50 protein-coding genes and 1 tRNA gene are annotated in these 48,949 nt (G+C 64.0%); 37 read left to right on the top strand and 14 right to left on the bottom strand.

Annotated elements, in window-relative coordinates; genetic code table 11:
* Positions 1–47: 47 nt before the first annotated feature.
* The gene (locus G3N93_RS03945; RefSeq protein ID WP_011352714.1) at positions 48–611 is read right to left on the bottom strand and encodes an RNA polymerase sigma factor; all 564 of its coding nucleotides are present in this window, start codon (positions 609–611) and stop codon (positions 48–50) included.
* 355 nt (positions 612–966) lie between these two features.
* Here G3N93_RS03945 and G3N93_RS03940 point away from each other — a divergent pair, with 355 nt between their 5' ends.
* The 6 genes from G3N93_RS03940 to G3N93_RS03915 all read left to right on the top strand — a co-directional run bounded on the left by G3N93_RS03940 (position 967) and on the right by G3N93_RS03915 (position 7,970).
* Positions 967–2,730 carry an acetolactate synthase 3 catalytic subunit gene (locus G3N93_RS03940; protein WP_174942628.1) on the top strand — a complete coding sequence of 588 codons (1,764 nt, stop codon included), beginning with the start codon at positions 967–969 and terminating at the stop codon, positions 2,728–2,730.
* A 112-nt stretch (positions 2,731–2,842) separates the two neighbouring features.
* Positions 2,843–3,334, top strand: coding sequence for an acetolactate synthase small subunit (gene ilvN / locus G3N93_RS03935; protein ID WP_011352712.1), 492 nt, complete (start codon positions 2,843–2,845; stop codon positions 3,332–3,334).
* A gap of 95 nt (positions 3,335–3,429) precedes the next feature.
* Entirely contained in the window at positions 3,430–4,446 is a 1,017-nt protein-coding gene (ilvC, locus tag G3N93_RS03930) for a ketol-acid reductoisomerase (RefSeq protein ID WP_174942625.1), read from the top strand.
* Positions 4,447–4,573: 127 nt separating this feature from the next.
* Positions 4,574–5,218: a phosphatidylserine decarboxylase gene (locus tag G3N93_RS03925; protein WP_011352710.1), complete on the top strand. Its 645-nt coding sequence runs from the start codon at positions 4,574–4,576 to the stop codon at positions 5,216–5,218.
* A gap of 15 nt (positions 5,219–5,233) precedes the next feature.
* Positions 5,234–6,106 carry a CDP-diacylglycerol--serine O-phosphatidyltransferase gene (pssA, locus tag G3N93_RS03920; protein ID WP_174942623.1) on the top strand — a complete coding sequence of 291 codons (873 nt, stop codon included), beginning with the start codon at positions 5,234–5,236 and terminating at the stop codon, positions 6,104–6,106.
* A gap of 319 nt (positions 6,107–6,425) precedes the next feature.
* Positions 6,426–7,970, top strand: a complete 1,545-nt coding sequence (locus G3N93_RS03915) for a 2-isopropylmalate synthase (protein WP_174942620.1) — start codon at positions 6,426–6,428, stop codon at positions 7,968–7,970.
* 71 nt (positions 7,971–8,041) lie between these two features.
* Here G3N93_RS03915 and G3N93_RS03910 read toward each other — a convergent pair whose 3' ends face one another.
* The 3 genes from G3N93_RS03910 to G3N93_RS03900 form a co-directional block, all read right to left on the bottom strand.
* Positions 8,042–9,592, bottom strand: a complete 1,551-nt coding sequence (locus tag G3N93_RS03910) for a SulP family inorganic anion transporter (RefSeq protein WP_206132300.1) — start codon at positions 9,590–9,592, stop codon at positions 8,042–8,044.
* A gap of 37 nt (positions 9,593–9,629) precedes the next feature.
* A complete protein-coding gene (locus G3N93_RS03905) occupies positions 9,630–10,271 on the bottom strand; it encodes a carbonic anhydrase (protein ID WP_206132299.1) in 642 nt (213 codons plus the stop codon).
* Positions 10,272–10,653: 382 nt separating this feature from the next.
* On the bottom strand, positions 10,654–11,166 hold the full coding sequence (locus G3N93_RS03900) for a hypothetical protein (protein WP_174942611.1): 513 nt from the start codon (positions 11,164–11,166) through the stop codon (positions 10,654–10,656).
* Positions 11,167–11,335: 169 nt separating this feature from the next.
* On the opposite strand from G3N93_RS03900, the gene G3N93_RS03895 reads away from it, so the two are divergent.
* The 28 genes from G3N93_RS03895 to G3N93_RS03760 all read left to right on the top strand — a co-directional run bounded on the left by G3N93_RS03895 (position 11,336) and on the right by G3N93_RS03760 (position 38,088).
* Positions 11,336–12,595: a branched-chain amino acid ABC transporter substrate-binding protein gene (locus G3N93_RS03895; RefSeq protein ID WP_206132298.1), complete on the top strand. Its 1,260-nt coding sequence runs from the start codon at positions 11,336–11,338 to the stop codon at positions 12,593–12,595.
* 107 nt (positions 12,596–12,702) lie between these two features.
* Positions 12,703–12,972, top strand: a complete 270-nt coding sequence (rpsO, locus tag G3N93_RS03890) for a 30S ribosomal protein S15 (protein ID WP_006398792.1) — start codon at positions 12,703–12,705, stop codon at positions 12,970–12,972.
* 290 nt (positions 12,973–13,262) lie between these two features.
* Positions 13,263–15,410 carry a polyribonucleotide nucleotidyltransferase gene (gene pnp / locus G3N93_RS03885; RefSeq protein WP_174942605.1) on the top strand — a complete coding sequence of 716 codons (2,148 nt, stop codon included), beginning with the start codon at positions 13,263–13,265 and terminating at the stop codon, positions 15,408–15,410.
* A gap of 152 nt (positions 15,411–15,562) precedes the next feature.
* Positions 15,563–16,582: an NAD(P)H-quinone oxidoreductase gene (locus G3N93_RS03880; RefSeq protein WP_174942603.1), complete on the top strand. Its 1,020-nt coding sequence runs from the start codon at positions 15,563–15,565 to the stop codon at positions 16,580–16,582.
* A gap of 141 nt (positions 16,583–16,723) precedes the next feature.
* Entirely contained in the window at positions 16,724–17,479 is a 756-nt protein-coding gene (gene tpiA / locus G3N93_RS03875) for a triose-phosphate isomerase (protein ID WP_174942600.1), read from the top strand.
* A 72-nt stretch (positions 17,480–17,551) separates the two neighbouring features.
* The gene (gene secG, locus G3N93_RS03870; protein WP_174942874.1) at positions 17,552–17,929 is read left to right on the top strand and encodes a preprotein translocase subunit SecG; all 378 of its coding nucleotides are present in this window, start codon (positions 17,552–17,554) and stop codon (positions 17,927–17,929) included.
* Positions 17,930–18,041: 112 nt separating this feature from the next.
* Positions 18,042–18,126, top strand: a tRNA-Leu gene (locus tag G3N93_RS03865).
* 154 nt (positions 18,127–18,280) lie between these two features.
* The gene (locus G3N93_RS03860) at positions 18,281–18,640 is read left to right on the top strand and encodes an NADH-quinone oxidoreductase subunit A (RefSeq protein WP_006398798.1); all 360 of its coding nucleotides are present in this window, start codon (positions 18,281–18,283) and stop codon (positions 18,638–18,640) included.
* 62 nt (positions 18,641–18,702) lie between these two features.
* Positions 18,703–19,182: an NADH-quinone oxidoreductase subunit B family protein gene (locus G3N93_RS03855; protein ID WP_006398799.1), complete on the top strand. Its 480-nt coding sequence runs from the start codon at positions 18,703–18,705 to the stop codon at positions 19,180–19,182.
* 21 nt (positions 19,183–19,203) lie between these two features.
* On the top strand, positions 19,204–19,806 hold the full coding sequence (locus G3N93_RS03850) for an NADH-quinone oxidoreductase subunit C (protein WP_011352699.1): 603 nt from the start codon (positions 19,204–19,206) through the stop codon (positions 19,804–19,806).
* Between the two features lie 9 nt (positions 19,807–19,815).
* On the top strand, positions 19,816–21,069 hold the full coding sequence (locus tag G3N93_RS03845; protein ID WP_043188847.1) for an NADH-quinone oxidoreductase subunit D: 1,254 nt from the start codon (positions 19,816–19,818) through the stop codon (positions 21,067–21,069).
* Between the two features lie 171 nt (positions 21,070–21,240).
* Complete coding sequence (gene nuoE, locus G3N93_RS03840; RefSeq protein ID WP_006750460.1) at positions 21,241–21,726, top strand: NADH-quinone oxidoreductase subunit NuoE; 486 nt, start codon at positions 21,241–21,243, stop codon at positions 21,724–21,726.
* Positions 21,723–23,033, top strand: coding sequence for an NADH-quinone oxidoreductase subunit NuoF (gene nuoF, locus G3N93_RS03835; protein WP_006478267.1), 1,311 nt, complete (start codon positions 21,723–21,725; stop codon positions 23,031–23,033). Before nuoE ends, nuoF begins: the two co-directional genes overlap by 4 nt.
* A gap of 82 nt (positions 23,034–23,115) precedes the next feature.
* The gene (gene nuoG / locus G3N93_RS03830) at positions 23,116–25,446 is read left to right on the top strand and encodes an NADH-quinone oxidoreductase subunit NuoG (RefSeq protein ID WP_206132297.1); all 2,331 of its coding nucleotides are present in this window, start codon (positions 23,116–23,118) and stop codon (positions 25,444–25,446) included.
* Positions 25,447–26,514 (top strand): NADH-quinone oxidoreductase subunit NuoH, encoded by a 1,068-nt coding sequence (gene nuoH, locus G3N93_RS03825; protein WP_011352696.1) that lies wholly within the window; start codon positions 25,447–25,449, stop codon positions 26,512–26,514.
* 12 nt (positions 26,515–26,526) lie between these two features.
* A complete protein-coding gene (nuoI, locus tag G3N93_RS03820; protein ID WP_011352695.1) occupies positions 26,527–27,015 on the top strand; it encodes an NADH-quinone oxidoreductase subunit NuoI in 489 nt (162 codons plus the stop codon).
* A 112-nt stretch (positions 27,016–27,127) separates the two neighbouring features.
* The gene (locus G3N93_RS03815) at positions 27,128–27,778 is read left to right on the top strand and encodes an NADH-quinone oxidoreductase subunit J (protein ID WP_011352694.1); all 651 of its coding nucleotides are present in this window, start codon (positions 27,128–27,130) and stop codon (positions 27,776–27,778) included.
* Between the two features lie 18 nt (positions 27,779–27,796).
* Positions 27,797–28,102 (top strand): NADH-quinone oxidoreductase subunit NuoK, encoded by a 306-nt coding sequence (gene nuoK / locus G3N93_RS03810; protein ID WP_006478272.1) that lies wholly within the window; start codon positions 27,797–27,799, stop codon positions 28,100–28,102.
* 17 nt (positions 28,103–28,119) lie between these two features.
* Complete coding sequence (gene nuoL / locus G3N93_RS03805; RefSeq protein WP_011352693.1) at positions 28,120–30,174, top strand: NADH-quinone oxidoreductase subunit L; 2,055 nt, start codon at positions 28,120–28,122, stop codon at positions 30,172–30,174.
* A gap of 16 nt (positions 30,175–30,190) precedes the next feature.
* Positions 30,191–31,681, top strand: a complete 1,491-nt coding sequence (locus tag G3N93_RS03800) for an NADH-quinone oxidoreductase subunit M (protein ID WP_011352692.1) — start codon at positions 30,191–30,193, stop codon at positions 31,679–31,681.
* 36 nt (positions 31,682–31,717) lie between these two features.
* Positions 31,718–33,175 (top strand): NADH-quinone oxidoreductase subunit NuoN, encoded by a 1,458-nt coding sequence (gene nuoN, locus G3N93_RS03795; protein ID WP_174935312.1) that lies wholly within the window; start codon positions 31,718–31,720, stop codon positions 33,173–33,175.
* Entirely contained in the window at positions 33,175–33,471 is a 297-nt protein-coding gene (locus G3N93_RS03790) for a DUF2818 family protein (protein WP_011352690.1), read from the top strand. The genes nuoN and G3N93_RS03790 overlap by 1 nt, the downstream gene beginning before the upstream one ends.
* A gap of 36 nt (positions 33,472–33,507) precedes the next feature.
* On the top strand, positions 33,508–34,098 hold the full coding sequence (locus G3N93_RS03785) for an NUDIX domain-containing protein (RefSeq protein WP_174942591.1): 591 nt from the start codon (positions 33,508–33,510) through the stop codon (positions 34,096–34,098).
* A 136-nt stretch (positions 34,099–34,234) separates the two neighbouring features.
* The gene (locus G3N93_RS03780) at positions 34,235–34,663 is read left to right on the top strand and encodes a DUF1178 family protein (protein ID WP_206132296.1); all 429 of its coding nucleotides are present in this window, start codon (positions 34,235–34,237) and stop codon (positions 34,661–34,663) included.
* Between the two features lie 103 nt (positions 34,664–34,766).
* Complete coding sequence (locus tag G3N93_RS03775) at positions 34,767–35,963, top strand: acyl-CoA dehydrogenase family protein (protein ID WP_174942879.1); 1,197 nt, start codon at positions 34,767–34,769, stop codon at positions 35,961–35,963.
* Between the two features lie 19 nt (positions 35,964–35,982).
* Positions 35,983–37,116: an acyl-CoA dehydrogenase family protein gene (locus G3N93_RS03770; RefSeq protein WP_174942881.1), complete on the top strand. Its 1,134-nt coding sequence runs from the start codon at positions 35,983–35,985 to the stop codon at positions 37,114–37,116.
* A 37-nt stretch (positions 37,117–37,153) separates the two neighbouring features.
* On the top strand, positions 37,154–37,615 hold the full coding sequence (locus G3N93_RS03765; RefSeq protein WP_174942883.1) for a MaoC family dehydratase: 462 nt from the start codon (positions 37,154–37,156) through the stop codon (positions 37,613–37,615).
* Positions 37,612–38,088 (top strand): MaoC family dehydratase, encoded by a 477-nt coding sequence (locus G3N93_RS03760; RefSeq protein ID WP_174942577.1) that lies wholly within the window; start codon positions 37,612–37,614, stop codon positions 38,086–38,088. Before G3N93_RS03765 ends, G3N93_RS03760 begins: the two co-directional genes overlap by 4 nt.
* A 47-nt stretch (positions 38,089–38,135) precedes the next feature.
* Here G3N93_RS03760 and G3N93_RS03755 read toward each other — a convergent pair whose 3' ends face one another.
* The 3 genes from G3N93_RS03755 to G3N93_RS03745 form a co-directional block, all read right to left on the bottom strand.
* Positions 38,136–38,828: a glutathione binding-like protein gene (locus G3N93_RS03755; RefSeq protein WP_174942885.1), complete on the bottom strand. Its 693-nt coding sequence runs from the start codon at positions 38,826–38,828 to the stop codon at positions 38,136–38,138.
* A gap of 257 nt (positions 38,829–39,085) precedes the next feature.
* The gene (locus G3N93_RS03750; protein WP_174987873.1) at positions 39,086–39,877 is read right to left on the bottom strand and encodes an oxepin-CoA hydrolase, alternative type; all 792 of its coding nucleotides are present in this window, start codon (positions 39,875–39,877) and stop codon (positions 39,086–39,088) included.
* Positions 39,874–40,065 carry a hypothetical protein gene (locus G3N93_RS03745; protein WP_174942571.1) on the bottom strand — a complete coding sequence of 64 codons (192 nt, stop codon included), beginning with the start codon at positions 40,063–40,065 and terminating at the stop codon, positions 39,874–39,876. The genes G3N93_RS03750 and G3N93_RS03745 overlap by 4 nt, the downstream gene beginning before the upstream one ends.
* A gap of 14 nt (positions 40,066–40,079) precedes the next feature.
* Here G3N93_RS03745 and G3N93_RS03740 point away from each other — a divergent pair, with 14 nt between their 5' ends.
* Positions 40,080–40,736: a glutathione S-transferase gene (locus G3N93_RS03740; protein ID WP_174942569.1), complete on the top strand. Its 657-nt coding sequence runs from the start codon at positions 40,080–40,082 to the stop codon at positions 40,734–40,736.
* A 42-nt stretch (positions 40,737–40,778) separates the two neighbouring features.
* On the opposite strand, the gene G3N93_RS03735 is transcribed toward G3N93_RS03740, so the two are convergent.
* The gene (locus G3N93_RS03735; protein ID WP_174987867.1) at positions 40,779–41,951 is read right to left on the bottom strand and encodes a pyridoxal phosphate-dependent aminotransferase; all 1,173 of its coding nucleotides are present in this window, start codon (positions 41,949–41,951) and stop codon (positions 40,779–40,781) included.
* A gap of 33 nt (positions 41,952–41,984) precedes the next feature.
* Complete coding sequence (locus tag G3N93_RS03730; RefSeq protein ID WP_174942566.1) at positions 41,985–42,464, bottom strand: putative toxin-antitoxin system toxin component, PIN family; 480 nt, start codon at positions 42,462–42,464, stop codon at positions 41,985–41,987.
* A 57-nt stretch (positions 42,465–42,521) separates the two neighbouring features.
* Here G3N93_RS03730 and yaaA point away from each other — a divergent pair, with 57 nt between their 5' ends.
* Positions 42,522–43,304, top strand: a complete 783-nt coding sequence (yaaA, locus tag G3N93_RS03725; protein WP_174942563.1) for a peroxide stress protein YaaA — start codon at positions 42,522–42,524, stop codon at positions 43,302–43,304.
* Between the two features lie 88 nt (positions 43,305–43,392).
* Positions 43,393–44,547: a carboxypeptidase family protein gene (locus G3N93_RS03720; RefSeq protein ID WP_174987864.1), complete on the top strand. Its 1,155-nt coding sequence runs from the start codon at positions 43,393–43,395 to the stop codon at positions 44,545–44,547.
* Positions 44,548–44,629: 82 nt separating this feature from the next.
* Here the strand turns inward: G3N93_RS03720 and G3N93_RS03715 are convergent, their stop codons facing one another.
* From G3N93_RS03715 to G3N93_RS03695, 5 genes are all read right to left on the bottom strand, one after another.
* Entirely contained in the window at positions 44,630–45,283 is a 654-nt protein-coding gene (locus G3N93_RS03715) for a BspC domain-containing protein (RefSeq protein ID WP_174942907.1), read from the bottom strand.
* Positions 45,284–45,422: 139 nt separating this feature from the next.
* A complete protein-coding gene (locus tag G3N93_RS03710) occupies positions 45,423–46,097 on the bottom strand; it encodes an energy-coupling factor ABC transporter permease (RefSeq protein WP_011352675.1) in 675 nt (224 codons plus the stop codon).
* Between the two features lie 75 nt (positions 46,098–46,172).
* Positions 46,173–47,009, bottom strand: coding sequence for a response regulator transcription factor (locus G3N93_RS03705; protein WP_174942558.1), 837 nt, complete (start codon positions 47,007–47,009; stop codon positions 46,173–46,175).
* Positions 47,010–47,222: 213 nt separating this feature from the next.
* Positions 47,223–48,440 (bottom strand): DUF2863 family protein, encoded by a 1,218-nt coding sequence (locus G3N93_RS03700; RefSeq protein WP_174942555.1) that lies wholly within the window; start codon positions 48,438–48,440, stop codon positions 47,223–47,225.
* A gap of 176 nt (positions 48,441–48,616) precedes the next feature.
* Positions 48,617–48,949, bottom strand: a 333-nt coding sequence (locus G3N93_RS03695; protein ID WP_206132295.1) for a hypothetical protein, incomplete at its 5' end; no start/stop codon positions are given.

Here is a 48,949-nt window from a genome sequence, read left to right as displayed (position 1 = left end):
ACGTACCTTCAACGCGAATTCGTGTTCTCGATTTGCGGGAGCGGAGCTCATAGCGTGATTCCTTTGGCCTTGAGCGCGTGCGCCAGCGTGTGGGTGGCCCGTGAGCAGTGCGTCTTCACGCTGCCCTCGGAGCACCCCATAGCGGCGGCAGTCTCGGCGACATCCATATCTTCCCAATAACGCATCAGGAACGCTTCCCGTTGACGCGCCGGAAGTTTCTGGATTTCTTCGTCGATCAGGGCCAGAACCTGCTCTCGTTCGAGGCGGTGCTCGCTGCTCTCGACGCCCGCGTTGTCGTCCGCGGATTCGAGTGTTTCGAGCGGGTCGAAGTCGTCGTCGTCGCTGTTGTTCAGCGACGAGAAGAGCGTGACCCACGTGTTGCGGACTTTCTGCCGGCGGAACCAGTCGTGGATCGCGTTCTGCAGGATCCGCTGAAAAAGCAGCGGCAGTTCTGCCGCCGGCCGGTCGCCGTACTTCTCCGCAAGCTTGATCATCGCGTCCTGCACGATGTCGAGCGACGCATCGTCGTCACGCACGGCGTACGCAGCCTGCTTGAACGCGCGCCTTTCGACGCCCGCCAGAAAGTCGGCGAGTTCCTTGTCTGATGCCATTCCGTGAAGGTATGCGCTGCGGGCCGCTGCGTGGTGTAAAAGGTCGAAAAATTTCGTAAAACCCGCGGATGCTATCAAATTTTCGCGCCGCTTGGCACCGGGTTGGGCGCCGTACGTTGCGCGCGAGCCGCGGCGGCGGGGTGCCGGGCGCTGCCCATGATGCGCTGCGGGATATTTTGCTTGACGGCCCATTCACGACCCGCTATCGTCAATGATTCGCAACATGAAGTGATGGTCTCATTTGAGGCTGGCCCAAGAAGCCTGCCCTTCAAACTGGACGCGCCGCTTGAACCCGAGCCACAAGCCCGGCAGAGAGCACCCGATCAATTTTTTGCCGAAAATTCGAAAGGTCAAAATGAACATGCCCAGCGCGGAATTCTCCACGTCGGAACCCCTTTCCCCTCCCGATAGCGACTCCATCGGCGGTACCGTGCTCATGAAGGCACTGGCCGATGAAAACGTCGAATTCATCTGGGGCTACCCCGGCGGCTCGGTACTCTACATCTACGACGAGCTTTACAAGCAGGACAAGATTCAGCACGTGCTGGTGCGCCACGAACAGGCGGCCGTGCACGCAGCCGATGCGTATGCGCGTTCCACCGGCAATGTCGGCGTCTGTCTCGTGACGTCGGGCCCCGGTGTCACCAATGCGGTGACCGGCATCGCCACGGCGTACATGGATTCGATCCCGATGGTCGTGATCAGCGGCCAGGTGCCCACGGCCGCGATCGGCCAGGATGCATTCCAGGAATGCGACACCGTCGGCATCACGCGTCCGTGCGTGAAGCACAACTTCCTCGTGAAGGACGTGCGCGACCTCGCGGAAACCGTCAAGAAGGCGTTCTATATCGCCCGTACCGGCCGTCCAGGCCCGGTGCTGATCGACATCCCGAAAGACATCTCGAAGACGCCGTGCGAGTACGAGCCCGTCAAGAACGTGTCGCTGCGTTCGTACAACCCGGTCACGAAAGGCCATTCGGGTCAGATCCGCAAGGCCGTGTCGCTGCTGTTGACGGCGAAGCGTCCGTACATCTACACGGGTGGCGGCATCATCCTCGCCGACGCGTCGCGCGAACTGAACCAGTTCGCGGACCTGCTCGGCTACCCGGTCACGAACACGCTGATGGGCCTTGGCGGCTATCGCGCGTCGGACAAGAAATTCCTCGGCATGCTCGGCATGCACGGCACCTACGAAGCGAACATGGCGATGCAGCACTGCGACGTGCTGATCGCGATCGGTGCCCGCTTCGACGACCGCGTGATCGGCGACCCGGCGCACTTCGCGTCGCGTCCGCGCAAGATCATCCACATCGACATCGACCCGTCGTCGATCTCGAAGCGTGTGAAGGTCGACATCCCGATCGTCGGCGACGTGAAGGAAGTGCTGAAGGAGCTGATCGAGCAGCTGCAGACGGCCGAGCATGGCCCTGACACCGAGGCGCTCGCGCAATGGTGGAAGGACATCGAGGGCTGGCGCTCGAAGGACTGCCTGAAATACGACCGCGAAAGCGAGATCATCAAGCCGCAATACGTGGTGGAGAAGGCGTGGGAGCTGACGGACGGCAATGCGTTCGTGTGCTCGGACGTCGGCCAGCACCAGATGTGGGCGGCGCAGTTCTACCGTTTCAACAAGCCGCGTCGCTGGATCAACTCCGGCGGTCTCGGCACGATGGGCTTCGGCCTGCCGGCAGCGATGGGCGTCAAGATGGCGCACCCGGACGACGACGTGCTGTGCATCACGGGCGAAGGCTCGATCCAGATGTGCATCCAGGAACTGTCGACGTGCCTGCAGTACGACACGCCCGTGAAGATCATTTCGCTGAACAACCGCTATCTCGGCATGGTTCGCCAGTGGCAGCAGATCGAATACAGCAAGCGCTATTCGCATTCGTACATGGATGCACTGCCTGATTTCGTGAAGCTCGCCGAAGCGTATGGCCATGTCGGCTTGCGGATCGAAAAGACCTCGGATGTGGAGCCGGCGCTGAAGGAAGCGCTGCGCCTGAAGGACCGCACCGTGTTTCTCGACTTCCAGACCGATCCGACCGAAAACGTCTGGCCGATGGTACAGGCCGGCAAGGGCATCACCGAGATGCTGCTCGGATCGGAAGATCTGTAACGGCGCGACGCGCGCCTGAGCCCGATGCGGCCGCCTTCACGAAGGGCGGTGCGGCACGCGGCAGCGCGCGGCGCGAGTGAATCGACACGGACACATTCTGGAAGAAGCGAACATGAGACACATCATTTCCGTCCTGCTGGAGAACGAACCGGGCGCGCTGTCGCGCGTGGTCGGTCTGTTTTCCGCACGCGGCTACAACATCGAAACCTTGACGGTGGCGCCGACCGAAGACCAATCGCTGTCGCGGCTCACCATCGTTTCCATTGGCTCCGACGACGTGATCGAACAGATCACGAAGCATCTGAACCGCCTGATCGAGGTGGTGAAAGTGGTGGACCTGACCGACGGTGCACACATCGAACGCGAGCTGATGCTGATCAAGGTACGTGCAGTGGGCAAGGAGCGCGAAGAAATGAAGCGGATGGCGGACATTTTCCGCGGCCGCATCATCGACGTGACCGAAAAGACCTACACGATCGAATTGACGGGCGCGAGCGACAAGCTCGACGCATTCATCCAGGGGCTGGACGCGGGCGCGATCCTAGAGACCGTGCGCACCGGCAGCTCCGGCATCGGACGCGGCGAGCGCATCCTGAAGGTGTGATGCCAGACAGGCACGCCGGGTGCGCCGTCATGTCCCGGCCCGCAGTACTCCATCCGAACGAATTGTTGAATTTTTGAATTAGCGAAGGAACCATCATGAACGTTTTCTACGACAAAGACGCTGACCTCTCCCTCATCAAGGGCAAGCAAGTCACGATCATCGGCTACGGCTCGCAAGGCCATGCACACGCGCTGAACCTGAAGGACAGCGGCGTGAACGTGACGGTCGGCCTGCGCAAGGGCGGCGCGTCGTGGAGCAAGGCCGAGAACGCCGGCCTGTCGGTCAAGGAAGTCGCGGAAGCGGTGAAGGGCGCCGACGTCGTGATGATGCTGCTGCCGGACGAGCAGATCGCCGACGTGTACGCGAAGGAAGTCCACGCGAACATCAAGCAGGGCGCAGCGCTGGCATTCGCGCACGGCTTCAACGTCCACTACGGCGCGGTGATCCCGCGCGCCGACCTCGACGTGATCATGATCGCGCCGAAGGCACCGGGCCACACGGTTCGCGGTACGTACTCGCAAGGTGGCGGCGTGCCGCACCTGATCGCGGTTGCGCAGAACAAGTCGGGCGCGGCACGTGACATCGCACTGTCGTACGCGGCAGCGAACGGCGGCGGCCGTGCAGGCATCATCGAAACCAACTTCCGTGAAGAAACCGAAACCGACCTGTTCGGCGAGCAGGCCGTGCTGTGCGGCGGTACCGTCGAGCTGATCAAGGCTGGCTTCGAGACGCTGGTCGAAGCAGGCTACGCGCCGGAAATGGCGTACTTCGAGTGCCTGCACGAACTGAAGCTGATCGTCGACCTGATCTACGAAGGCGGCATCGCGAACATGAACTACTCGATCTCGAACAACGCCGAGTACGGCGAGTACGTGACGGGCCCGCGCATCGTCACGGAAGAGACGAAGAAGGCGATGAAGCAGTGCCTGACCGACATCCAGACGGGCGAGTACGCGAAGAGCTTCATTCTCGAGAACAAGGCAGGCGCACCGACGCTGCAGTCGCGCCGCCGCCTGACGGCCGAGCACCAGATCGAGCAAGTCGGTGCGAAGCTGCGCGCGATGATGCCGTGGATCGCGAAGAACAAGCTCGTCGACCAGTCGAAGAACTAAGCGCCGCGTGCTGTTCCGGCCCCTCGAATAGAGGGCCGGTACCAAAAAGCCGCCCGAAGGCAGCAGTGCCCCGGGCGGCTTTTGCTATCCTACGGGCTTTGCAATTCACCGAACACAGAACGAATCCATGAACTATCCTCATCCGATCATCGCGCGCGAAGGCTGGCCGTTCATCGCGATTGCAGCCGTCATCGCGCTGTTGATCCACGCCGTCGGGGGCTTCGGCTTCGCGTGGCCGTTCTGGCTGCTGCTCGTCTTCGTCGTCCAGTTCTTCCGCGATCCGCAGCGCCCGATCCCGGCGCAGCCGAACGCGGTGCTGTGCCCGGCAGACGGCCGCATCGTCGCGGTCGAGACCGCGCAAGACCCGTACGCGAACCGCGAAGCGCTGAAGATCAGCGTGTTCATGAATGTCTTCAACGTCCATTCGCAGCGTTCGCCGGTCGATGGCGCGATCTCCAAGGTCGAGTACTTCCCGGGCGCGTTCCTGAACGCGGCGATCGACAAGGCGTCGACCGAGAACGAGCGTAATGCGGTCGTGATCCAGACGGCGAGCGGCAAGACCGTGACCGCCGTGCAGATCGCCGGCCTCGTCGCACGCCGGATCCTCTGCTACGTACGCGCCGGCGAACCGCTGTCGCGCGGCCAGCGCTACGGTTTCATCCGCTTCGGTTCGCGCGTCGACGTGTACCTGCCGCTCGGCAGCCGCGCGAAGGTGTCGATCGGCGAGAAGGTCTACGCGTCGTCGACGATCCTCGCCGAACTCGAACAGTAAGCGGCGGGGCGCACGATGGCCGCATTCAAACCGCGTCGGCCGCGCAACGGCGCCGGCCAGACGCCACGCCCGTTCCGCCGCAACAAGGTGATGGCACAGGATCCGGTGCCCATCGAGAGCCGCCGCGCCGCGCGCCAGCGGTTCCTGAAGACGCGCGGCATCTACCTGCTGCCGAACGCATTCACGACCGCCGCGCTGTTCTGCGGCTTCTTCGCGGTTGTGCAGGCGATGAACGTGCGCTTCGAGATCGCCGCGATCGCGATTTTCGTCGCGATGGTGCTCGACGGGATGGACGGGCGCGTTGCGCGCATGACGCATACGCAGAGCGCGTTCGGCGAGCAGTTCGACAGCCTGTCGGACATGGTGTCGTTCGGCGTCGCGCCCGCGCTCGTGATGTACGAGTGGGTGCTGAAGGATCTCGGCCGCTGGGGCTGGCTCGCCGCGTTCGTGTACTGCTCGGGCGCCGCGCTGCGCCTCGCACGCTTCAATACGAACATCGGCGTCGTCGACAAGCGTTTCTTCCAGGGGCTGCCGAGCCCGGCCGCCGCCGCGCTGATCGCGGGCTTCGTGTGGCTCGCCACCGACAACCGCGTGCCGATGAAGCTCGGCTGGCTGCCGTGGGTCGCGTTCGTGCTGACGATCTACGCGGGCGTGACGATGGTGTCGAACGCACCGTTCTACAGCGGCAAGGCGCTCGACGTGCGGCACCGCGTGCCGTTCGCGGCGATCCTGCTGGTCGTCGTCGCGTTCGTGCTCGTGTCGTCCGATCCGCCGCTGATGCTGTTCTGCCTGTTCGTGCTGTACGGGCTGTCCGGCTACGTGTTCTGGGCCTACATGGCCATCCGCGGGCGCGCGAATCCGGCGCGCTCGTCGCAGCGCGATCACTGACGCACGCGCGTTTTTTGCCCGGAAACGGCGGCCTGGTGGCCGCCGTTTTCATTTGTCCCTTGTTCGATCCGTGCCGCCGGAAGCCCCGGGTGCCGTCCGATTGCGCACCCAACGGAATGCCGCTATAGTCTTTGGCATGACTGCATTTTCCCGCCTCTCCCTCCTTCTAGCCGGTGCGCCGCTACGCGCGCTAGCTTTGGCGCGCCTGCCGCGCTGACCGTTCTCGCCCCCCGTCAAGCCTCGTCTGTTGTTGAGCGTCGCCAGCGGTGGCGCGATCTCGTTACGTTTGACTTCCGTATAAAGAGCCCTGGAGCCCCCCATGACAGACAAGCTGATCATTTTCGATACGACGTTGCGTGACGGCGAGCAATCGCCCGGTGCGTCGATGACGAAGGAAGAGAAAATCCGCATCGCGAAGCACCTCGAGCGGATGAAGGTCGACGTGATCGAGGCCGGCTTCGCGGCCAGCTCGAACGGCGATTTCGACGCGATCCACACGATCGCCGGTCTCATCAAGGACAGCACGATCTGCTCGCTGGCGCGCGCCAACGACAAGGACATCCAGCGCGCGGCCGACGCACTGAAGCCGGCCGAGAGCTTCCGGATCCACACGTTCATCGCGACGTCGCCGCTGCACATGGAGAAGAAGCTGCGGATGACGCCCGACCAGGTGTTCGAGCAGGCGCGCCTCGCGGTGCGCTTCGCGCGCAAGTTCACCGACAACGTCGAGTTCTCGCCGGAAGACGGCAGCCGCTCCGACATGGATTTCCTGTGCCGCGTGCTGGAAGCCGTGATCGCCGAAGGTGCGACGACGATCAACATCGCCGACACGGTCGGCTATGGCGTGCCGGAGCTGTACGGCAACCTCGTGAAGACGCTGCGCGAACGCATTCCGAATTCGGACAAGGCGGTCTTCTCGGTGCACTGCCATAACGACCTCGGGATGGCGGTCGCGAACTCGCTCGCCGGCGTGAAGATCGGCGGCGCGCGTCAGATCGAGTGCACGATCAACGGTCTCGGCGAGCGCGCGGGCAACACGTCGCTCGAAGAGATCGTGATGGCCGTGAAGACGCGCAAGGACTACTTCGGTCTCGACGTCGGTATCGACACGTCGCAGATCGTGCCGACGTCGAAGCTCGTGTCGCAGATCACCGGTTTCGTCGTGCAGCCGAACAAGGCGGTGGTCGGCGCGAACGCGTTCGCGCATGCATCGGGCATCCACCAGGACGGCGTGCTGAAGGCGCGCGACACCTACGAGATCATGCGCGCGGAAGACGTGGGCTGGACCGCGAACAAGATCGTGCTCGGCAAGCTGTCGGGCCGCAACGCGTTCAAGCAGCGCCTGCAGGAGCTGGGCGTGTCGCTCGACAGCGAGAGCGAACTGAATGCCGCGTTCATGCGCTTCAAGGATCTGGCCGACCGCAAGGCCGAGATCTTCGACGAAGACATCATCGCGATCGTGTCCGAGGAATCGGCACTTGCGCACGAGCAGGAGCACTTCAAGTTCGTGTCGCTGTCGCAGCACTCGGAAACGGGCGAGCAGCCGCACGCGAAGGTCGTGTTCGGGGTCGAGGGCAAGGAAGTGACCGGCGAGGCACGCGGCAACGGTCCGGTCGACGCGACGTTCAATGCGATCGAGAGCGAAGTCGGCAGTGGTTCCGAGCTGCTGCTGTACTCGGTGAACGCGATCACGACCGGTACGCAGGCGCAGGGCGAAGTGACGGTCCGACTGTCGAAGAGCGGGCGGATCGTCAATGGCGTCGGCACCGATCCGGACATCGTCGCCGCATCCGCGAAGGCGTACATCTCCGCACTGAACAAGCTGCATTCGAAGGACGACAAGGTCAACCCGCAGCGCTCGTAAGCGCCGCGCGCGGCGCTCCGCCGAAACGCCCCGTGCGGCCCTGCGCCGCCGGGGCGTTTTTCATGCGTCGCTCATTCGGCTGCTGGCGCACGGAACAGCCCGCGGCGCGCGGCCGCGCGCGGTGCCGGGCTGCGCCGCCGGAACTCGACCGCGATGCCGCGTCGCGGCGCATCGGCAACGAACGCGTCGAGCAGTTCGAGCACGTCGTGATCGATGTAGTCGGCGCGCGTCGCGTCGATGATCACCGCGGCCCGGTCGGGAATGTGCCGCAGGTGATGCTTGACCTGCACCTTGCCGAGAAACGACACGTCCTTGCGGAACGACAGCAGGAAGTGGTCATCGTGCTGCGCGAGCGTGACGGGGCTCTTCAGGTTCGCGACGGCGACCGCCAGCACGCTGCAGGCAAGGCCGAGCGCGATGCCGAACAGCAGGTCGACCGCGAGCACGCCGGCAATCGTCGCGGCGAACGGCACGAACGCGGCCGGCCCCTGTTTCATCACCGAGCGGAACAGCGCCGGTTTAGCGAGCTTGAAGCCGGTGTGGATCAGGATCGCGGCCAGGCTTGCGAGCGGGATCAGGTTGATCAGGCCGGTGAGCGCGAACACGCTCGCGAGCAGCAGCATCCCGTGCACGATCGCCGACATCCGGCTTTGCGCGCCCGCATTGACGTTCACCGAGCTGCGCACGATCACCGACGTGATCGGCAGCCCGCCGACCGCGCCCGCGACGAGATTGCCGACGCCCTGGGCCTTGAGCTCGCGATCGGGCTGGGTCGGCCGGCGCTTCGGGTCGATCTGCTCGACAGCTTCGAGGCTCAGCAGCGTCTCGAGGCTTGCGACGACCGCAAGCGTGATCGCGACGCGCCACACGTCAGGATTCACGAGCTGCGCGAAGTTCGGCCCGAGCTCCGCATGCTTGAGCGACGCCGCGAACGCCGCGAACGATCCGAGTTCGGGCAGCGTCACGCGATGGGCGGCGCCCGGCGCAACCGACGGGGCGACGACACTCAGCACGAGCGTGGCGCCGATGCCCAGCACGACCACGGCGAGCGGGGCCGGCACCGAGCGCACCAGCGCGAAGCGGCGCAGTGCGGGCGTGTCCCACGCGACCAGCAGCGCGAGCGAGGCGAGCGCGATGGCCGTGGCCGCCCACGCGACCGGCAGGCCCGGCCAATTCGCAAACGATTGCGCGGCCGAGCCGCCGATACCGAAGGCGAACGGAATCTGCTTCACGATCAACAGGAGGCCGATCGCGGCGAGCATGCCCTTGATGACGGGCGACGGCACATAGGCGGCGAAGCGGCCGGCGCGCAGCATGCCGAACCCGAACTGCAGTACGCCGGACAGCAGCACCGCGAGCAGGAACGCGGAGAAGCTGCCAAGTTGGGCGATCCCTTCGACGACGATCACGACGAGGCCGGCGGCCGGCCCGCTGACGGACAGCGACGAGCCGCTCAGCAACGCGACGACGATGCCGCCGACGATGCCGGACACGAGCCCGGCGAACGGCTCGACGCCGGACGCATTGGCGATGCCGAGACACAGCGGCAGCGCGACGAGGAAAACGACGACGCCGGCGACGATGTCGCGCGGCAGGGTGGACAGGCGCTCGTTCAGTTTCATGGTTAGGGCGATTTCATTGGCTTGGGGGCGGGGTAGGTCAGCCGAGCGCGCCGGCCGTCGCGGCCTGCACGGGTTCGACGTCGACGGTCGGCGTGGTGTAGCCGGAATCGAGTTCCTGCAGGCGGCCGTCGGCGAGCGAAAAGATCCAGCCGTGCACGAGCGGCGGCCGTTCGCGGCCCCGCACGATCGGGGATGCGCGCAGCAGCCGCACCTGTTCGAGCACGTTGAGTTCGGCGAGGCGGTCGGCGGCGGCCGCGTCGTCGAGTCCGTCCAGCGCGTCGCGATGGCGCCGCGCGAGCGCGCACAGCGGAGCGATGCGGCGTGCGACGTGCGGCAGGTCGGACGGTGGCGGCAGCAGCGACGCGCGTACGCCGCCGCATCCGTAGTGCCCGCACACGATCACGTGGTCGACCTGCAGCACGCGCACCGCGTACTCGAGCACGCTGGCGGAATTGTCGTCGTCGGGATGGAACAGGTTCGCGATGTTGCGATGGACGAACAGCTCGCCGGGCGCGCAGTGCGTGATGGTTTCGGCCGGCACGCGGCTGTCGGCGCAGCCGATCCACAGCACGCGCGGGTTCTGGCCGCGCGCGAGCGCGTCGAAGAAGCCGGGCGTGTATTCACGCGTTTCGCGGGCCCAGGCGATGTTGGCAACCAGCATGCTCTTGGGGCGATTCATGAGGACTCCTTTTTGATAAAGGCAAACGAATATCGGCAGAAATGACGCAATGGCATTCTTTCTAAATTGAAAGGTTTGGTTTCGACTGATATTAGGGGTATGCCCTAGCGCTTCGGGTGGGTTGAAACAATTTGTTTCAAATTGATTTGGCGTAGTGCATGGCGTGCACCAGTTCGCCGCATGACATGCACTGCGCGTGCCTGTTTCGGCGCAAAGGCCCGTATGACGGGGATGTCAGCGTGGTGCCATCGGCATGTCATCGATCGGAAAAGATTTCCGTCGAATTTGCCGAATTAATAGGAGGGCGGAAAAAATGAAATGGCCATTCACGCAATGATTCGTGAATGGCCATGGTGAAAATTGCGCGTAAATGCGTAATCGGTCAGAACAGGTTGCGCCGGTCCGGATCGTGCAGCGGGTCGGGCGTTTTCTGCGTGATGCGCAGGATGCCCTGCGGATCGAAGTAGAAGCTGTACATCATGTACCAGACGTTGTCCTCGAGATACCGGTAGGTCCACACCTCGCGCTTCATCAGCGGGAAGTAGGACGTCTCGACGGGGCGTCCGAAGTTGACGAGCACGTCGGTCTTCGTCCACTTGCCGATCTCTGCGCGATAGAACTCGTTCGGCTGCAGGACCTGGCGCACGTTGACGATCTTGTGGGCCGCATCGACGTCGGCCGCGATGGTGATTTCGCCCATCGGCTGGGTCGGCCACATCAGGCGCTTGCCGCCGCCGGGCAGGTCGTAGATCTCGCGCGGCGGGCCCATGCGTGCGACGATCGCCGACTCGTCCTGGCCGGCCTGGTATTGCTGCCACGGTTGCGCGCAACCGGCCAGCAGCGCGGCGGCGCTGGCGAGCAGCATCGGCAGGCGCGCGGAAATGCGAATGCGCATGGGGATTCTCCAGAATACGGAAACAAGTCCCGTTTTATCACGGACGGCGCGCGGCCGCGCATCGCGAGGAAAAAATCGGTGCGGATCGCCGGAAGCGCCGCGCTTGCGGGCGGCGGGGGCGCCGGCCTATGATCCGCGCTTCTCGGGCAGATTGAAGGGCAGGTGGCCGATGCAGGGGTGGAAGCGGTGTGCGCTCGCGTTGAGCGCGGGGTGGATGCTGGTGTCGTCCGCGTTTGCGGGCGGCGAGCCGGTGCGGATCGCGCTGATCGAAGGGATGTCGGGCCCGTTCGCGAATGCGGGCGCGGCGGTCGAACGCAACCTGCGCTTCGGCGTCGAGCAGGTCAATGCGGCGGGCGGCGTGAAGCTGCGCGACGGCGCGCATCCGCTCGAACTCGTGGTGCTCGACAGCAAGGGTAGCCCGGAGGAGGCGCTCGTACAGTTGCGCGCGGCCGCGGATCGCCATATCGGGTTCGTCACGCAAGGCAACAGCTCGGCCGTCGCAGCTGCGCTCGTCGCGGCGCTCGACAAGCTGAACGCGCGCGATCCGGACAACCGGATGCTGTTCCTCAACTACTCGGCCGACGATCCGGCGCTGACCGGCGCGCGCTGCAGTTTCTGGCATTTCCGCTTCGATGCGCACGCGGGCATGCGGATGGCCGCGCTCGCGGATGTGATGGCGCGCGACCGCGCGCTCCGCAAGGTCTACCTGCTGAACCAGGACTACAGTTTCGGCCACGACGTCAGTACGCTCGCCCGGCAGGCGCTGGCTGCGCGGCGCCCGGACGTGACGATCGCCGGCGACGAATTCCACCCGATCGGGCGGATCAAGGATTTCTCGCCGTACATCGCGAAGATCCGCGCGAGCGGTGCCGACGCCGTCGTGACCGGCAACTGGGGCAACGACCTCACGCTGCTCGTGAAGGCGGCGCGCGAGCAGGGGCTGAATGCGAAGTTCTATACCTTCTACGGCAACAGCCTCGGCGCGCCGGCCGCGCTTGGCGATGCCGGTGTCGGGCGGGTCGTGGCCGTGGCGGACTGGCACCCGAACGCAGGCGGCGCGAAATCCGATGCGTTCTACCGCGCGTTCCGGAACCGTTTTCCGGCCACCCAGGACGACTATCCGGTGCGACGGATGAGCCTGATGATCGAGATGCTGGCCGCCGCGATGAACCGCGCGGGGTCGGCCGACCCCGTCGCGGTCGCGCGCGCACTCGAGGGCCTGTCGTTCGATGACGGCTTCCACGCGTCGCGGATGCGCGCGCAGGATCACCAGTTGATCCAGCCCCTTTACGTGATGGAGATGGACAAGGTCGGCACGCCGGGTGTGCGCTTCGACAACGAGGGTTCGGGCTATGGCTTCCGGACGGTGCTCGCGGTGCCGGCGCAGCGCACGGAGATGCCGTCCGCCTGCTCGATGACGCGCCCGTGACAGGAGGCGGTAAGAACGGCGCGGAGTTGTGCTACAATGCGCGCCGGTTGTAAGTCACGGCACGGCCATTCTTCCGTGTCCGCCTGTTCAGTTAGAAAGGAAATCACATGTCTGTTGCAGATATCAAGAAGTCGGAAGTTGTTGCTCAGTTCGCCCGCGGTACCAACGACACGGGGAGCCCCGAAGTCCAGGTCGCACTGCTGACCGCACGTATCGTCGAACTGACGGGTCACTTCAAGACCCACGCGAAGGATCACCACAGCCGCCGCGGCCTGCTGCGCATGGTGAGCCGCCGCCGCAAGCTGCTCGACTACCTCAAGGGCAAGGATGCCGACCGTTACCGCGCACTGATCGAGAAGCTGGGTCTGCGTAAGTAATCGAGGCGATTGCCGCCAGCAAGATGCCTGTGTCAGTCCGCTGATACAGGCATTTTGTTTTTGCGCGGTGCGTAGCGTCACACGCACCGCAGGCTGTCCGGCACGGTTGTGCGGGGCTGCCGCAACGACTGATACCGGGGCAGGATTTGTGTCATTCCAGCGCGTCGCTGCACGAGTGCCGCGCTGGAATGGCATAAAAAACACACCTTGCTCCGGGTGATTCGGTCGGGACGCCGCCGCGCGGGATGGCCGGCGCGGCGAATGAAATGCATGAATTCAAAGGAGCAACCATGTCCATGTTCAACAAGGTCGTGAAGGAATTCCAGTGGGGCCAGCACAAGGTGCGCCTCGAAACCGGTGAAGTCGCTCGCCAGGCAAGCGGCGCCGTGATCGTCGACGTCGAAGACACCGTCGTGCTGGCAACCGTCGTCGGCGCGAAGTCGGCGAAGCCGGGTCAGGATTTCTTCCCGCTGACCGTCGACTACCTCGAGAAGACCTACTCGGCCGGCAAGATCCCGGGCGGCTTCTTCCGTCGCGAAGGTCGTCCGTCGGAACACGAGACGCTGACGTCGCGCCTGATCGACCGTCCGCTGCGCCCGCTGTTCCCGGAAGGCTTCTACAACGAAGTCCAGGTCGTGATCCACGTGCTGTCCGTGAACCCGGAAATCCCGGCGGACATCCCCGCGCTGATCGGCGCATCGGCTGCGCTCGCCGTGTCGGGCCTGCCGTTCAACGGCCCGGTCGGTGCCGCACGCGTGGCCTACATCGACAACGCGTACGTGCTGAACCCGACGCGTGACCAGATCAAGGCGTCGAGCCTCGACCTCGTCGTCGCAGGTACGGAACGTGCCGTGCTGATGGTCGAATCGGAAGCCGATCAACTGTCGGAAGACGTGATGCTGGGCGCCGTGGTGTTCGGCCACGAGCAAATGCAGGTCGCGATCGACGCGATCCACGAACTGGTGCGCGAAGGCGGCAAGCCCGAGTGGGACTGGCAGCCGGCACCGAAGAACGAAGCGCTGATCGCGCGTGTGACCGAGCTGGCACAGAACGACCTGCTCGCTGCTTACCAGCTCCGCGACAAGCAGGCACGCTCGACGAAGCTGAAGGAAGTCTACGCAGCAACCTCGTCGAAGCTCGAGGAAGATGCGCAGGCAGCCGGTACGGTCGCAGCCGACAAGGCAACGGTCGGCAACGTGCTGTTCGACATCGAAGCCAAGATCGTCCGTTCGCAGATCCTGAACGGCGAGCCGCGCATCGACGGCCGCGACACGCGCACCGTGCGCCCGATCGAAATCCGCACCGGCGTGCTGCCGCGTACCCACGGCTCGGCGCTGTTCACGCGCGGCGAGACGCAGGCGCTGGTCGTCGCGACGCTCGGCACGAAGGGTGACGAGCAGATCATCGACGCGCTCGAAGGCGAGTACCGCGAGCGCTTCATGCTCCACTACAACATGCCCCCGTTCGCGACCGGCGAAACGGGCCGCGTCGGCTCGCCGAAGCGCCGCGAAATCGGCCACGGCCGCCTCGCGAAGCGCGCGCTGGTCAAGTGCCTGCCGAGTGCCGACGAATTCGGCTACTCGATCCGCGTCGTGTCGGAAATCACCGAATCGAACGGTTCGTCGTCGATGGCATCGGTGTGCGGCGGCTGCCTCGCGCTGATGGACGCCGGCGTGCCGATGAAGGCACACGTCGCGGGTATCGCGATGGGCCTGATCCTCGAAGGCAACAAGTTCGCGGTGCTGACCGACATCCTCGGCGACGAAGATCACCTCGGCGACATGGACTTCAAGGTGGCCGGCACGGAACAAGGCGTGACGGCACTGCAGATGGACATCAAGATCCAGGGCATCACGAAGGAAATCATGCAGGTCGCGCTCGCGCAGGCGAAGGAAGGCCGCATGCACATCCTCGGCAAGATGACGTCGGCAGTCTCGGGTGCGAACACGCAACTGTCGGAATTCGCGCCGCGCATGATCACGATCAAGATCAACCCGGAAAAGATCCGCGACGTGATCGGCAAGGGTGGTTCGGTGATCCGCGCGCTGACGGAAGAAACCGGCACGACCATCGACATCTCCGACGACGGCGTCGTGACGATCGCAAGCACGAACAGCGACGGCATGGCCGAAGCGAAGAAGCGTATCGAGAACATCACGGCCGAAATCGAAGTCGGCCAGGTGTACGAAGGCACGGTTCTGAAGCTGCTCGATTTCGGCGCGATCGTGAACCTGCTGCCGGGCAAGGATGGCCTGCTGCACATCTCGGAAATCGTCAACGAGCGTGTGAAGGACATCAACGACTACCTGAAGGAAGGCCAGCAAGTGAAGGTCAAGGTCATCCAGACGGACGAAAAGGGTCGCGTGCGTCTGTCGGCGAAGGCGCTGCTGAATGAAGCAGCGGCGGCGTCGCAGTCGGACACGCCGCCGCAGCAGTAAGCGGGCAGGCGGACCAACGGCCGGCAGTGCGAAAGCGTGCCGGCCGTTTTTTCTGTAGCATCGTTGTGCGGCGCAGCAGCGCCGGCCGGGCGTCCATGCCGCGCGCGGGCGCGCCATCCGATTCCGATCCTGATCCTGGAGCGACCATCACCATGAAAGCCATCGAAATCACCGAATTCGGTGCCCCCGACGTGCTGAAGCTTGCGGAGCGTCCGCGCCCCGAACCGAAGCGCGGCGAAGTGCTGATCAAGGTGGCGGCTTCCGGCGTGAACCGGCCCGACGTGTTCCAGCGCAAGGGTGCGTATGCGCCGCCGCCGGGTGCGTCGGATCTGCCGGGCCTCGAGGTTGCGGGCGAGATCATTGGCGGCGACCTGTCGGACGCTGCGCTGAACCCGTTCGGCCTGAAGCTCGGCGATCGCGTGTGCGCGCTGCTCGCAGGCGGTGGCTATGCGGAGTACGCGGTCGCACCGCTGCCGCAATGCCTGCCGGTGCCCGACGGGCTCACCGATATCGAGGCCGCGTCGCTGCCCGAAACGTTTTTCACGGTGTGGAGCAACGTGTTCGACCGTGCGCAGCTCGGCGCGGGCGAGGGCGGCGAGCAGGAAACGCTGCTCGTGCAGGGCGGCTCGAGCGGCATCGGCGTGACGGCGATCCAGATCGCGCATGCGCTCGGCTTTCGCGTGTTCGCGACGGCCGGCACGGCCGATAAATGCCGCGCGTGCGAGGCGCTCGGCGCCGAACGCGCGATCAACTACAAGACGGAAGATTTCGTCGAGGTCGTGAAGTCGCTGACGCACGATCGCGGCGTCGACGTGATCCTTGACATGGTGGCGGGTTCGTACGTGCCGCGCGAGCTGTCCGCGCTCGCGGATGGCGGCCGTCTCGTGCTGATCGCGTTGCTCGGCGGTGCGAAGGCCGACGTCAACCTGGGCGAGATCCTGCGTCGTCGGCTGACGATCACGGGTTCGACGCTGCGCCCGCGTCCGGTGGAGTTCAAGGCGCAGATCGCCGCGCAGCTGAAGTCGCGCGTGTGGCCGCTGCTTGCCGACGGCCGCATCAAGCCGGTGATCTATCGCGTATTGCCAGCTGCGGACGCTGCGCAGGCGCACGCGCTGATGGAAAGCAGCGAGCACACCGGCAAGATCGTGCTTGATTGGGGTACGAACGCCTGACGGCCCGTGCGACCGGGCTTGACATGCGCGGTTTGACCGGTTCAAGCCGCGCGCAGTAAAATCGCCGGTTTGCTTCGCCAGATCAAACCTGACGGCCGGTTTCCGGCACGTTAATGACCAAGCGGTGACGAGACAGACACGATGTCGAAACAGAGAACTAAGCGTGTGATCGGCAACTGGAAGATGCACGGCCGGCTGGCCGGCAACCAGGCGTTGCTGAACGAAGTGGTGCAGGGCGCGGGCGCGGTGGCGGCCGAAACGTCGGTCGGCGTGTGCGTGCCGTTCCCGTATCTCGCGCAGGTTCAGGCGCAGCTCGACGGCAGCCGTGTCGCCTGGGGCTCGCAGGACGTGTCGGCGCACGAGCAGGGCGCGTTCACCGGTGAAGTGGCGGCCGCGATGGTCGCCGAGTTCGGCGCACGCTATGCGATCGTCGGTCACTCGGAGCGCCGCGCGTATCACGGCGAACGCAACGAGACGGTCGCTGCGAAGACGCAGCGCGCGCTCGCGGCAGGGCTCACGCCTGTCGTGTGTGTCGGCGAGACGCTCGACGAGCGCGAGTCGGGTGCGACCGAGCAGGTGGTCGGTGCGCAGCTCGACGCAGTACTGGCCGTGCTGACGGCTGACGAGGCGGCGCAAATCGTCGTCGCATACGAGCCGGTCTGGGCGATCGGTACGGGCAAGAGCGCGACGTCGGCGCAGGCACAGGACGTGCACGCGTTCCTGCGTGCGCGTCTCGCGGCAAAGGGTGCGGCGGACGTGTCCGTGTTGTACGGCGGCAGCGTGAAGCCGGACAACGCGGAAGAGCTGTTTGCGCAGCCGGACATCGACGGTGGCCTGATCGGCGGCGCGTCGCTGAAGGCGGAAGATTTCCTGGCGATCTGCCGGGCCGCGCGTTGAGCGGTCTGCGATCGAATTGAACCATGACGGTGGCCGGTTGTTCCGGTCGCCTGATCCATTCGGGTGGGTGTGATGCTGTTATTCAAGACGCTGATTATTGTGGTGCAGGTGCTGTCTGCACTCGGTGTGATTGGTCTCGTGCTGCTGCAGCACGGCAAGGGTGCCGACATGGGCGCTGCGTTCGGCAGCGGCGCGTCGGGCAGCCTGTTCGGTGCAACGGGCTCGGCGAACTTCCTGTCGCGTACGACGGGCATTCTCGCGACGATCTTCTTCGTCGCGACGCTCGCGCTGACGTACCTCGGTTCGTACAAGTCGACGCCGTCGGCGGGCGTGCTGGGTGGGGTTGCGACCGCACCGGCATCGGCGCCTGCAGCATCGGTGCCGGCTGTCGCCGCATCCGCTGCCGCGGGTTCGGCTGCAAGCGCGCCGGGCCAGGACGTCCCGAAATAAAAAGTTAAATTTTTTGCGTTTGTGCGTTGAACAATTCTGGAAGTCGGGTTAGAATTTAATTCTTGAAGCGATTCGCGGGAAACAAGTAGTTACAGCCCCGGTTGCATGCAGTGCCGACGTGGTGAAATTGGTAGACACGCTATCTTGAGGGGGTAGTGGCGAAAGCTGTGCGAGTTCGAGTCTCGCCGTCGGCACCAAAGTTACTCAATGCCAGCCGCTTCTAGTGGCTGGCATTTTTCATTTCTGGAGTGTGCTTGCGGTTGTCTTGCGATCGCATGCACTCCGAAATGATCCCTTCCGCCGGATAGTGGTATTCTCCGGACGCTCAGAACCAACCGATAGAGGATTGCCTTGAACCTCGCAGCCTATTACCCCGTCTTGTTGTTCCTCCTCGTGGGCACTGGTTTAGGTATAGCGCTGGTCAGCATCGGCAAGCTCCTTGGTCCCAACAAGCCGGACGTCGAGAAGAACGCACCGTACGAGTGCGGCTTCGAAGCCTTTGAAGACGCCCGGATGAAATTCGACGTCCGGTACTACCTCGTCGCCATCCTGTTCATCATCTTCGATCTCGAAACCGCATTCCTGTTTCCGTGGGGCGTCGCGCTCCGGGATATCGGCTGGCCGGGTTTCATCGCAATGATGATTTTTCTGCTCGAATTCCTGCTGGGCTTTGCCTATATCTGGAAGAAAGGCGGCCTCGACTGGGAGTGATGGGTTAATCGCCGGTTTGCATGGGCGGCCACGCTCGGTCGCTCGTCTGGAGTGGAAAGCAAATGAGTATCGAAGGGGTCTTGAAGGAAGGGTTTGTCACCACGACGGCTGACAAGCTGATCAACTGGACGCGTACCGGCTCGCTGTGGCCGATGACGTTCGGGCTCGCGTGTTGCGCCGTCGAAATGATGCATGCGGGCGCAGCCCGTTATGACCTGGACCGGTTCGGCGTCGTGTTCCGTCCGAGCCCGCGTCAGTCGGACGTGATGATCGTCGCTGGCACGCTCTGCAACAAGATGGCGCCCGCGCTGCGCCGCGTGTACGACCAGATGGCCGAGCCGCGCTGGGTGATCTCGATGGGATCGTGCGCGAACGGCGGTGGCTACTACCACTACTCGTACTCGGTGGTCCGCGGCTGCGACCGGATCGTGCCGGTCGACGTCTACGTGCCGGGCTGTCCGCCCACAGCCGAGGCGCTGGTCTACGGCGTGATCCAGCTTCAGGCGAAGATCCGCCGCACCAATACCATCGCCCGTCAATAAAGCCCCGAGCGTCCCCTCAATATGGCAAGCAAAATCGAGACCCTCAAGGCAAACCTCGAAGCCGCGCTCGGCGCGCGCGTGGTGAGCCTCACCGAAGCGATCGGTGAACTGACGCTCGTCGTGAAGGCGAGCGATTACCTCGAAGTCGCAAAGATGCTGCGCGACGATCCGAAGCTCCGTTTCGAGCAGCTGCTCGACCTGTGCGGCGTCGACTACCAGACCTTCGGCGATGGCGCCTACGACGGCCCGCGTTTCGCGGCCGTGTCGCACCTGCTGTCGGTCACGAACAACTGGCGCCTGCGCCTGCGCGCATTCGCGCCGGACGACGACCTGCCGATCGTGGCGTCGCTGGTCGACATCTGGACCTCCGCGAACTGGTACGAGCGCGAAGCGTTCGACCTGTACGGCATCGTGTTCGAAGGCCACCCCGACCTGCGCCGCATCCTCACCGACTACGGCTTCATCGGCCACCCGTTCCGCAAGGACTTCCCGGTGTCGGGCTATGTCGAAATGCGTTACGACCCGGAAGAGAAGCGGGTCGTGTACCAGCCGGTGACGATCGAGCCGCGCGAAATCACGCCGCGCGTGATCCGCGAGGATCGCTATGGCGGTCTGAAACATTAAGGGGGCGTCATGGCAGAAATCAAGAACTACACGCTCAACTTCGGCCCGCAGCACCCGGCAGCGCACGGCGTGCTGCGCCTCGTGCTCGAGCTCGACGGCGAAGTCATCCAGCGTGCCGATCCGCACATCGGCCTGCTGCACCGCGCGACGGAAAAGCTCGCGGAATCCAAAACGTTCATCCAGTCCGTGCCGTACATGGACCGTCTCGACTACGTGTCGATGATGGTCAACGAGCACGGCTACGTGCTCGCGATCGAAAAGCTGCTCGGCATCGAAGTGCCTGAGCGCGCGCAGTACATCCGCGTGCTGTTCGACGAGATCACGCGCGTGCTGAACCACCTGATGTGGATCGGCGCACACGCACTCGACGTCGGCGCGATGGCCGTGTTCCTGTACGCATTCCGCGAACGCGAAGACCTGATGGACGTGTACGAAGCGGTGTCCGGCGCCCGGATGCACGCGGCGTACTACCGTCCGGGCGGCGTCTACCGCGACCTGCCTGACGCAATGCCGCAATACAAGGCGTCGAAGATTCGCAACGAGAAGGCGCTCGCGAAGATGAACGAAGCGCGCAGCGGCTCGGTGCTCGACTTCATCGACGACTTCTTCACGCGCTTCCCGAAGTGCGTCGACGAATACGAAACGCTGCTCACCGACAACCGGATCTGGAAGCAGCGTCTGGTCGGGATCGGCGTGGTCAGCCCGGAACGTGCGCTGCAGATGGGCCTGACGGGCCCGATGCTGCGCGGTTCGGGCATCGCCTGGGATCTGCGCAAGAAGCAACCGTACGAAGTGTACGATCGCATGGATTTCGACGTGCCGGTCGGCGTGAACGGCGATTGCTACGACCGCTATCTGGTGCGTGTCGAAGAAATGCGCCAGTCGATCCGCATCGCGAAACAGTGTATTGAGTGGCTCCGCAAGAATCAGGGCCCGGTGATGACGGACAATCACAAGGTTGCCCCGCCGTCGCGCGTCGGCATGAAGACCAACATGGAAGACTTGATTCACCACTTCAAGCTCTTCACCGAAGGTTTCCATGTGCCGGAAGGCGAAGCGTACGCGGCGGTCGAGCATCCGAAGGGTGAGTTCGGCATCTACCTCGTGTCGGATGGTGCGAACAAGCCGTATCGCCTCAAGATTCGCGCACCGGGTTTCGCGCACCTGGCGTCGCTCGACGAAATGGCGCGCGGTCACATGATCGCCGACGCCGTCACGATCATCGGTACGCAGGACATCGTGTTCGGCGAAATCGATCGCTAATGGTTAGCGCCGCCCGCCCGAGCGGGCGGCGAGCAGCAAGTCACACGCGATGCGCGCTGAACCGGCGCGGCTTCGCAAGCTGTCAACAGTGAGCGCCAGGTCTGCCGTCCATGCACCCCAGTGTGCGGCAGGTTGTTCGTTCGGTAGGAATTGAAAGAGTCGTGTCTGAAAATGATCTCAGCTGAAGGCCTGAAGGAAATCGATCGAGCGTTGACGAAGTATCCCGCCGATCAGAAACAGTCCGCCGTGATGTCGGCGTTGGCCGTTGCTCAGGAAGAGCACGGCTGGCTGTCGCCCGAACTGATGCAGTTCGTCGCGGACTATCTCGGCATGCCGGCCGTTGCCGTGCAGGAAGTCGCGACGTTCTACACGATGTACGAGCTCAACCCGGTCGGCAAGCACAAGATCACGCTCTGCACGAACCTGCCGTGCCAGCTCGGCCCGGACGGTGGCGCGGAAGCGACTGCCGACTACCTGAAACAGAAGCTCGGCATCGGCTTCGGCGAGACCACGCCCGACGGCAAGTTCACGCTGAAGGAAGGCGAATGCATGGGCTCGTGCGGCGATGCGCCGGTGCTGCTGGTGAACAATCACAGAATGTGCAGCTTCATGAGCCGCGAGAAGATCGACCAGCTGCTTGAGGAGCTCTCGAAATGACGTCCCTCCACGACCGTCACATCAAACCGCTGATCCTCGCTGGTCTGAACGGCGAGAACTGGCATCTCGAAGATTACGTTGCGCGCGGCGGCTACAAGCAGCTGCGCCGCATTCTCGAAGAAAAGATTCCGCCCGAGCAGGTGATCGCCGACGTCAAGGCGTCGGGCCTGCGTGGCCGTGGCGGTGCGGGCTTCCCGACCGGCCTGAAGTGGAGCTTCATGCCGCGTCAGTTCCCGGGGCAGAAGTACCTCGTCTGCAACTCGGACGAAGGCGAGCCGGGCACGTTCAAGGATCGCGACATCCTGCGCTGGAACCCGCACGCGCTGATCGAAGGCATGGCCATCGGCGCATACGCGATGGGCATCACCGTCGGCTACAACTACATCCACGGCGAAATCTTCGAAGTGTATCGACGCTTCGAAGCCGCGCTCGATGAAGCGCGCGCTGCCGGGTTCCTCGGCGACAACATCATGGGCTCGGAATTCTCGTTCCAGCTGCACGCGCACCACGGTTACGGCGCGTACATCTGCGGCGAAGAAACGGCGCTGCTCGAGTCGCTCGAAGGCAAGAAGGGCCAGCCGCGCTTCAAGCCGCCGTTCCCGGCGAGCTTCGGCGTGTACGGCAAGCCCACCACGATCAACAACACCGAGACGTTCGCCGCGGTGCCGTTCCTGCTGTCCATCGGGCCGCAGAATTACCTCGAGATCGGCAAGCCGAACAACGGCGGCACGAAGATTTTCTCGGTGTCGGGCGACGTCGAGCGTCCGGGCAACTATGAAGTGCCGCTCGGCACGCCGTTCGCGACGCTGATGGAGCTCGCCGGCGGGATGCGCGGCGGCAAGAAGATCAAGGCCGTGATTCCGGGCGGTTCGTCGGCGCCGGTGATCCCGGGCGACATCATGATGCAGACGGATCTCGACTACGATTCGATCGCGAAGGCGGGCTCGATGCTCGGTTCCGGCGCGGTGATCGTGATGGACGAGACGCGCTGCATGGTGCGCTCGCTGCTGCGTCTGTCGTACTTCTACTACGAGGAATCGTGCGGCCAGTGCACGCCGTGCCGTGAAGGCACCGGCTGGCTGTATCGCGTCGTGAATCGTATCGAGCATGGCGAAGGCCGCCAGGAAGATCTGGACCTGCTGAACTCGGTTGCCGAGAACATCATGGGCCGCACGATCTGTGCACTCGGCGATGCGGCGGCGATGCCGGTACGCGGGATGCTCAAGCACTACTGGGACGAATTCGCGTACCACGTCGAGCACAAGCACTGCATGGTCGGCGGCCACGCGCACGCGGCGGCAGCCTGAAGCGTACCCGGTTGCGGAATTTGAGCGCACGGTCGGGCGAAGGCGCGAACGGGCGGAAATAGGTTAAGGACCATTCACCATCATGGTTGAACTTGAAATAGACGGCAAGAAGGTCGAGGTGCCCGAAGGCAGCATGGTGATCCAGGCTGCGCACAAGGCGGACAAGTACATTCCTCACTTCTGCTATCACAAGAAACTGTCGGTTGCGGCCAACTGCCGGATGTGTCTCGTCGAAGTCGAGAAGATGCCGAAGGCCGTGCCTGCCTGCGCGACCCCCGTGTCGGCCGGCATGATCGTCCATACGCAATCCGACAAGGCCGTGAAGGCGCAGCAGTCGGTGATGGAATTCCTCCTCATCAACCACCCGCTCGACTGCCCGATCTGCGATCAGGGCGGCGAATGCCAGCTGCAGGATCTGGCGGTCGGTTACGGCAAGTCGTCGTCGCGTTACGCGGAAGAGAAGCGCGTGGTGTTCCACAAGAATGTGGGCCCGCTGATCTCGATGGAAGAAATGTCGCGTTGCATCCACTGCACGCGCTGCGTCCGCTTCGGTCAGGAAATCGCCGGCGTGATGGAGTTCGGCATGCTGGGCCGCGGCGAGCACTCGGAAATCACGACGTTCGTCGGCAAGACGGTCGATTCCGAAATGTCGGGCAACATGATCGACCTGTGCCCGGTCGGCGCGCTGACCAGCAAGCCGTTCCGCTACAGCGCCCGTACGTGGGAACTGTCGCGCCGCAAGTCGGTGAGCCCGCACGATTCCGTCGGCGCGAACCTCGTCGTTCAAGTGAAGAACAACCGCGTGATGCGCGTGCTGCCGTTCGAGAACGAAGCCATCAACGAATGCTGGATCTCGGACAAGGATCGCTTCTCGTATGAAGGCCTCAACAGCGAAGAGCGCCTGACGAAGCCGATGCTGAAGCAGGGCGGCCAGTGGATCGAAACCGACTGGCAGACCGCACTCGAATACGTCGCGAAGGGCCTGAAGGGCATCGCCGCGGATCACGGCGCGAACGCGCTGGCGATGCTCGCGAGCGCGCACAGCACGGCCGAAGAGCTGTTCCTCGTGAAGCAGCTCGCCAACGAACTGAAGACGCCGAACGTCGACTTCCGTCTGCGTCAGCAGGATTTCTCGGCGCCGGTCCAGGGCGCACCGTGGCTCGGCATGCCGATCGCCGACCTGTCGAACGTGGACGCCGCGTTCGTCGTTGGTTCGTTCCTGCGCCGCGACCACCCGCTGTTCGCCGCCCGCCTGCGTCAGGCCGCGAAGAGCGGCGCGAAGCTGCACTTCCTGCACGCGACCGGTGACGACGCACTGATCCCGACCGCGCAGCGCATCGTTGCTGCACCGTCGGCATGGCTCGACCAGCTGGCCGGTATCGCCGCGGCCGTCGCGCAACTGCGCGGCGTCGCACTGCCTGACACGCTCGCGGGCGTCACGGCATCGCCGGCCGCGCAGGCTGTCGCCCAGTCGCTCGCGCACGGCGAACGCCGCGCGGTGCTGCTCGGCAACGTCGCGGTCCGCCATCCGGAATTCGCCAAGCTGCACGCCGTCGCCAAGTGGATCGCCGACAACACCGGCGCCACGTTCGGCTTCCTGACGGAAGCGGCGAACACGGTCGGCGCGCACGTCGTCGGCGCACTGCCGGGCGAAGGCGGCCTGAACGCACGCGAAGCGTTCGCGCAGCCGCGCAAGGGCTACGTGCTGCTGAACGTCGAACCGGAATTCGACACCGCCGATCCGGCACAGGCGCTTGCCGCGCTGAACCAGGCGGAAATGGTCGTCGTGATGTCGCCGTTCAAGCACGGCCTCGACTACGCCGATGTGCTGCTGCCGGTTGCGCCGTTCACGGAAACGGCCGGCACGTACGTGAATGCGGAAGGCACCGTGCAGAGCTTCAACGGCGTCGTGCGCCCGCTCGGCGACACGCGTCCGGGCTGGAAGGTCCTGCGCGTGCTCGGCAGCCTGCTCGGCCTGCCGAACTTCGAATACGAGACTGCGGAAGAAGTGCGTCTCGCCGCGCTCGGCGATGCCGGCGTCGCGGGCCGCCTGTCGAACCAGACGTCGGTCGCGCCGGTGCGCGTCGCGGCGAACGCCGCGAACGGCGGTTTCGAGCGCCTGGCCGATGTGCCGATCTATCACGCCGACGCACTCGTGCGCCGCGCAGGTGCACTGCACCTGACGACCGCCGCGAAGGCGGCGAATGCCGCAGCCCTGCCGGCCGCGCTGTTCGACAAGCTGGGCTTGAAGGAAGGCGACGCGGTGCGCGTGCGCCAGGGCGAGCGTGCGGTGCAGTTGCCGGCCGTGCGCGACGCGAATCTTGCGGAGACCGTCGTTCGCGTGTCGGCGGCGACGCCTGCCGGCGCAGCGCTCGGTAGCCTGTCCGGTGAACTGGTGGTGGAGAAGGCGTAAATGAGCTTGTTCGATACGATCAACGCGGGCGGGTCCCAGCTTCTCGGCTTCGCATGGCCGACGGTGTGGGCAATCGTGCGCATCCTCGTCGTCTCCGTCGTCATCCTGCTGTGCGTCGCGTACCTGATTCTGTGGGAACGCAAGCTGATCGGCTGGATGCACGTGCGTCTCGGCCCGAACCGCGTCGGCCCCGGCGGCTTGCTGCAGCCGATCGCCGACGTGCTGAAGCTGCTGCTGAAGGAAGTCATTCAGCCGAGCGCCGCCAGCCGCTGGCTGTACCTGATCGCGCCGGTCATGACCGTCGTGCCGGCGTTCGCCGTGTGGGCCGTGATCCCGTTCCAGGCCGAAGCGGTCCTCGCGAACGTGAACGCGGGCCTGCTGTACGCGATGGCGATCTCGTCGATCGGCGTGTACGCGGTGATTCTTGCCGGCTGGGCATCGAACTCGAAGTACGCGTTCCTCGGCGCGATGCGCGCCGCGGCACAGATGGTGTCGTACGAAATCTCGATGGGCTTCGCACTGGTGCTGGTGCTGATGACGGCCGGCAGCCTGAACCTGTCGGAAATCGTCGGTTCGCAGCAGCACGGCTTCTTCGCCGGCCACGGCGTGAACTTCCTGTCGTGGAACTGGCTGCCGCTCCTGCCGGCGTTCGTCGTGTACTTCATCTCGGGCATCGCCGAAACGAACCGCCACCCGTTCGACGTGGTGGAAGGGGAGTCGGAAATCGTTGCCGGTCACATGATCGATTACTCGGGTATGGCGTTCGCGCTGTTCTTCCTCGCCGAGTACATCAACATGATCGTGATCTCGGCGCTGACTGCGACGCTGTTCCTCGGCGGCTGGGATGCACCGTTCGAATTCCTGTCGTTCATTCCGGGCATCTTCTGGCTGGTGCTGAAGATATTCGCGCTGCTGTCGGTGTTCATCTGGGTTCGCGCGACGTTCCCGCGTTTCCGTTACGACCAGATCATGCGCTTGGGCTGGAAGGTGTTCCTGCCCGTCACGGTGGTCTGGGTGGTCGTGGTCGGCTTCTGGATGATGTCGCCGCTCAACATCTGGGTGAAGTAATCGGACGAAATCATGAGCGCAATCCAACACTTCTTTAAGACCTTCTTCCTGACCGAGCTCCTGCAGGGGCTCGCGCTGACCGGCCGTTACACGTTCAAGCGCAAGGTCACCGTGCAGTTCCCGGAAGAAAAGACGCCGATTTCGCCGCGTTTCCGCGGGCTGCATGCGCTGCGCCGCTACGAAAACGGCGAAGAGCGCTGCATCGCGTGCAAGCTGTGCGAGGCCGTGTGCCCCGCGATGGCGATCACGATCGAATCGGAAACGCGCGCGGACAACACGCGCCGCACGACGCGCTACGACATCGACCTGACGAAGTGCATCTTCTGCGGTTTCTGCGAAGAGAGCTGCCCGGTCGATTCGATCGTCGAGACGCAGATTCTCGAGTACCACGGCGAAAAGCGCGGCGACCTGTATTTCACGAAGGAAATGCTGCTCGCGGTGGGCGATCGCTACGAGAAGGACATCGCAGCGGCGAAGGCTGCCGACGCGCCGTATCGTTGATTGTGTTTGCAGTGCCGGCCCGAAGCCAGGGCCGAGCCGCCGCGACGGGTGCGGCACGCGAGAGCGTCCCGCAAGCCGCGCCTGACTATGGCCTAACGATGAACCGGTAATCATGGAATTCACGACCGTACTGTTCTACATCTTCGCGCTGCTCCTGGTGGTATCAGGGCTGAAGGTGATCACTTCGCGCAACCCGGTGGCGTCTGCGCTTTTCCTTGTGCTGGCGTTCTTCAACGCCGCCGCGATCTGGATGCTGCTGGAAGCGGAGTTCCTCGCGATCCTGCTGGTGCTGGTCTACGTGGGCGCCGTGATGGTGCTGTTCCTGTTCGTCGTGATGATGCTGGACATCAACATCGACTACCTGCGCCGCGACTTCAAGCGCTTCGTCCCGATGGCGACCGTGGTCGGCGCGATCATCGTGATCGAAACCGCGCTGATCCTGTGGCGCGGCTACGGCGACACGCAGACCGTGCACGCGATGGCGACGGGCGAGATGGCCAACTGGTCGAACACGCGCCTGATCGGCAAGGTGATCTACACCGACTACATCTTCGCGTTTGAAATTGCCGGCCTCGTGCTGCTGGTCGCGATCATTGCCGCGATCGGGCTGACCGAGCGCAAGGGCAAGGACAGCAAGCGCCAGCGCGTGTCGGATCAGGTCAAGGTGCGCCGCAATGACCGCGTGCGCCTCGTGAAGATGGAAGCGGAAAAGCCGCAGCCGGAAGCGGCGCAGAGCGAAGCCGGTTCGGGCACCAACGGCTAAGCGGAGGAAAAGAAAACCATGCTGACTCTTGCTCACTACCTCGTGCTCGGCGCGATCCTCTTTGCGATCGCGATCGTCGGGATCTTTCTGAACCGCCGCAACGTCATCATCATCCTGATGTCGATCGAATTGATGCTGCTGGCGGTGAATACCAACTTCGTCGCGTTTTCGCACTACCTCGGCGATGTGCACGGCCAGATCTTCGTGTTCTTCGTGCTGACCGTCGCCGCAGCGGAAGCCGCGATCGGCCTCGCGATTCTGGTGACCCTGTTCCGTAAGCTCGACACGATCAATGTCGAGGATCTCGATCAGCTCAAAGGTTAATTTCAGGCAACGCTGTTATGTCAACGACACTCAATGAAAACCTGCTGCTGGCGATTCCGCTCGCTCCGCTGGCCGGCTCGCTGATTGCGGGGCTGTTCGGGAACGCAGTCGGGCGCAAGGGCGCACACCGGATCACGATCCTCGGCGTAATGATCGCGTTCCTCCTGTCGGCGAAAGTCTTCTTCGACGTGATGGGCGGCGCAAGCTTCAACGCGACCGTCTACGAATGGATGAACGTCGGCTCGCTGAAGCTCGAAGTCGGCTTCCTCGTCGATTCGCTGACCGCGATGATGATGGTCGTCGTGACCTTCGTCTCGCTGATGGTGCACGTGTACACGATCGGCTACATGGCGGAAGAAGACGGCTACCAGCGCTTCTTCTCGTACATCTCGCTGTTCACGTTCTCGATGCTGATGCTCGTGATGAGCAACAACTTCCTGCAGCTGTTCTTCGGCTGGGAAGCGGTGGGTCTGGTGTCGTACCTGCTGATCGGCTTCTACTTCACGCGTGAGAGCGCGATCTACGCGAACATGAAGGCGTTCCTCGTGAACCGCGTGGGCGACTTCGGCTTCCTGCTCGGCATCGGCCTGCTGCTCGCATTCGCCGGCTCGATGAACTACGGCGAAGTGTTCGCAAAGCGCGCGGAACTCGCGAGCCTGCACTTCCCGGGCACCGACTGGGGCCTGCTGACCGTCGCCTGTATCTGCCTGTTCATCGGCGCGATGGGTAAGTCGGCACAGTTCCCGCTGCACGTGTGGCTGCCGGACTCGATGGAAGGCCCGACCCCGATCTCCGCGCTGATTCACGCGGCGACGATGGTGACCGCCGGCATCTTCATGGTGTCGCGCATGTCGCCGCTGTTCGAGCTGTCGGATACCGCGCTGTCGTTCATCACGGTGATCGGCGCGATCACGGCGCTCTTCATGGGCTTCCTCGGTATCGTCCAGAACGACATCAAGCGCGTGGTCGCGTACTCGACGCTGTCGCAGCTCGGCTACATGACCGTCGCGCTCGGCGTGTCCGCTTACCCGGTCGCCGTGTTCCACCTGATGACGCACGCGTTCTTCAAGGCGCTGCTGTTCCTTGGCGCAGGCTCGGTCATCATGGGCATGCACCACGACCAGGACATGCGCAACATGGGCGGTCTGCGCAAGTACATGCCGATCACGTGGATCACGTCGCTCGTCGGTTCGCTGGCGCTGATCGGCACGCCGTTCTTCTCGGGCTTCTACTCGAAGGACTCGATCATCGACGCGGTGAAGCTGTCGCACCTGCCGGGTTCGGGCTTCGCGTACTTCGCGGTCGTCGCGAGCGTGTTCGTTACGGCGCTGTACTCGTTCCGCATGTACTTCCTGGTGTTCCACGGCGAAGAGCGCTTCCGCAAGCCGAAGCATCCGGAATCGCCGATGGGCATGGCGGCTGCGCATGGCCACGACGACCACGGCCATGGCCACGGTCATGACGATCACGCGCACGAGCCGCACGAGACCCCGTGGGTCGTGTGGGTGCCGCTGGTCCTGCTGGCGATCCCGTCGGTCATCATCGGCGCGTTCGCGATCAGCCCGATGCTGTTCGGCGACTTCTTCCAGCACGGCGTTGCATTCGACAAGGTGATCTTCATCGGCGAAAACCATCCGGCCCTGGCCGAGATGGCCGAAGAGTTCCACGGCTGGGTGGGCATGGGCCTGCACTCGGTGTCCGGCCTGCCGGTCTGGCTCGCGCTCGCCGGTGTCGTTGTCGCGTGGTTCCTGTACCTGAAGCGTCCGGAACTGCCGGCGTCGATCCGCCGCGCGTTCGGCCCGATCTACACGCTGCTGGACAACAAGTACTACATGGACAAGATCAACGAAGTGGTGTTCGCCCGTGGTTCGGTGGCGATCGGCCGCGGCCTGTGGAAAGAGGGTGACGTCGTGGTGATCGACGGCCTCGTCAACGGCAGCGCCCGGTTCATCGGCTGGTTCGCCGGCGTGATCCGCTTCCTCCAATCCGGTTACATCTATCACTACGCGTTCGCCATGATCATCGGCATGCTGGGGCTCCTGACCCTGTTTGTAACGCTCGGCGGCAAATAAGGCGGGGGACAACTTAATGCACGCTTTTCCGATTCTCAGTACCGCGATCTGGTTGCCGATCGTTTTCGGCCTCCTCGTGCTTGCGGTGGGTAACGACAAAAATCCGGGGACGGCCCGCTGGATCGCGCTGATCGGTTCGCTGCTCGGCCTGGCGGTCACGATCCCGCTGATCACGGGCTTCGACTCGAGCACGGCTGCGCTGCAGTTCGTCGAGAAGTCGACCTGGATCGAACGCTTCGACATCGCGTATCACCTCGGCGTCGACGGCATCTCGATGTGGTTCGTCGTGCTGACTGCGCTGATTACGGTGATTGTCGTGATCGCCGCATGGGAAGTGATCACCGAGAACGTCGCGCAGTACCTCGCGGCGTTCCTGATCCTGTCCGGGATCATGATCGGCGTATTCTCGGCGGCCGACGGCCTGCTGTTCTACGTGTTCTTCGAAGCGACCCTGATCCCGATGTACATCATCATCGGCGTGTGGGGCGGCCCGAACCGCGTGTATGCGGCATTCAAGTTCTTCCTGTACACGCTGGCCGGCTCGCTGCTGATGCTGGTCGCGCTGATCTACCTGTACACGGAAACGCATTCGTTCGACCTCGCGACGTGGCAGAACGCCAAGATCGCGATGACACCGCAGATACTGCTGTTCATTGCTTTCTTCCTCGCGTTCGCGGTGAAGGTGCCGATGTGGCCGGTCCACACCTGGCTGCCGGATGCGCACGTGGAAGCGCCGACGGGCGGCTCGGTCGTGCTGGCTGCGATCATGCTGAAGCTCGGCGCGTACGGTTTCCTGCGCTTCTCGCTGCCGATCACGCCTGACGCGAGCCACTTCCTGGCTCCCGTCGTGATCACGCTGTCGCTGATCGCGGTGATCTACATCGGCCTCGTCGCGATGGTGCAGTCCGACATGAAGAAGCTGGTCGCGTATTCGTCGATCGCGCACATGGGCTTCGTCACGCTCGGCTTCTTCATCTTCAACCAGCTCGGCGTCGAAGGCGCGATCATCCAGATGATCTCGCACGGCTTCGTGTCGGGCGCGATGTTCCTCTGCATCGGCGTGCTGTACGACCGCGTGCACTCGCGCCAGATCGCCGATTACGGCGGCGTCGTGAACGTGATGCCGAAGTTCGCAGCCTTCGCGATGCTGTTCTCGATGGCCAACTGCGGCCTGCCGGGTACGTCGGGTTTCGTCGGCGAGTTCATGGTGATTCTCGCTGCCGTCCAGTACAACTTCTGGATCGCTTTCGGCGCGGCATTCACGCTGATCCTCGGCGCTGCCTACACGCTGTGGATGTACAAGCGCGTGTACTTCGGCGCAGTTGCGAACGATCACGTTGCCAAGCTGAAGGACATCGGCCGTCGCGAATTCCTGATGCTGGCCGTGCTCGCCGCGTTCACGATGCTGATGGGCCTGTATCCGAAGCCCTTCACCGACGTGATGCACGTTTCCGTGGAAAACCTCCTCTCCCATGTCGCGCAGTCGAAGCTGCCGCTGGCCCAGTAATCGCGAGCGGAGGAACTCAAGATCATGAACGCTCCTATGAATGTCCTGTTGCCTGACGCGCTGGTGATGGCCGCCATCGTCGTCGCATGGCTGAACGACACCTTTACCGGTGCTTCCGGCCGCCGCCTGACTTATCTGATCGCGGTCGTATCGTCGGTCGTCGCCGGCGTGTGGTTCGCGGTGCAGGCACTCGACCCGCAGCAGTACTACTTCTTCTCGAAGATGGTCGTCGTCGACTCGTTCGCGAGCACGATGAAGGCTGTCGTGTCGTTCGGTTTCGCGGTCTCGCTCGTCTATTCGCGCAAGTACCTCGAAGATCGCGACATGTTCCGCGGCGATGTGTTCCTGCTCGGCATGTTCTCGCTGCTCGGTCAGCTGGTCATGGTGTCGGGCAACAACTTCCTGACGCTGTACCTCGGTCTCGAACTGATGTCGCTGTCGCTGTACGCCGTCATCGCGCTGCGCCGCGACGCCGCACAGTCGAGCGAAGCTGCGATGAAGTACTACGTGCTGGGCGCGCTCGCATCGGGCTTCGTGCTGTACGGCATCTCGATGCTCTACGGCGCGACCGGCTCGCTCGAGCTGGGCGAGGTGTACAAGGCGGTTAGCGGCAACACCGACGCAGCCGTGCTGATGTTCGGCGTGGTCTTCATCGTCGCCGGCATTGCATTCAAGCTCGGCGCCGTGCCGTTCCACATGTGGGTGCCGGACGTCTACCAGGGCGCACCGACCGCGATGACGCTGTTCGTCGGCGGCGGTCCGAAGGTTGCCGCGTTCGCGTGGGGCCTGCGCTTCCTGGTGATGGGCCTGCTGCCGCTCGCACAGAACTGGCAGACCGCGCTCGTGATCCTGGCCGCACTGTCGCTGATCGTCGGCAACATCACGGGTATCGTCCAGCGCAACATCAAGCGGATGCTGGCGTACTCGGCGATCTCGAACATGGGCTTCGTGCTGCTCGGCCTGCTCGCAGGCATCGTGAAGGGCGACGCAACGGCACCGGCGAACGCATACAGCTCGGCGATGTTCTACGCGATCGTCTACCTGATCACGACGCTCGGCTCGTTCGGCGTGGTGATGCTGCTCGCGCGCCGCGATTTCGAAGCCGAAACGATCGACGACTTCAAGGGCCTCAACAAGCGCAGCCCGGTGTTCGCGTTCGTGATGATGGTCATGATGTTCTCGCTGGCAGGTATTCCGCCGACCGTCGGCTTCTACGCGAAGCTCGCCGTGCTCGAGGCGACCGTCAACGCGGGCCTCACGTGGCTGGCCGTGCTGGCCGTGATCACGTCGCTGTTCGGCGCGTTCTACTACCTGCGCATCGTGAAGCTGATGTACTTCGATGCACCGCAGGATACGACCCCGATCTCGGGCGATTTCTGCAAGCGCACGATCCTCGTGCTGAACGGCCTGGCGGTCGTGGTGCTCGGCCTGATCCCGAGCCCGCTGCTGACGGCCTGCCTGCAGGCAATTCGTCACACGCTGCCGCCGCTGTAATGTCGGCAGCCGGCTGGTTTATCGTGCTGTTGGCGCTCGTCTGCGCCAACCTGCCGTTCCTGAACCAACGCCTCTTCGCCGTCGTGCCGTTCGGCACGGCGAAGAAGAGCGGGTGGGTGCGGATCGGCGAGCTGATCGTGCTGTATTTCATCGTTGGCGCGCTCGGCTTCTGGCTCGAGTCGCGCGCCGGCAACCGCTTCGAACAGGGCTGGCAGTTCTACGCGATCACGTTCAGTCTTTTCATCGTGTTCGCGTTTCCCGGCTTCACGTTTCAGTATCTCGTCAAACGACGCTGACGGCTTCGGCCGTCGCGCTCATTCCCGGAGCCGCCGATGGCCGAACTACCCAATCACGACGCCGCACTGACCGAAACCTGCCTCGAAAGCGAGGCGATCTTCGAAGGCTCGTTCCTCAAGCTCAAGCGCGATACCGTCCGTCTGCCGGACGGCAAGAAAGCCATGCGCGAATACGTCCAGCATCCGGGCGCGGTGATGGTGATCCCGCTGTTCGACGACGGCCGCGTGCTGATGGAAAGCCAGTATCGCTACCCGATCGGCAAGGTGATGGCCGAATTCCCGGCCGGCAAGCTCGATCCGAACGAAGGCGCGCTCGCATGCGCGGTGCGCGAACTGCGCGAAGAAACCGGCTACACGGCACGCGAATACGTGTTTCTCGCCCGGATTCACCCGATCATTTCTTATTCGACCGAATTCATCGACCTGTACCTGGCGCGCGGGCTGACGGCCGGCGAGCGCAAGCTCGACGAAGGCGAATTCCTCGAGACCTTCACCGCGACGCAGGCCGATCTGCAGGAATGGGTGCGCACGGGCCAGATCTCCGATGTGAAGACGATCATCGGCACGATGTGGCTCGACAAGGTGCTGTCCGGCACGTGGCCGCTCGGGCCCGTCCTGACGCCCTGAGCGCGGCGTCAGCGGCGGGTGGGGCGCCGCGTTACAATCCGGTGACGCGGTGCCTTCGCATCGCGTCATCGAAATTTAGCACGATCGTTCACAAAAGCGCTTTTTGCGCTACACTCCTCACACGCCCTGATTCAGCATGAAGGTCCTCGATTTACAGTGTCCGCACGGTCATCGGTTCGAAGGCTGGTTCGCTTCCGCCGATGAATTCGAAGCGCAGTTGTCCCGCAAGCTGGTCGAATGTCCGGTGTGTGGAACAACCGAGGTCAACCGTCTGCCGTCGGCGCCGCGCCTGAACTTGTCGGGCGCGACGCAGGCACAGCCGGCCGATCCGCGTGCGCTGCAGGTGCAGGTGCAGGTGATGCGTGCACTGCGCGAGGTGCTGGAGAAAACCGAGAATGTGGGCGAGCGCTTCGCCGAGGAAGCGCGGCGCATCCATTACAACGAGGCGCCGGCACGCAGCATTCGTGGCGTTACGACCGCCGAAGATGCGCAATCCTTGGCCGAAGAAGGCATCGACGTGATGCCGCTGCCGATTCCTGCCATGCTGAAAGAACCGCTGCAATAACGTATGCAGTGAGTCCTTGCCAGGCCGGACGGTTGCGGACAGCCTTGCATGGGACCGGAGTAACCGCTGAAGCGCTAACTCCGGTCGACAGGAGACACTGCGCATGGATCTGGATTATTCCCCCTCGGACGACGCGTTCCGCGTCGACGTCCGCGCCTGGCTCGAGGCCAACCTGCCTCACGCACTGCGCGCCAAAGTACTCGATCACAAACGACTCGACCGCGAGGATTTCGCGAGCTGGCACCGGATTCTCGGCCAGCGCGGCTGGTCTGCGCCCGCATGGCCGGTTGAATACGGCGGCCCGGGCTGGAACGCGACCCAACGGCACATCTGGGACGAGGAGTGCGCGCGGATCGGCGCGCCCACCGTGCTGCCGTTCGGCGTATCGATGGTCGCGCCCGTGTTGATGAAATACGGCAGCGAAGCGCAGAAACGTCACTATCTGCCGCGTATTCTCGATGGCACCGACTGGTGGTGCCAGGGTTACTCGGAGCCGGGTTCGGGATCCGACCTCGCCTCGTTGCGCACGCGCGCCGAGCGCCAGGGCGATCACTATGTCGTCAATGGCCAGAAGACCTGGACGACGCTCGGCCAGTACGCCGACATGATGTTCTGCCTGGTACGCACCGATCCGGCCGCGAAGAAACAGGAAGGCATCTCGTTCCTGCTGATCGACATGAAGACGCCCGGCATTACGGTGCGCCCGATCGTCATGCTCGACGAGGACCACGAGGTCAACGAGGTGTTCCTCGAGGACGTCAAGGTGCCGGTCGAGAATCTCGTCGGCGACGAGAACCGCGGCTGGACCTACGCGAAATACCTGCTCGGTCACGAGCGCACCGGTATCGCGCGTGTCGGTGCGTCGAAGCGCGAACTCGCGTTCCTGAAGCGCGTCGCGTCGAACCAGCGCAAGAACGGCAAGCCGTTGCTCGCGGATCCCGTGTTTGCCGCGAAGGTCGCGGCGCTCGAGGTCGAGCTGATGGCGCTCGAGGTGACGGTGCTGCGCGTCGTCAGCCGCGAGACGAGCGGCAAGGGGCCGGGCCCCGAGGCGTCGATGCTGAAGATCAAGGGCACGGAAGTGCAGCAGGCGCTCACCGAGCTGATGGTCGACGCGATCGGCCCGCTTGCCGCACCGTTCGACGTACCGTTCCTCGACGGGCAGCGCGAGCACAGCATCGCGGGCGACGACGATGCGGCGCCGCTTGCCGCGTACTACTTCAATTACCGGAAGACGTCGATCTACGGCGGTTCGAACGAGATCCAGAAGAACATCATCGCGCAGATGATTCTGGGGCTGTGATCAGGGAACGGAGACAACCATGGATTTCAGCTTTACCGATGAGCAGCAGCAGTTCGCCGACGCGCTGCGCCGTTATCTCGGCGAGCAATACGGCTTCGAAGCGCGCCAGGCAATCGTGCGCAGCGACGCGGGCGTGTCGGACACGCAATGGAGCGCGTTTGCCGAGTTGGGGCTGACCGCGCTGCCCGTGCCGGACGCGCAGGGTGGCTTCGGCGGCGGCCCGGTCGACATGCTGGTCGTGATGCAGGAGCTCGGCCGTGCGCTCGTGATCGAGCCGTACTGGGCAACGGTGGTGGGCGTCGAAGCCTTGCGTATCGCCGGCTCGGGCGCCGGTGAGGATGCGGCGCTGCTGGAGGCGATCGCGCAGGGGCAGAAACGCGTGGCGGTTGCGTTCCACGAGCCGCATGCGCGCTACGACCTGTTCGAACTCGACACGCATGCGCGCGAGCAGGGCGGCACGTACCGGCTGACCGGCACGAAGTCGGTCGTTCAGCATGGCGCACAGGCGGATGTGTGGATTGTGCCCGCCCGCGTCGACGGCGGTGGCATCGGCCTCTTCGTCGTCGAACGGAATGCCGCGAACGCTAAGGTGGCCGACTACCGGACGATCGACGGCCAGCGTGCCGCGACGATCGGGTTCGACGAAACGCCGGCGCGACTGCTGACGGGTGGTGCGCGCGACGCGGCAGCCCTCGAACAGGTTGCCGATTACGCGACGTTCCTGCTGTGCGCGGAAGCGGTCGGCGTGCTCGACGAACTGAACCGCGCCACGGTCGAATACACGAAGACGCGCGAGCAGTTCGGCGTGCCGATCGCACGTTTCCAGGCGCTGCAGCACCGGATGGTCGACATGCTGATCCACGCCGAGCAGGCGCGTTCGCTGACTTACCTGGCTGCCGTACGCTACGCGAGCGGCGATGCCGATGCGCGGCGCAAGGCCGTGTCGGCCGCGAAAGCACGTGTCGGCGCCGCCGCTCGCTTCGTCGGCCAGCAGGCCGTTCAGCTGCACGGCGGCATGGGCGTGACCAACGAGGTCGCCGCCGCGCACCTGTTCAAGCGGCTGACGATCATCGAGACGACGCTCGGCGACACCGATCATCATCTTGCCCGCATCGCGGCGCTGCCCGATTTCGCACAGACCGACGCGGCATGACGGCGACGCGCGAGCGCGCCAGACAAGGAGACACCTAGTGGGCATCAGTTACGAAGACCTGGTGGTCGGCAGCACCACCGAAGTGGGCCGTTACACGTTCGAACCCGACGACATCAAGGCGTTCGCGCAACGCTATGATCCACAGCCGTTCCATCTCGACGAAGAGGCGGGGAAAGCCTCGCATTTCGGCGGGCTCGTCGCGAGCGGCTGGCATACGTGTTCGGTGTTCATGAGCCTGCTCATCAAGAAGCTCGGGTCGGACTCGACGAGCATGGGCTCGCCCGGCATCGATTCGATTCGCTGGCTCAAACCGGTGCGCGCCGGCGACACGATCACGATGTATCAGAAGGTCCACGACAAGCGCGTGTCGGAGAGCAAGCCCGACCGCGGCATCGTGTCGACGGAGTGGGTCGGCGTGAACGGCGCCGGCGAGACGGTGATCACCGTGCATACCAAGGTGATCTTCGGGCTGCGCCATCCGGGAGGCGAGCCGGCATGACCGATGTGACCTTGCCGCTGATCGCATCGGCACAAGCGCTGCAGGCGCGTGTCGGCGCAGAGCCGCTCGCGAGCGGCTGGCTCTCGATCGACCAGCGTCGTGTCGATGGCTTTGCCGATGCGACCGGCGATCATCAATGGATTCACGTCGATCCCGAACGTGCGCGGCGCGAGTCGCCATTCGGCGGCCCGATCGCGCACGGGTTCCTGACGCTATCGCTGATTCCGGCGTTGATGGCCGACGCGATGCGTTTCGAGCAGAAGATGGGCGTGAACTACGGACTGAACCGTGTGCGGTTCCTGAAGCCGGTGCCAGTCGGTGCGCGCGTGCGTGCGCTGTTTGCGGTAAAGGAAACCGCCGAGGCCGCGCGGGACGGTGTGCAGGTGACGTGGTCGGTGACGATGCAGGTCGAGCTTCCCGACGCGCCGCTGCCCGTTTGCGCGGCGGAATTCATCACGCTGCATTACTTCTGAAGCGCGGGGCGGCATGCACGAATGCCGCTCCGCTTTTCACATGCACGTCAGTGCTTCGCGTATTGCGTCGCGCCGAACAGCACCTCACGCGCCTTGTCGTCCTGCAGCGCCTTGCGCGCCGAAGCGAGCACTTCGACACCACGCTGGACGGCCGGTCGTGCGGCGATCGCGTCGTACCAGCGCTTCACGTTCGGCAATTCGTCGAGCACGATGCCCTGGTTCTGCCACGAGCGCGTCCACGGGAACGTCGCAATGTCCGCGATCGTGTACGTGTCACCCGCGAGATACTCGGATTCGCCGAGACGTTTGTCCATCACGTTGTACAGGCGCTTCGCTTCGTTCGTGTAGCGGTTGACCGCATATTCGATCTTCTCCGGCGCATACAGGCGGAAGTGGTGTGCCTGCCCGAGCATCGGGCCGACACCGCCCATCTGGAACATCAGCCATTCGAGCGTCGCGTAGCGTGCGGCCGGATCGGTCGGCAGGAACTTGCCGGTCTTCTCCGCAAGGTAGATCAGGATCGCGCCCGATTCGAACAGCGAGATCGGCTTGCCGCCGGGGCCGTCCGGATCGACGATCGCGGGGATCTTGTTGTTCGGGCTGATCGTCAGGAATTCCGGCTTGAACTGGTCGCCCGCGCCGATATCGACAGGATGGACACGATAAGCGAGGCCCGTTTCCTCGAGCATGATGTGCACCTTGTGGCCGTTCGGGGTCGCCCAGCTATAGACGTCGATCATCGTGAACTCCTTTGTTGCATGCGCGAAAACGGCGCCGGCAGCGCCGTGACAGGCGGTCATTAGAGCATGGATCGATATGGGCTGCTGGCGACGGAAATGTGCGTGCCGATGCGTGTGCGCAGATGTGTGCGTGCGTGTTGCGCTACTTGGCGCCGGGGGCAATCACGCGTCGCTCCGAGTCGTCGAGATGGGGCGTCGCCGTGCCGCATCGCGGCGATGCGGTGGAGACGCGTCAATTCGACAGCAGGCGCGACGGCTCAGCGCTTGTAGCGGGGCGGGCGTTTCTCGAGAAATGCGGTGATGCCTTCGAGCCCGTCCGCATGATGCAGCGATGCGACGAAATGATCGCGCTCCGTGACGAGATGCGCGTCGAGCGGTTGCATCGTCGCGTCGTCGAGCAGCGACTTGATGCGCGTGAGTGCGTTCGGCGAGATGCCGGCGAGCGCATCGGCCCATGCCAGCGCGTCGGTCAGTGCCGCGCCGGGCACGGCGAGCCGGTTGACGACGCCGAGCGTGTGCAGACGTTCGGCTGCAACAGGCTTGCCTTCGAACAGGATCTCGGCCGCGAGCGCACGCGGCAGCGCGCGGGCGATGAACCACGAACCGCCTCCATCGGGCGTCAGACCGACCCGCGCGTACGACATCACGAATTTTGCATCGTGTGCGGCGACGATCAGGTCGCACGCGAGCGCGAGCGAGAAGCCCGCGCCGGCCGCGGCGCCTTCGACCGCTGCGATCACCGGCTTCGTCGAAGCGTGGATCGCCGCTACCCATGCGGCGAGCTGATCGATGCTGTCGGCCTGGTAGGACGGATCCTTCGAGCGGTTGTCGAGCAGCCGGTTCAGGTTGCCGCCCGCGCAGAAGAAGCGATCGGCGCCGGTGAGCACGACCGCGCGGATCCCGGGATCGCGTTCGGCGGTGGCGAGCGCTTCGATGCCGGCCGCGTACATGTCGGGATGCAGCGCATTGCGTGCGCCGGGATTGGATAGCGTGAGGACGAGCGTCGATTCGCTCTCGGCCGGACGCGAGGCCAGCAGTTCAGCACTCATGCGAGCGTGTCTCCATCGGATGGCGGGGCTGCGGCGGCGGGCGCATCGCGCGTGCTGATGCGGCCGATGCCGTAGCAGATGTATTGTTGTCGTGACGAACGCAAAACTTGCTTTAGACTAGCACGAACGTGCTTTTCAGCGCGATGAATCCCGATGCGGCCCGCATCGATGCGGCCGCGCTTCAGCAAGGAAGGAGACTCCGATGCTACAGCTGTGCGGTATTCCGTTGTCCAACTACTACAACAAGGTGAAGTTCGTCCTGCTCGAGCACGACATTCCGTTCGAGGAGTCGGTATGCGGTTTGCCGATCAGCGATCCGGCGCAGCTCGTCGATTCGCCGCTCGGCAAGATTCCGTTTCTGAAGACCGAAGAAGGCGCGCTGTTCGAGTCGCAGGTGATCATCGAGTACCTGGCCGCGCGCTATCCCGAGAAAGGCATCTTTCCGGCAAGCCCGTTTGCCGGCGCGAAGGTGCGCGAACTGATCGAGACGCTCGAGCTGTATCTCGAATGGATGGCGCGTGAGGTCTACACCGAAGCGTTTTTTGGCGGCAAGGTCAGCGACGGGATGAAGGCGCACGTCGAGAAGCGCCTGCCGCGCGCGATCGATGCGTTCAAGCAGATGGCGCAGTTTTCACCGTATGTGCTCGGCGAGTCGTTCGGCCTCGCGGACATCGCCGCCTGGGTCCATCTGCCGGTCATCGGCATGGCGACGAAGGCCATATACGGACGCGATTTCCTGCTCGATGCGGGTATCGACTGGAAGGCGCATGCGAAGAAGGTAGGCGAGCGCCCTGCCGCGCAGCGCGTGGCGGCCGAGCGCAAGGCGTATATCGAAGCGACGAGCGTCGCGCGCTCGTAAGCGCGATTCCCGCAGGGCGGCGTGCGGCCGCCCGTGCGGGTCTTACAGGCGGGCGAGTCGCTCGAGCGCGGATGCGAGCGTGCTTTCCTGTTTCGCGAAGCAGAATCGGACGACGCCCGATTCGTGTGGCTCGTGATAGAACGCCGACACCGGAATGGCGGCCACGCCGATCTCCGACGTGAGCCACTTCGAAAATTCTGCTTCCGGCAGGTCGCTGATCGCCGAATAGTCGACGCACTGGAAGTACGTGCCCGTGCAGGGCAGCAACTTGAAGCGCGTGCGCTCGAGGCCGGCCCGGAAGAAGTCGCGCTTCTTCTGGTAGAAGTCGGCAAGCGTCAGGTACGGCGCCGGGTCGCGCAGGTAGTCGGCGAGCCCGATCTGCATCGGCGTGTTCACCGTGAACACGTTGAACTGGTGGACCTTGCGGAATTCCGCGGTCAGCGCGGCAGGCGCCGCGACATAGCCGACCTTCCAGCCCGTCACGTGATAGGTCTTGCCGAAGCTCGACACGATGAAGCTGCGCGCGGCGAGTTCCGGATAGCGCGCGACGCTCTCGTGGCGCGCGCCGTCGTAGACCATGTGCTCGTAGACTTCGTCGGACAGGATCAGCACGTTGGTGCCGCGCACGATCTCCTGGAGCTTGCGCATGTCCGCCTCGCGCCACACGGTACCCGTCGGGTTATGTGGCGTGTTGATCAGGATCATGCGGGTTTTCGGCGTGATTGCGGCTGCCAGACGATCGAACGGGATCGCGTAGTCGGGCGCTTCCAGCGTGACGAACACGGGCTTGCCGCCCGCGAGTTCGATCGACGGCAGGTAGCTGTCGTAGGTCGGTTCGACGACGATCACTTCATCACCCGGATGCACCGTGCACATGATCGCGGTCAGCAACGCCTGCGTCGCGCCGGCCGTGACGGTGATTTCGGTCGCCGGATCGTAACGCCGGCCGTAGACCTGCGCGATCTTGTCTGCGATCGCGTCGCGCAGCGGCGCGACGCCGGCCATCGGCGGATACTGGTTGTGCCCGTTGCGCATTGCCGTGGCAACCGCATCGACGATGCGTGGATCGCAGTCGAAATCCGGAAAGCCCTGGCCGAGGTTCACCGCGCCTTTTTCTGCGGCAAGCGCGCTCATGACCGTGAAGATCGTCGTGCCGACGTTCGGCAGGCGCGAGGGGAAAACGGGAGTCGTTGGCATGTCTGAAGGAGCGTTCATCGATACGGTCGAGGTCGGGTGGTGGTGCGGGCGTCAGGCCGGCGTGGTGTCGAGCGCGCAGGCCTCGGCAAAGGGTGCGGGTTGCGCGATCCGGAAGCCGAAGTCGCGTGCGGTGCGCTTCGCGAGCTTCAGCAGCGCGCGGTCTTTCGACACGAGCCACTCAACCTGGGCGGCGCGGGCGAGTTCCAGAAATTTCTGGTCGTCGCGGTCCTTGCACTTCGGCAGGGGCGGCGCGTCGGCGTCGACGGCCGGCGGCTCGACGAGGCTCGCGAGGCGAGCGACGGTCGCGAGCGCAGCCGCCTTGTCGACAGCGCGCGCCTGGAACTGCGGATAATCGAGCACATACTCGAGTTCGGTCAGGCAGCGGCCGTCGATCACGGCGGCAAGCGTGCCGCGTTCGAGCGCGGCCCGGATCGGGCGCGTAGCGGGGTCGTCGAATACGAGGATGTCGATCCAGACGTTCGAGTCGAGCACGACGCGATGCGCGGCATGCGGGGCGAGAGAGCGGGTCATTCGTTACAATCGGTGGTTTTCGTCTGACCGCAAGGCACGGCGTGCCAGCGAGCCTCTATGATAATCGTTCTCTCTCCAGCCAAATCCCTCGACTACGATACGCCCGCGCACGTCCAGTCTTACACGAAGCCTGCATTCGTCGACGACGCGTCTGAACTGATCGACGGTCTGCGCAAGCTTTCGCCGCAGGACATCGCGACGCTGATGGATATCTCCGATCCGCTCGCGCGCCTGAATTTCCAGCGCTACGCAGACTGGTCGTCGACTTTCACGCCGGCCAACGCGAAGCAGGCCGTGCTCGCGTTCAATGGCGACGTATATGAAGGATTCGACGCCAAATCGCTGTCGTCCGCCGATCTCGACTATGCGCAGCAGCACGTGCGCGTGCTGTCGGGCCTGTACGGGCTGTTGCGTCCGCTCGACCTGTTGCAGCCGTACCGGCTCGAGATGGGTACGCGCTTCGCGAATGCGCGCGGCAAGGATCTGTACGCGTTCTGGGGCGACCGCATCACGCGGGCGCTGAACGAGCAGCTCGAAACGCGCAGCGGCGCGGCGCGCGTGCTGGTCAACTGCGCGTCGACCGAATACTTCAAGTCGGTCAAGCCGAAACTGCTGGCCGCACCCGTCATCACGCCGGTGTTCGAGGACTGGAAGGGCGGCCGCTACAAGATCATCAGCTTCCATGCGAAGCGTGCGCGCGGCCTGATGGCGCGCTTTATCGTCGAGAACCGTATTACCGACCCGAAGGCGCTGAAGGATTTCGCGACGGAAGGCTATGCGTTCGATGCGGCCGCGTCGAACGATTCGACTTACGTATATCGCCGGCGAGTCGGCGAGTGACCTTGCCGGCCGTTCACGAGACGGCCGGCGCATGCATGAGGCCGGGCAAGCGCTACACCGCCTGTTCCGGTCGTCCAAGGAGAGACAGATGGCCCTTTCGATCACCAGCAATTTCGACGCAGGCGCAATCGACGTCGTATCGTGCGACAGTCCCGATGCGATTCGACTGCGCGTGCGCGGCGACACCCGCTCGGAATTTGCGCAATGGTTTTACTACCGCTTGACGGGCGCCCGCGGCGAGCGCTGCGTGATGACGTTCGAGAATGCTGCCGAATGTGCGTATCCGTCGGGCTGGCGCAACTACAGCGCGGTGGCGAGCTATGACCGGGTCGACTGGTTCCGCGTGCCGACGACGTTCGACGGCAAGACGATGACCATCGACCATACGCCGGAATTCGACAGCATCTATTACGCGTATTTCGAACCGTACTCGGAAGAGCGTCACGCGGCGTTTCTCGGCGCGGTCCAGCAGTTGCCGCAGGCGAGCGTCGTCGAACTCGGCCGCACGGTCGAAGGTCGCCCGATGTCGCTGCTGACGCTCGGTACGCCGGAAACCGACGGCACGCCGAAGAAGAAGGTGTGGATCATCGCGCGCCAGCACCCTGGCGAGTCGATGGCCGAATGGTTCGTCGAAGGCCTCGTCAAGCGGCTGGCCGGATGGGGCGACTGGGCTGGCGATCCGGTCGCGCGCAAGCTGTACGATCGCGCGACGTTCCATATCGTTCCGAACATGAACCCGGACGGCAGCGTGCACGGCAACCTGCGCACCAATGCGGCAGGCGCGAACCTGAACCGCGAGTGGATGGCGCCCGATGCCGAGCGCAGCCCCGAGGTGCTGGCTGTGCGCGATGCAATCCATGCGATCGGCTGCGACATGTTCTTCGACATTCACGGCGACGAGGATCTGCCGTACGTGTTCGTTGCCGGGTCCGAGATGCTGCCGAGCTTTACCGAGCAGCAGGGCAAGGAGCAGACCGCATTCATCGAAGCGTTCAAGGTCGCGAGCCCCGACTTCCAGACTGAGCACGGCTATGCCGCGAGCAAGTACAAGGAGGATGCGCTCAAGCTCGCGTCGAAGTACATCGGCCACCAGTTCGGCTGTCTGTCGCTGACGCTCGAGATGCCGTTCAAGGACAACGCGAACCTGCCCGACGAACGAGTCGGCTGGAACGGCGAGCGCAGCGCGGCGCTTGGCGCGGCGATGCTGGCGGCGATCCTGGTGCACGTCGACACGTTCGCGTAAGCGTAGCGTCGCCGTATGAAAAAAGCCGGGGCATCTCAGGATGCCCCGGCTTTTTTGCTCCTGTCGACATCGCTTCGTCGTATCAGGACTTCTTCGCGGTCTTCTTCACGACCTTCTTCTGGCCGCTCGACTTTTTCGTTGCGACGGCCTTCTTGCTGCCGGTACGGCCCGATGCCTTTGCCTTGCCCTTGCCTCGGTGCGACTTGCCCTTGAATTTCTTCGTGGAGGACGAGGAGCGCTCGACGCGCGGCTTCAGCGGCGGAACCGGGTCGTTCCAACTGAACGCGAGCATTTGCTGACCGACATAGCCGCATCGGAATTTCAGCGGCGTCGGGTCGCTGCCGTCGCTGTGGATGCCGAGGCCGTCGACCGTGACGATATTGTCGACCTTCACGCGCTGCTTGCCCTGGTCGAACGAGTCGTTCCATGGCGTGGTCGTCGCGTTGCCGCTGTCGAATGTGTTCGGCGCGAAGTCGACGCGGTCGAAGGCCGACGACGTGCTGGCGATGAAGCTGCCGTGCGCTGCACAATCGGCGGCGAGCGGATCGGCATGCATTTCGTTGACGAATTTGTTGATCAGTTCGGAGCGCTGGTCGAGCAGATCGGCGAATGCCGGTGTCGGAAGCGCAAGCGACAGGCCCGCAATACAGGCTGCCAGCTTGCCGAGCGCCCGGAAAATCCGGAGCGACGCAGGAGAGCTGTCCATCTGGTTATTGGTGAGGAGCGAATGAGACATCGGGCACGTATAGATGCCCGATGAAGAACCGGAGTTCAATCTTAGCGTAAAAAAGTTGTGCGGCAGTAGATGTCGCATTCTGCCGCACTGCGTGAGGGGCTGCCGGCACGGGATGACGGTGCTGCCGCCAGAGGGCAATTCAGGCGCGCGGGCCGCCGAGGCGATAGCGCCGGACGTCGAAGGTCGTGACCCAGGCGGGGCGATAGACGGCGATGAGTGCCGTCGCCATGCCGGTGAACCACGCTTCGCCGAGTGCAAGCAGCGCGGTGTTCAGCAGATAGCCGGCGGGAATCACGACGGGCACGCCATCCGCGAGCGCGAGCTGGACCCCGGCCGCAGCAGCGGCAACCGCGATTATCGCGATGGCCGGCGACAGGAATCCCTGGCCGGTAATGAACGACGCGAGATTGTGAGGCAACCATGCGAGTGCGGCGCGCTGCAGCAATGCCGACACGGCGACCGGCAGCGCGCCGTAAATCAGATAGGTCAGGCCAATACCCTGCCAGGGCGCGTCGAAGATGATCGCGGCGACCGCCGTGACGGCGCCCATCGCGATCAGTGCGAGTGTCCAGTCGAACAAGGTGACGAGCAGCGTCGCGCCGAGCAGATGCATGACGATGCCATCTTCGAGCCACGCATTCGAGGCCCAGAGGACCGCAATGGCGGTGACGAGCGCGAGCCACACGTGCTGGAGCGTGGCGTCCTGCAGGCGGACGAATGGACGATTCCAGATCGCGAGCGCGAGCAGGGCCACGGCGGCGATCCAGCCACCGATGCCAACCCAGAGCGGAAGCGGTGTGAAAAGAAAACCCATGCGTTCATATTACTCGTTGAGCATCAAAGGTGGGAATCCGCACACGCCGACCGTCGCAATATCGAGACTGTTTGCCTAGCGTTCTCGCCGGAACCGCGCCGGCGGCTCGGCGGCGATCGGCAGGTCCTGCGCGCTGTCGATCGAGGCCGGCAACGGATACGGGCGGTCATTCCGTTGCGTACGCAGCGGAACCGGGCCGTGTTCGCCGATGGGCGGCTTACGCGCGCGATTGCGGTTCGCCAGCAGCACCTCGAGGTGGGGCGACAGCCAGCCGTTGTAGATCGCGACCGCGGCGGCGCGGTTGGCGGCACCAAGCTGCTGGAAGATGCTGGCGAGGTGGATCTTGACGGTGCCTTCGCTGATGCCGAGTGTGCGGGCGATCATCTTGTTGGTGCTGCCCATGTGGACGAAGCGCATGATCTGCGCTTGCCGCGGCGACAAGAGGCCGCTCGGCGGCCGGCGGGGAAGTGACCCGGCGAGCGTCTGGAAATGGGCGTCGTAACGCGCCGCAGCAGTAGAGGGCAGCAGGCGGAGCGCGATCGGCGGAATGTAGTGCCCGCCCAGCAGTACGATCTCGAGCGCACGCACGATCAGGTGCGGCCGCGTGGAATGCGGGATCACGCCGGCGACACCGTAGTTGAAGAAGCGCTGGATGGCTTCGGGCGATGTTTCGTCGACCAGGACGGCGACGGGTGTCGGCGAGCAAGCGTTGCAGAGCGCCTGAAGCTCGCTGAGCCGGCCGACGTCGAGCCAGTCGATCGCGACGAGGTCGAAACGCTGGTTACGCAGCAGCCTGCGCGCCTGGAAACTGTCGGGCGCATCGTTGATGCCGGCGTGACGGTCGATCTGTCGCAACAGGGCCTTCAGTCCGTCACGCCGCTCGGCGTCTGAATTGAGCATCAGGAACCGCATATTCAACCTCCGTAATGTGAGCCATTGATCTGCCGTCTGGCATGCCTTGGGTCTGATGATGACAAAGACCTTACACGATGTCTGCTTGGCTGAAAGGCTTAGGAAAAGTATGAAATTTCGGGCGGCGGGAAGGCGGACAAGTAAAAAGCCGCTCCGGCGGGAACCGTGAGCGGCTTCAGGTGGGCAGGCCGTCAGGGCCTGCTGTGCTGCGGGTCAGTGGAAGTGCGGCTGGGCGGGTGACGCGTCTTCCGGCATTTCCGCGTGGACGATTTCGCCGAGCGGATCTGCGTAGAGCGGCACGCCGCAGTCATCGCAGTATTCGGGTTCGAAGCGGCCCGCGTGCCGCCGGACGTCGGTTACGCCGCATTCCTTCAGCAGGCTCACGATTTCCTCGACCGGCCCTTCGATCGGTGCTTCGCCTTCGAGCGTTGCGCTGTCGATCGACACGTCGCCGTTTTCACGGCCGTAGAGCGGCCATACGACGCCGTAGATTACGTCGTTGCTGGCACGCCGCGTGAAGCCGACACGGTACTCGTCGATACGGCGTTCGCCGAAGCCGGCGACCACCGCGCGCAGCTCTTGCGGTGCCGCACCAAGTGTGTCGAAAAGATAACGAATGGCCGTTCTCACCGTGTGCGGACGCACGCGTTCGTCCGCATCGCGGCAGGCGGAATAGTACGCGTCCGGAAGCAGGCATTCGAATTCGCAGCCGGGCAGGGCGATCGACAGGTTCGGGCCGCCCTGGGCCGTCCATTGCTCGAGGCACTGGCCACGTTCGATCCGGCTGCCGCCTTCTTCTTCCTGCCAGCGGAACAGTGGCGCGCCAGCGGGAGCCGCGACGACGGCGAGCAGGAAGCGCGGGTCGGCCAGGATCGGCGAGGTTTCGGGCAGGTCGCCGAAGCTGAGCTTGGGCGTGTGCTGGCTGATCGCCGCATGCGCGAGCTGCTGGGCGAGCCGGTAGGTCTCGACGTGGTGGCGCGGCAACTGGTCGATGCTATAGAGGAACGGGGCAAGCCCGACGAGGGTGCCGTTCGCCAGGACGTGCGCCTGCAGGTGCGTTCGCAGCGCGTCGGCAACTTCGCCCTTGAGCGGGCCCGACGGAATCATGTAGCGCGTCCATGCGAGAACCGGGACGGCGACCAGCAGCGCATCGAACGGTTGGCCTTCGTGCTCGATCACCATCGACTCGCTGTGCGTCTCGGCCATGTCGGCGAGCGCGCCATAGGCGTCGGGGTGATTCTGCTGAAGATGGTCGAGCGCTGCGTCGAGCGTGGTCTGGTTGCCGTTGCGGACAATCTTGGCGAGCAGCGCGTCGAGCTTCGCTTCCCAGAAGCGATCCTCGATGCGGCTGCCCGACGCGAAGAGCGCAAGCGACAGACCGACCAGTTTGTCGGCATCGGGGGGGAGGCGTTTGGCGATTCGCTGGCGCATATTAAAGACGTATATAGAAAGAGGCGAAGAACCTCACATTCTAGTCCGTTCTTTGCACCATAAGCGGTCTCGTGCCGAGGCATGGCCGGCCGGCCGAATTGCGGCTTTTGTAAAAAAGTTGCTTCAAACCCCTTGCGCGAATGCCGCGAGCTACCTACAATCACGCCTCTTTCGCGCTAACGGAAACGCAGCGCGGAAGAGGGAAGCAAGGGTTGGCGGTGTGCTGGAGTCTGTAGCGCGCAACCGGCCTGGAAGTTGAGCCCCGCAGTCGCAACGATGTAGTAAAAAAGTTGTTGACGAAATGCGAAACACGGTTCATAATCTCGCTTCTCTGCTGCTGAAAACGCAGCGCTGCTGAGAAACACGAAGTTCCTCGCAGAATGCTCTTTAAAAATTAACAGCCGATAAGTGTGGGCGCTTGATGGAAGCGAGCTGATCCTCGGATCAGATAGCGAAAGTATCAAGAGTCTCACACTAAAGTAAGTCAGGTTTATGAAGCAATTCATATT

This window comes from Burkholderia sp. Se-20378, assembly GCF_017104665.1.
Classification (GTDB): domain Bacteria; phylum Pseudomonadota; class Gammaproteobacteria; order Burkholderiales; family Burkholderiaceae; genus Burkholderia; species Burkholderia lata.
The sequence above is the reverse complement of the archived record's forward strand: the minus strand, read 5'-3'. Positions and strand labels throughout refer to the sequence as shown.

Excerpts from the sequence above, each read along its gene's own strand:
- nuoG (WP_206132297.1), top strand. The coding sequence starts at position 23,116 with ATGGTTGAACTTGAAATAGACGGCAAGAAGGTCGAGGTGCCCGAAGGC.
- secG (WP_174942874.1), top strand. The coding sequence starts at position 17,552 with ATGCTGTTATTCAAGACGCTGATTATTGTGGTGCAGGTGCTGTCTGCA.
- rpsO (WP_006398792.1), top strand. The coding sequence starts at position 12,703 with ATGTCTGTTGCAGATATCAAGAAGTCGGAAGTTGTTGCTCAGTTCGCC.
- G3N93_RS03925 (WP_011352710.1), top strand. The coding sequence starts at position 4,574 with ATGAACTATCCTCATCCGATCATCGCGCGCGAAGGCTGGCCGTTCATC.
- G3N93_RS03755 (WP_174942885.1), bottom strand. The coding sequence starts at position 38,828 with ATGATCGACGTCTATAGCTGGGCGACCCCGAACGGCCACAAGGTGCAC.
- G3N93_RS03915 (WP_174942620.1), top strand. The coding sequence starts at position 6,426 with ATGACAGACAAGCTGATCATTTTCGATACGACGTTGCGTGACGGCGAG.
- G3N93_RS03785 (WP_174942591.1), top strand. The coding sequence starts at position 33,508 with ATGGCCGAACTACCCAATCACGACGCCGCACTGACCGAAACCTGCCTC.
- G3N93_RS03770 (WP_174942881.1), top strand. The coding sequence starts at position 35,983 with ATGGATTTCAGCTTTACCGATGAGCAGCAGCAGTTCGCCGACGCGCTG.
- nuoK (WP_006478272.1), top strand. The coding sequence starts at position 27,797 with ATGCTGACTCTTGCTCACTACCTCGTGCTCGGCGCGATCCTCTTTGCG.
- yaaA (WP_174942563.1), top strand. The coding sequence starts at position 42,522 with ATGATAATCGTTCTCTCTCCAGCCAAATCCCTCGACTACGATACGCCC.
- G3N93_RS03720 (WP_174987864.1), top strand. The coding sequence starts at position 43,393 with ATGGCCCTTTCGATCACCAGCAATTTCGACGCAGGCGCAATCGACGTC.
- G3N93_RS03910 (WP_206132300.1), bottom strand. The coding sequence starts at position 9,592 with ATGAAACTGAACGAGCGCCTGTCCACCCTGCCGCGCGACATCGTCGCC.
- nuoL (WP_011352693.1), top strand. The coding sequence starts at position 28,120 with ATGTCAACGACACTCAATGAAAACCTGCTGCTGGCGATTCCGCTCGCT.
- G3N93_RS03850 (WP_011352699.1), top strand. The coding sequence starts at position 19,204 with ATGGCAAGCAAAATCGAGACCCTCAAGGCAAACCTCGAAGCCGCGCTC.
- G3N93_RS03780 (WP_206132296.1), top strand. The coding sequence starts at position 34,235 with ATGAAGGTCCTCGATTTACAGTGTCCGCACGGTCATCGGTTCGAAGGC.
- G3N93_RS03855 (WP_006398799.1), top strand. The coding sequence starts at position 18,703 with ATGAGTATCGAAGGGGTCTTGAAGGAAGGGTTTGTCACCACGACGGCT.
- G3N93_RS03760 (WP_174942577.1), top strand. The coding sequence starts at position 37,612 with ATGACCGATGTGACCTTGCCGCTGATCGCATCGGCACAAGCGCTGCAG.
- G3N93_RS03710 (WP_011352675.1), bottom strand. The coding sequence starts at position 46,097 with ATGGGTTTTCTTTTCACACCGCTTCCGCTCTGGGTTGGCATCGGTGGC.
- pnp (WP_174942605.1), top strand. The coding sequence starts at position 13,263 with ATGTCCATGTTCAACAAGGTCGTGAAGGAATTCCAGTGGGGCCAGCAC.
- ilvC (WP_174942625.1), top strand. The coding sequence starts at position 3,430 with ATGAACGTTTTCTACGACAAAGACGCTGACCTCTCCCTCATCAAGGGC.
- G3N93_RS03880 (WP_174942603.1), top strand. The coding sequence starts at position 15,563 with ATGAAAGCCATCGAAATCACCGAATTCGGTGCCCCCGACGTGCTGAAG.
- G3N93_RS03845 (WP_043188847.1), top strand. The coding sequence starts at position 19,816 with ATGGCAGAAATCAAGAACTACACGCTCAACTTCGGCCCGCAGCACCCG.
- G3N93_RS03750 (WP_174987873.1), bottom strand. The coding sequence starts at position 39,877 with ATGAGTGCTGAACTGCTGGCCTCGCGTCCGGCCGAGAGCGAATCGACG.
- G3N93_RS03740 (WP_174942569.1), top strand. The coding sequence starts at position 40,080 with ATGCTACAGCTGTGCGGTATTCCGTTGTCCAACTACTACAACAAGGTG.
- G3N93_RS03945 (WP_011352714.1), bottom strand. The coding sequence starts at position 611 with ATGGCATCAGACAAGGAACTCGCCGACTTTCTGGCGGGCGTCGAAAGG.
- nuoI (WP_011352695.1), top strand. The coding sequence starts at position 26,527 with ATGAGCGCAATCCAACACTTCTTTAAGACCTTCTTCCTGACCGAGCTC.
- G3N93_RS03900 (WP_174942611.1), bottom strand. The coding sequence starts at position 11,166 with ATGCGCATTCGCATTTCCGCGCGCCTGCCGATGCTGCTCGCCAGCGCC.
- G3N93_RS03940 (WP_174942628.1), top strand. The coding sequence starts at position 967 with ATGAACATGCCCAGCGCGGAATTCTCCACGTCGGAACCCCTTTCCCCT.
- G3N93_RS03735 (WP_174987867.1), bottom strand. The coding sequence starts at position 41,951 with ATGAACGCTCCTTCAGACATGCCAACGACTCCCGTTTTCCCCTCGCGC.
- G3N93_RS03790 (WP_011352690.1), top strand. The coding sequence starts at position 33,175 with ATGTCGGCAGCCGGCTGGTTTATCGTGCTGTTGGCGCTCGTCTGCGCC.
- nuoN (WP_174935312.1), top strand. The coding sequence starts at position 31,718 with ATGAATGTCCTGTTGCCTGACGCGCTGGTGATGGCCGCCATCGTCGTC.
- nuoE (WP_006750460.1), top strand. The coding sequence starts at position 21,241 with ATGATCTCAGCTGAAGGCCTGAAGGAAATCGATCGAGCGTTGACGAAG.
- nuoH (WP_011352696.1), top strand. The coding sequence starts at position 25,447 with ATGAGCTTGTTCGATACGATCAACGCGGGCGGGTCCCAGCTTCTCGGC.
- G3N93_RS03895 (WP_206132298.1), top strand. The coding sequence starts at position 11,336 with ATGCAGGGGTGGAAGCGGTGTGCGCTCGCGTTGAGCGCGGGGTGGATG.
- nuoF (WP_006478267.1), top strand. The coding sequence starts at position 21,723 with ATGACGTCCCTCCACGACCGTCACATCAAACCGCTGATCCTCGCTGGT.
- pssA (WP_174942623.1), top strand. The coding sequence starts at position 5,234 with ATGGCCGCATTCAAACCGCGTCGGCCGCGCAACGGCGCCGGCCAGACG.
- G3N93_RS03775 (WP_174942879.1), top strand. The coding sequence starts at position 34,767 with ATGGATCTGGATTATTCCCCCTCGGACGACGCGTTCCGCGTCGACGTC.
- G3N93_RS03705 (WP_174942558.1), bottom strand. The coding sequence starts at position 47,009 with ATGCGGTTCCTGATGCTCAATTCAGACGCCGAGCGGCGTGACGGACTG.
- G3N93_RS03800 (WP_011352692.1), top strand. The coding sequence starts at position 30,191 with ATGCACGCTTTTCCGATTCTCAGTACCGCGATCTGGTTGCCGATCGTT.
- G3N93_RS03730 (WP_174942566.1), bottom strand. The coding sequence starts at position 42,464 with ATGACCCGCTCTCTCGCCCCGCATGCCGCGCATCGCGTCGTGCTCGAC.
- G3N93_RS03700 (WP_174942555.1), bottom strand. The coding sequence starts at position 48,440 with ATGCGCCAGCGAATCGCCAAACGCCTCCCCCCCGATGCCGACAAACTG.
- tpiA (WP_174942600.1), top strand. The coding sequence starts at position 16,724 with ATGTCGAAACAGAGAACTAAGCGTGTGATCGGCAACTGGAAGATGCAC.
- ilvN (WP_011352712.1), top strand. The coding sequence starts at position 2,843 with ATGAGACACATCATTTCCGTCCTGCTGGAGAACGAACCGGGCGCGCTG.
- G3N93_RS03905 (WP_206132299.1), bottom strand. The coding sequence starts at position 10,271 with ATGAATCGCCCCAAGAGCATGCTGGTTGCCAACATCGCCTGGGCCCGC.
- G3N93_RS03815 (WP_011352694.1), top strand. The coding sequence starts at position 27,128 with ATGGAATTCACGACCGTACTGTTCTACATCTTCGCGCTGCTCCTGGTG.
- G3N93_RS03715 (WP_174942907.1), bottom strand. The coding sequence starts at position 45,283 with ATGTCTCATTCGCTCCTCACCAATAACCAGATGGACAGCTCTCCTGCG.